Origin of the sequence: Pigmentiphaga litoralis (assembly GCF_014651835.1) — a bacterium.
In the GTDB taxonomy this organism is placed as follows: Bacteria; Pseudomonadota; Gammaproteobacteria; order Burkholderiales; family Burkholderiaceae_B; genus Pigmentiphaga; species Pigmentiphaga litoralis.
In genome coordinates, this window is record NZ_BMXQ01000002.1 from 1 (window position 1) to 57,671 (window position 57,671).

The window sequence follows — 57,671 nt, forward strand, 5'->3', positions numbered from 1 at the left end:
TATACCCAGAACCCCTCGTAGCGAACGCTGCGGGGGGTTTTGCTTTTGGGGTCGCGCTTTCTTCTCTGCGCTTTTCCCCGCCCTTACTCCCAATTACGCATTGCACGCGTTCGACACCCGCACGCGCTTCGCTCTGCGCTTACAGTCTTCCCTGAACATCATCCACTCACGCGCGAGTCCCCTGACGGGCTCTGCATGTCCTCGCGGGGCGTGCGTGCGCGTCGACGACATTACAGGGAGCCTCGATGCATCCACGATTTTCCTTCCGACATGCTGCGGCCGCCGGTGTCAGCATCCTCGCTTTGCTTGGTGCCCTGCAGGCCCATGCTCAGGCGGTTCGTCCGGGCAGCGATGTGCGTGCGGAACGCGCGTCCTTGCCCAACGGCATCAGCAAGACCACGTGGGCCGATGGACTCGAACATCCGTGGGGCCTGGCCTTGTTGCCATCCGGCGAAGCGTTGGTGACGGAGCGCGCGGGGCGCCTGCGAGTGATTGCCAAAGACGGATCGTTGTCGGCACCGGTGACCGGTACGCCGCAGGTGGACGCACGCGGCCAGGGCGGTCTGCTCGACGTCGTCCTGCATCCGGATTTTGCGCGCAATCAGTGGGTCTATCTGAGCTACTCGGAGCCGGGCCAGGCGTCGCGTACCAACAGCACCGCCGTGATGCGCGGCAAGCTGGTGCAGACGGGCGGCACGTGGGCACTGACGGACGCGTCGGTCATATTCCAGCAGTCCCCCAAGTATGCCAGCAGCCTGCACTTCGGGTCGCGTATGGTCTTCGATCGCGACGGGTCGCTGTTCGTCACCTTGGGCGAGCGGTCGTCGCGCAGTGTGGACGCGCAGGATCTTGGCACCCATCATGGCAAGGTCGTGCGGCTGACGGATGCGGGCAAGCCTGCGCCGGGTAACCCGTATCTGGATGCCGCAGCTCAACGCACCACGAAGGGTGCGCTCCCCGAAATCTATTCGCTAGGGCATCGCAACCCGCAAGGCGCCGCGCTGGATCCGGTCAACGGCGAGCTGTGGGTGGCCGAGCATGGGCCGCAGGGCGGTGACGAGATCAACATCGTGAAGCGCGGACAGAACTACGGGTGGCCCAAGTTCACGTATGGCGAGCAGTACGGGGGCGGCAAGATCGGTGAGGGAGCCTCGGCGCCGGGTTATATGCCGCCGCTCTACAGCTGGGTCCCATCGATCTCGCCGAGCGGCCTGGCGTTCTACACCAGCGACCGCATTCCGGAGTGGAAAGGCAGCGTGCTGCTGGGCGCCTTGAGCGGCCAGGCGCTGATCCGCTTGCAGCGGCAAGGCGATCGTATCGTCAAGGAAGACCGCTACCTGTCGGGCGAGGCGCGCGTACGCAACGTGACGGTCGGCCCGCAAGGAGAGGTCTATCTGCTGACGGATGCGCCGCGCGGTCAGGTGATCGTGCTCAAGCCGACGGGCAGCTGACGTAAAAACGCCCACAGCGACACGAGTCGGTGTGGGCGTCAAAGCGGTCCCGGTTGCCTGGCGGCGTGCGGGGGCTGCCTGGATTACTTCAAGTGCGCGTTCACGATCTTGGTCAGTTCGAACATGTCGACGGTGGGCTTGCCGAACAGTTCTTTCAGCTTGGCATCGCCGTTGATGTTGCGCTTGGCCTTTGGGTCCTGCAGGTCGTGCTTCTTGATGTATTCCCAGATCTTGCGCGTGACTTCGGTACGCGGCAGCGGTTCCGGGCCAATGACCGCGGCCAGTTCGGCGCTCGGGGTCAGGGGCTTGAGGAAAGCTGCGTTGACTTTACGCGGAGCCTTGGTGGCTGCTGCTTTCTTGGCGGCAGGAGCCGCTTTGGTGCCGGCCGGCGCTGCTTTTTTAGCGGCGGGGGTCTTAGCCGGGGCTGCTTTCTTGGCGGGCGCGGCGGTTTTCGCTGCTGCCTTCTTGGCTGTGGCCATGCTGTACTCCTACAAAGAAGAATCGTCCGATCGGTAGCAGGGCCACACCGCAGTGCGCGAGAGAGGCAAACTCCAGTACTGCGGAATAACCCCGCGAGCGCAGCATATCGTTTCGCCAGGGAAAGCTACAACAAAATTTCGTTTGAATTGGTGTTTCCCAGCAGAAATTGCCCGGTCCACAACGCTTGGACGTCACGCCGGGCCGGTAGAATGGCCCGACCGTCTTTCGAGAGCGCCGGTGCCGACTGTGAAATCCTTGTTTACCTTGCCCGTTCGTCTCGCCCGAAACGCCTGCTGCAGTGCGCTTTTCGGCCTGGTGGTAAGTGGTTGCGCAACGCAACCTGAATTGCCCAACTATGAAGATGAGCACGACCATGAGCAGGTCGTTACACCTGCGTCAGAAGTGGTTGTGGTTCCCCCTGAACAAGCGCTTGTCGTGTCGACATCGGCGTCGCCAATTGGCGAGGCGCCGGCGGGCTGGCAACCGCTCATCATTCGTCGCGACAAGACGCGCACCAGCTATAGCGTTGCGCACAAACACGTGGCCGCCAAGGCCACGCGCGTGCTGCATGCGGCGGCCGATTCATCGGCCAGCGGGCTGTGGGTGCCGATGCCGGTGGCGCCCGCCGCGACGTCGATTACGTGGTCCTGGCGCACCGATGCCATGATCCCCGGCGCGGACAGCACGCGGGCCGATGCCGAGGATTCGCCGACCCGTGTCGTGTTGGCCTTCGATGGCGACATGAGCCGCCTGCCCATGAAGGAACGCATGCTGGCCGAAACGGCGCGCATGCTGCTCGGCCGTGACATGCCCTATGCGACGCTGATCTATACATGGGACACAAAGCAACCGGTGGGCACCGTGATCGCGAATGCGCACACTGCCCGGGTCAAGAAGAAGGTGGTCGAGTCCGGGCCCGCGCGCGTTGGCCAGTGGCTGACCTACAAGCGTGACTATGTGAAGGACTACACCGAGATCTTTGGCGAGCCACCTGGCAAGCTGTTGGGCGTGGGCGTGCTGACCGATACCGACAACACGCGCCAGCGCGCCGAAGCCTGGTACGGCGATATTCATTTGCTCACGGAACGCACGACCGCCTTGGGGAACTCCCGGGGCCCGACGGCAATCGACTAGAAGCAGGCGCCGGCCGGGCCCGATCGGGCCGGGCGGTCACTGGACTTCGGAGAACAGGATGGATGTTGGGGTTGGCTTGCGATCGCCCCTGGAAGCGATCCGCAAATTTCATGACGAGCTGACGGCGCTGCGCCGCGACCTGCACGCGCATCCGGAGCTTGGATTTGAAGAAGTGCGCACCGCCGGCATCGTCGCCCGCAGTCTTGAACTGCTTGGCATCGAGGTGCATCGCGGCATTGGCAAGACGGGCCTGGTGGGCGTGATCCGGGGACGGCGCTGCGACAGCGGCCGCATGATCGCGCTGCGCGCCGACATGGATGCGCTGCCCATGACCGAGCAGAACACCTTCGGCCATCGGTCGACCAAGCCAGGCCTGATGCACGGCTGCGGCCATGACGGGCACACGGCCATCCTGATCGGTGTGGCCAAGTACCTGGCGCGCACCCGCAACTTCGATGGCACCGCCGTGCTGATCTTCCAGCCCGCGGAAGAAGGCCTGGGCGGCGCCAAGGCGATGATCGAAGACGGGCTGTTCGACATCTTTCCCTGCAATGCCATCTACGCGATGCACAACTGGCCTGGCCTGCCGCCGGGCAAGATCGGCATCAACCCAGGACCGATGATGGCGGCGGCCGACCGGTTCGAGATTGTCGTGCATGGCAAGGGCGGCCATGGCGCGCATCCCTATCAGACGATCGATCCGGTGGTGGTGGCGGCGCACATCATCACGGCGGCGCAAGCGATCGTGTCGCGCAACGTGAGTCCGCTCGATGCGGCGGTGGTGTCGATCTGTTCGGTACAGGCCGGCCATCCGGGCGCAATGAGCGTGATCCCGAGCGAGGCGCGGCTGGTGGGCACGGTACGGACCTTCCGCCGCAGCGTGCAAGAGATGGTCGAGACACGGCTGGGGCATATCGCGTCGTCGATCGCCGGGGCCTTCGGCGCGACGACCACCTTGAAGTACGAACGCATCTACCCGGCCACCATCAATACGCCGCATGAAGCCAACTTCGTGGCTGACGTGGCCACCGCAATGATAGGCAAGGAGAACGTGATCCGCGACCTGACGCCGTCCATGGGCGCGGAGGATTTCTCGTTCATGTTGCAGGGCCGCGCGGGCGCGTATTTCCGGGTCGGGCAGGGCGGGGCCGACAGCGGCTGCTTCCTGCACAACACGGGCTACGACTTCAACGACGCCATCATTCCCGTCGGCGCCGGTGTGATGGCGTCGATCGTGGAACGCAGCATGCCGGTGGTGGATTGATCCATGGGACCGAGGCGTGCAGCGCGGCGCCGTCCCAAGCGGGGCGAACGACAGCGGTTAACATTCGGGTAGGCAGTGACTGCCCGACGGACACACCGGCGGTGCGACGGCCTGGCAGAGCGGCCTACCGACACGTCCGGCCTGCACTGGCCCGTACCGGCCTGAACCCACCGCACCGGCGGGTTCTCCCTTCCGCCTTTTTCTTTTCCTGATGCCGCCCCGGCGGCCATGACGATGACGACTCCTACGCTTACGATCACCCGACCCGACGACTGGCACCTGCACCTGCGTGACGGCGAGGCGCTGGCCGCCGTGGTGGGCCACACTGCCGCCCAGTTTGCCCGCGCCATCGTCATGCCGAATTTGAAGCCGCCGGTCACCACGACCGAGCAGGCGGGCGCGTACCGTGACCGCATCCTGCAGGCGCTGTCGTCGCGTCCCGCCGATGCGCCTGCGTTCACGCCGCTGATGACGCTGTATCTGACTGACAATACGCCGGCCTCGGAAATCGAAAAGGCCAAGGCCTCGGGCTTTGTGCACGCGGTCAAGCTGTACCCGGCCGGCGCCACGACCAATTCCGATGCCGGGGTGACCGACCTGCTGGGGCGGTGCGCCCCGGCGCTGGAAGCCATGGAGAAGGTGGGGCTGCCGCTGCTGGTGCATGGCGAAGTGACCGATCCGGCCATCGACCTGTTCGACCGTGAAAAGGCCTTTATCGACACGGTCATGATCCCGCTGCGCAAGTCGTTTCCGGGACTCAAGGTGGTGTTCGAGCACATCACCACGGCCGACGCCGCCCAATACGTGCGGGACACCGACGGTCCGACCGCCGCGACCGTGACGGCGCATCACCTGCTGTACAACCGCAATGCCCTGTTCGTGGGCGGAGTGCGGCCGCACTGGTATTGCCTGCCGGTGCTCAAACGCGAGCGGCATCGCCAGGCCCTGGTTGAAGTGGCCACCAGCGGCAGCCCGAAGTTCTTCCTGGGCACCGACAGCGCGCCGCATGCACGCGGCCTGAAGGAGCACGCCTGCGGCTGTGCGGGCTGCTACACCGCGCTGCACGCGATGGAACTGTATGCGCAGGCCTTCGATCTGGCCGGCAAGATCGAGGCGCTGGAAGGCTTTGCCAGTTTCTTCGGCCCCGACTTCTACGGCCTGCCGCGCAACAGCGGCACGCTGACACTGGTGCGTGAATCCATGACGATTCCTGACGAACTCCCGTACGGCGCGCAGACGGTGGTGCCGCTTGCTGCCGGGGAGACGCTGCCATGGCGGGTCGCGAGCTGAGCGCCGGGCAGGACGGCGGGCAGGCCGGGCCAGAGCACGGGGCGACCGTGATCGACTGGGAACAGCCCTGGTTCACCGGCGTGGCGCCTGCCGGCGCCCTGCTGTCGCTGGAAGCCGCCGAGCCGCTGTGCGATCGCCTGAACCGCCTGCTGGTGACGTCGGCCGCGCGCGGCGTGCGGCCGCAGATGGATTCGGGGAGGCCCATCGTGTTTGCGCCGCAGGCGGACCTGCCGGATGGCATCCCCTACGAAAAGCACATCTACGACACGGGTCGCATCCCGACTCGCGACAACCTGCACGACCTGTTCAATGGGCTGGCCTGGCTCTCCTACCCGCATATCAAGTCGCGGTTGAACGCCACGCAGGCCCAGGCGCTGGCGCAGCCGCACATGCCGCCGCCGGGCGAAGGCGGCAAGAACGGGCGCGGCGCGCTGCGCGATGCGGTCACCCTGTTCGATGAAAACGGCCTGGTGCTGGCGTGCTCGAACGACGAACTGGCGACGGCGCTGCGGCGCTTCGACTGGCAGACCCTGTTCCAGGACCGCCGTACCGCCACGCTGGTACAGACCGAGCCGTGGGTGGTCGGCCATGCGCTGCTCGAAAAGCTGATGGACCCCTACAAGTCGATCACGGCGCACACGCTGATCGTGCCGGTGGACGACTCGTACTTTCGCGCCTCGTTTTCCGAACGGCGTTCCACCATCGACCGGCTGGTGAGCGACTGGCTGGCCAACTGGCCGTTCTTTACCCCGCGTGACCTGTCGCCGCTGCCCGTGCTGGGCCTGCCCGGGTGGTGGGCGGCCAACACGGCGCCCGGCTTTTACGACGATACGGACGTATTCCGGCCCGGGCGTTCGCGCCAGAGGTAAACTGTCTGCGCAGAGCAGATCAGGCAATCGCGGCGCGCAAGCGGCGAGGAAGGTCCGGACTCCATATAGCAGGATGGCGGCTAACGACCGTCCGGCGATCGCACCGTGCGCAAGCGTGGTGCGCGAAGCCGAGGAACAGGGCCACAGAGACGAGTCTGCGGCGAGGGCGGATTTCGATCCGCACCGGCACGGCATCTCCGTGCTGCGCGTCCGGGTCACCCCGGGCGCGGCGCAGCAGGGTGAAACGCGGCAACCTCCATCCGGAGCAACACCAAATAGGCATGCATGCGGCCCCTCGGGGCCGTGGAGGGCGGCTAGTTCGCGCATGCGGGTAGGTGGCTTGAGCTGGCCAGCAATGGTCCGCCTAGAGGAATGATTGCCCGCGGGGCGACCCGTGTACAGAATCCGGCCTATCGATCTGCTTTGCCTCCCCATTTCCGCATCGAAACCCTGCCCCGGCAGGCCGTTTCGTGCGTCCAGACCCTTCGCCAACAGGAGAGGATCCCTTTCCCGGCTGTCCAGGACGGCCCTGAGCAAGCCGTTTCACTGCCCGTTTCAGGCCGATGTCAGGCTTGGGCCATCCTTCGTGGTCAGGCAAGTTTGGACAGCAATACGGGGCGGCTCGGGAAAGCACTTGTATCTAGTTACCACACTCTTGAGAGGGGCGTTTTTCGCTCAATGCTCACGTCTCGCATTCACTTCTACACCCAAGGCACTGATTCGATTCGATATTTCATATCGTGAATCTTCGAGCAAGTTCGGCTAAGTCCTTGTTACTAATGGATAAATGGCCGTTACCGGCTTGACCCTGCAAGGGCGGTCCTTTAGAGTGGGAAATAGTAGAATTTTGTGCAAAAAAGTGGGGTGACAAAGTCGTGTTCCAGGGCAGCAGCGCATTAACGCTGGATGCGAAGGGGCGGGTATCGATCCCGACCCGGCATCGTGACGCGTTGATGGTTCAAGCTGAAGGGCGCCTGACACTCACCCGACATCCCGATGGTTGCCTTCTGGTCTATCCCCGTCCGATCTGGGAAACGAAACGCGAACAGATCGCGGCGTTCCCGATGCAGGCGCGCGGGCTTCAGCGATTGTTGCTCGGAAGCGCGCAAGACGTCGAACTCGACGGAACGGGACGGATCCTGATTGCCCCCGAGTTACGCTCGGCTGCCTCTCTGGAACGCGATGTGATGCTGCTTGGCATGGGCGCGCATTTCGAACTCTGGGACGCTGCCGCTTTGGCCCGAAAAGAGCAGGAACTGCTCGATCAGGCCTCGCCAGAAGTTCTCAATCAGTTTTCTTTCTAAATCGTGAATTCCCCCTTTCAACATCGGCCCGTGCTGCTGGCGCCGACGATAGACGCGTTGTCCAGACAGGACGACGGCGACGCCGTGGGCGGCGTTTGGGTGGACACGACGTTCGGCCGCGGCGGTCATTCGCGCGCGCTTCTGGCGCGCCTGGGACCCGACGCGCGGCTGATTGCTTTCGACAAGGACCCCCAGGCGGTGGCGGCGGCGCGTGATGTCGCGGCGGCCGATCCCCGCCTGACCATCGTGCATGCCGGCTTTGCCGACATCCGTGAAGAACTGGCCGAGCTGGGCATCACCCAGGTCGACGGCGTCATGATGGACCTGGGAATTTCTTCGCCGCAGATCGACGATCCGGAGCGTGGATTTTCGTTCATGCGGGACGGCCCGCTCGATATGCGGATGGACACGACGCGCGGCCTGACCGCCGCGCAATGGCTTGCCGAGGCAAGCATCGACGATATGCGGGAGGTCATAGCGCGCTATGGAGAAGAACGGTTTGCTTTCCAGATTGCAAAGGCGATTGCAGCTGGCCGCGAGGTGCGGGCTCTTACGACAACCGGTGAGCTTGCCCACCTCGTGGCTGGTACAGTCCGCACGCGGGAGAAGGGGCAGCATCCAGCGACACGCACCTTTCAAGCTATACGGATTTTCCTCAATCAGGAACTTGAAGAGCTCTCGCGTGCGCTCGCGTCCATTCTAGAGTTGCTGGCGCCTGGCGCGCGTCTCGCGGTGATCAGCTTTCACTCGCTTGAAGACCGCATCGTCAAGCAATTCATCGCGGCCGCCGCCAATCCGGGCGCCGAGACTGCGCGTCTGCCGATTCCCGAGCGCGACCGGCCGCAGCCGGTGCTGCTGTCGGTCGGCCGCATCCTGCCCACCGATGAAGAAGTCGCTGGCAATCCGCGCGCGCGTTCTGCCGTGCTCCGGGTGGCCGAACGCACGTCCGTGCCGCTGCCTCCCGAAGGCGGCGCGGCCTTCAGCCGGGCCGAATTGCCCGTGGGGGCGGCGCGCCGCCCCGCGTCGTCGCGTCCGCGGCAGGTGCGTGCGCAAGCACGCTCGTCGACCTAGGTCCCCGGCGCCATGGCCCGTCTTCTTTTCGTCCTGACCCTTGGCCTGATCGGCTGCGCGCTGTCGCTCGTCAGCAGCCAGTACGAGGCCCGCAGCCTGTTCATGGAACTGGAGCGCGCGCAGGTCGTGACGCGGGACCTGGATGTGGACTGGCGCCGTCTGCAACTGGAACAGACCGATCATTCCAAGCATGGTCTGATCGATAACGTGGCGCGCAATACGCTCAAGATGGAGCCGGTGACGCCGGCTCGCACCATTTATCTCGCGCAGCGCCGCGATCAAAGCGAAGCGCCTGTGGTCCTGCCGTTCGGGCCGCTGGGCGAACCGATGCCGGTGCCGGCCGGCCGCAATCCGTCGGGAGCCCGCCGATGAAGCGCAAGAGCACACAAAGCGTCCGCTTTTCGTCCAACCCCGTGCTGCACGCCAAGCTGCCGCCATGGCGGTCGCGCTTCGTGCTGTTCCTGCTGTTCGCCGGCTTTGCGACGCTGATGGTGCGCGCCCTGTATCTGCAGGGGCTGTCCAATGAATTCCTGCAGCGCCAGGGCGAATCGCGCTACGCGCGAACCCTGGTGCTGCCTGCCTCGCGCGGCAAGATCACCGATCGCAATGGCGTGGTGATCGCGTCGAGCGTCCCTGCGCGCGCCGTGTGGGCGATTCCGGAAGACGTGAAGGCGCCGCCCGACAAGCTGGCCGAACTGGCGAGCCTGCTGGGCATTCCGCTGCGCGATCTGCAGCGCAAGCTGTCGAACGAAGACAAGACCTTCGTCTACCTGAAGCGCCAATTGACGGTCGAGACGGCCGACAAAGTGGCCGCGCTGGGGCTGGAAGGCATCCACCAGCAACGCGAAACGATGCGCTACTACCCGGAAGGGGAAATGGTGGCGCACGTGCTCGGCTTTACGAATATCGAAGACAAGGGCCAAGAAGGCATCGAGCTGGCGTACAACTCGCAGCTGGCCGGCCGTGCCGGCAGCCGCCGGGTGATCAAGGATCGCCTGGGCCGCGTGGTGGAAGACGTGCAGGCCGTGCGCTCGCCCGCCAACGGCCATGACCTGACCCTGTCCATCGACACCCGTATCCAATACCTCCTGTTTTCGCAGTTGAAGGCGGCGGTTGAAAAGAGCAAGGCGCGCGGCGCCGCTGCAGTCGTGGTCGATACCCGCACCGGCGAGATCCTGGCGCTGGTGAACCTGCCGACCTACAACCCGAATGCCCGCGAGGGGCTCAATGGCGGACAGCTGCGTAATCGCGCGCTGACCGACACCTTCGAGCCCGGTTCGACCATCAAGCCGTTTTCGATCGCGCTGGCGATGGACCTGGGCCGCATCCGGCCCAACAGCACGTTCGACACCGGCAATGGCCGCATGACCTTCTTTGGCCGGTCGATTTCGGACACTCACGGCTATGGGGTGCTGACCACGGCGGGTGTGATCGAGAAGTCGAGCAACATCGGCACCTCGTTGATCGCGAACCTGATCGAAAACCGCGAGATGTGGAACAAGTACAGCGAGCTGGGCTTTGGCCAGGTGCCCAAGCTGGACTTTCCGGGTGCGGTGGCAGGACGCCTGCGTCCGTACGACCGGTGGCGTCCGATCGAAAAAGCCACGATGGCTTATGGCTACGGCCTGTCGGTGTCCCTGGTGCAGATGGCCCAGGCCTATACGGTGTTTGCCCGCAATGGCGACATGGTGCCGCTGTCGTTCCTGAAGACCGATCGCGAACCGACCCCCACGCAGGTCTACACGCCGGCCACGGCCAAGACCATGCGCAAGATGATGGAAGCCGTGACGGGCGCCGGCGGTACGGCCGTGCAGGCGCAGGTCATGGGCTATCGCATTGCCGGCAAGACCGGCACGGCGCGCAAGATCATCAACGGCGCCTACAGCACCAAGTATGTGGCGTCGTTCATCGGGCTGGCGCCCGCGTCCAACCCGCGCCTGGTTGTCGCGGTGATGATGGACGAGCCGACCACCGGCAGCGTGTACGGCGGCGCCGTCGCGGGTCCGGTGTTTTCGAATGTGGTCGGCGGCACCCTGCGGTTGATGGGTGTCGAGCCTGATGCGCCGTTCAAGTCGCTGGTCGTGCCCGATGTGCCGTTGATGGAAGAAGTGCTGTGAGCGCGGTGGACTTGCGCACGCAGGCGCGTGATCCGTCCGCCCTGGTGGCCTGGCTGCGCGCGAACGTGCCGGCATCGGCGCAGCTGACCCTGGATTCGCGCGCGGTGTCGGCGGGCGATGTGTTCCTGGCCTATCCGGGTGCGCGCAGCGACGGCCGCGATTATCTGCGCCAGGCGCTGGCACAAGGTGCGGCGGCCGTGGTGTTCGAAGCGGCCGAGGGGGCGCATGGCGCCGAGATCGATTCCCTGCTGGCCGAGCGCGGCGTGCCCGCTTGCGCCTATGTGGGACTGAAAGAAGCCCTGGGCGAGACGGCGTCGGCCTGGTATGGCGAGCCGTCGAAAGCCATGACCGTGATCGCGGTGACCGGCACCAATGGCAAGACCTCATGCACGCAGTGGCTGGCCGATGCCTTGACCGCTCACGGCCAGCCTTGCGGCGTGATCGGCACGCTGGGCATTCGTACGCCGACGGCCGATGGCGCGGGCGCGCATGTCGTGACCGGCTTGACGACGCCCGATGCCGTGGCCTTGCATCGGTCGCTGGCGCAGATGCGCGCAGCGGGCACGGTGGCCGTGGCGATCGAGGCATCGTCGATCGGCATTGCCGAAGGCCGCATGGATGGTCTGCACGTGGATGTGGCCGTGCTGACCAACCTGACGCGCGACCATCTGGACTACCACGGCGACATGGCCGAATACGAGCGGCAGAAGACGCGGCTGTTCACCTGGGAAGGCGTGCGCGCGGCCATCGTGAACCTGGATGACCCGGCCGGGCATCGGGTGCTGGATGCGATCGCGGCGAATGCAGCCAAGGCCATGGCGGTGTTGCCCGCCGACGGCGCGGTCGAACCCGTGGCCCTGAGCGGCTTCACGCTGGATGCCGCGTCGGCGGTCAAGCCCGACGGGGTGTCGGTGCTGTCGGCCAGCGACCTGCATGGCACCAGCCAGGGCATGGTCTTTACCTTGAATCTGGACGACCGCTCGGTGCAGATCGCCACGCATCTGCTGGGCGCGCACAACGTCGCCAACCTGCTGGCCGTGGGCGGCGTGCTGCGCGCGCTGGGCTGGTCGGTGCAGGACACGGCGGGCGCACTGGGTTCGGCGCAGGCCGCGCCGGGCCGCCTCGAAGCCGTGGCCGCGCCCGACAGCACGCCGGGTGATGGCACCCCCTTGGTGGTGGTCGATTACGCGCATTCGCCCGACGCGCTGGAACGTGCGATCGACGCATTGCTGACGGTGGCGGCCGCGCGCGGGGGCCGCTGCGTGTGCGTGTTTGGCTGCGGCGGTGATCGCGACGCGGGCAAGCGTCCGGAAATGGGCCGCATCGCGGCTGCGCGTGCCGACCGTGTGGTCGTCACCAGCGACAACCCGCGCAGCGAATCGCCGCGCGCCATCATCGAACAGATTCTTGCCGGCGTACCTGCCGATCTGCTGCAGCAGGCCGACCGCGTGACGTCCGACATCGATCGGGCACACGCCATTCGCGCCGCCATTCTCGGCGCGGACATTCACGACGTGATCCTGCTCGCGGGCAAGGGTCACGAGTCTTACCAGGAAATCGCCGGCGTGCGACAGCCCTTCTCGGATGTCGATGAAGCGCGCAAGGTCCTTGCCGGCTACCCGCGACAGGAAACACGTATTTTGGGATTCATGAGTCTGGCGGATGCGACGTCCGCCATGCAGGGCGTGCTGCACGGCGCATCGGGTGAATCGGCCGCTGCGCCGCGGATCGCGATCCACGGCGTCAGCACGGATTCGCGCAGCGTTGCCACGGGCGACCTGTTCGTTGCGCTGGTCGGCGAAAAGTTCGATGCGCACGATTACGTTGCGGCCGTGGCGCAAGCCGGCGCGGCGGCGGTCGTGGTGCAGCGCCCGATGGACGATGTGGGCGTGCCGCAGATCGTGGTGTCCGACACGCGTGTGGCGCTGGCCCGTCTGGCCGCAGCCTGGCGCGCGCGGTTTGCCATTCCGCTGATCGGCGTGACCGGCAGCAACGGCAAGACGACCACCAAGGAAATGATCGCCGCGATCCTGGCCGCGTGGCACGGCGAGCCGGCGCGCCTGGCGACCCGTGGCAACTTGAACAACGAGATCGGCGTGCCGCTGACCTTGCTGCGCCTGACGGCCTCGCATCAAAGCGCGGTGGTGGAGCTGGGCATGAACCACCCGGGCGAGATCGCCCAGCTGGCGCGCGTGGCGGCGCCGACGGTGGGCCTGGTGAACAACGCGCAGCGCGAGCACCAGGAATTCATGCACACGGTCGAAGCGGTCGCGCGTGAAAACGGCGCCGTGATCGAACACTTGCCGCCTGATGGCGTGGCCGTGTTCCCGAGCGACGATCCGCATACCCCGATCTGGATGGCGCTGGCCGGTGCACGCCCGTGCCTGCGCTTTGGCCTGGACGGCCATGCCGAGGTCACCCCCGAAGTGACCGCCACCGGCATCGACATGCAGGCCTTCGACACCCGCTTCACGCTGGTGACGCCCGCCGGGTCGGCGCCGGTGGTGCTGGCCGCCGCGGGCCAGCACAACGTGCGCAATGCGCTGGCGGCCGCCGCCTGCGCCCTGGCCATCGGCACGCCGCTGGCCAAGGTGGTGGATGGCCTGCAGGCGTTTGCGCCGGTCAAGGGCCGCATGCAGCGCCATGCGCTGCCGTCGGGCGGCCTGCTGATCGACGACACCTACAACGCAAATCCTGATTCGGCCCGCGCCGCGATCGACGTGCTGGCCAGCCTGCCGTCGCCACGTGTGCTGGTGCTGGGTGACATGGGCGAGGTCGGCAATGACGGCCCCGCCATGCATCGTGAAGTGGGCGAGTACGCACGCGCCTGCGGCATCGATGCGGTGTTCGCATTGGGTGATGCCACCCGCGACACGGTGGCCGCGTTCAACGCAGATGCCGACGGGAACGGCGTGCATGCGGACCGGGTGGAAGACCTGGCCCCGGCGATCCAGGCCGTGCAGCCGGCGTCGGTGCTGGTGAAGGGTTCACGCTTCATGCGTATGGAACGGGTGGTGGCAGCCTTGCTGGCCGGCAACGACCCGTCGACTGACTTTTTGAATGGTACGCGGAATGCTGCTTGAACTGGCCCAGTGGCTATCCGAAGACTTCCGGGGTTTCTCGGTTTTCAGCTATATCACGCTGCGCGCGGTGTTCGCGTGCGCGACGTCTCTGTTGATCGGGCTGGTGGCGGGCCCGTGGGTGATCCGCCGCCTGACCGCGCTCAAGATCGGCCAGGCCGTGCGCGCCTACGGTCCGGAGTCGCATCTGGTCAAGAACGGCACGCCCACCATGGGTGGCGCGCTGATCCTGATTTCGATCGGCGTATCGACCGTGTTGTGGGCCGACTGGAGCAACCGCTTCGTATGGGTCGTGCTGCTGGTCACGTTCGGCTTCGGCTGGATTGGCTGGGCCGATGATTACCGCAAGGTGGTGCGCCGGGATCCGGAAGGCATGCCGGCGCGGGAAAAGATCTTCTGGCAGGCCCTGATCGGTCTGGTGGCGTCGGTCTATCTGACCTTTGCGATCGCGGCGACCGACCTGGCCGGCACCTGGGTGCTGTTCCGCGACTGGATCCACGGCGGATTCACGATGGCGTTGCCGACAAGGGCCGACCTGATCGTGCCGTTCTTCAAGAGCATCAGCCTGCCGCTGGGCGCGCTGGGTTTCATGGTGCTGACGTGGATGGTGATCGTCGGCACGAGCAATGCGGTCAACCTGACCGACGGGCTGGATGGCCTGGCGATCATGCCGACCGTGCTGGTGGGCAGTGCATTGGGCGTGTTCGCGTATGTGGTGGGCCGCACGGACTATTCGCGCTACCTGCTGTTTCCGTACATTCCGGGCGCCTCGGAATTGATGGTGATCTGCGCGGCGCTGGCCGGGGCGGGCCTGGCCTTCCTGTGGTTCAACGCGTATCCGGCGCAGGTGTTCATGGGTGACGTCGGCGCACTGGCGCTGGGTGGTGCGCTGGGCACCATGGCCGTGATCGTGCGCCAGGAAATCGTGCTGTTCATCATGGGTGGCGTGTTTGTGGTCGAAACGCTGTCCGTGATCATGCAGGTCACGTGGTTCAAGTACACGAAGAAGCGGTATGGCCAGGGCCGCCGCATCTTCAAGATGGCGCCGCTGCACCATCATTTCGAGGTCAGCGGCTGGAAAGAAACGCAGGTCGTCGTGCGGTTCTGGATCATCACCATGATGTTGGTGCTGATCGGACTGTCGACCCTCAAGTTGCGGTGATGTGGAAGCCTTGATGGACACGCTGGAGTCTCCTGTCGCGATGCCGTTCACCCTGGTCCTTGGCCTGGGCGAGACCGGCTCGGCCGCGGTGCAGTGGTGCGTACGCACCGGCTGCGGCGTGCGCGTCGCCGACACGCGGACCGACACGAACGGCCTGGCCGCGCTGCGCGAGCAGGCGGGCGACGCCCGATTCGTGCTCGGCGCGGCGGCCCTGCAGGACATCGATGGCGAATCGCAATTCGACCTGGCGCTGCTTGAAGGCGTGGACCGGGTGGTGCTGAGCCCCGGCCTGTCGCCCCGTTTGGCCCCGGCCCGCGCGCTGGTGGACGCGGCCCGGTCACGCGGCATTCCGGTCATCGGCGAAATCGAACTGTTCGCGCAAGCGCTGAACACGCTCAAGATTGAGCAGGCCTATGCCCCAAAAGTATTGGCCATTACCGGCACCAACGGCAAGACCACGGTTACGTCATTGACGGGCCGGCTGGTAGCTGCCGCCGGCAAGTCGGTGGCGGTGGCGGGCAACATCAGCCCCGCCGCGCTGACGGCATTGATGGCCGCGCAGGACGCGAACGCGCTGCCCGACGTGTGGGTGTTGGAACTGTCCAGCTTCCAGCTGGAGACCACCCGCAGCCTGCATCCCGATGCGGCCGTGGTGCTGAACGTGACGCAGGATCACCTGGACTGGCATGGCGACATGGCGTCCTATGCCGCGGCCAAGGCCAGGCTGTTGACGGCGTCTGCCATTGCCATCGTGAACCGGGATGACCCGACCACGGTGGCCATGGTCGATCGGCTGGACGCCGACCGGGTGCGCAGCTTTGGCCGCGACCTGCCCGCGCTGGCCGGCGACATGGGCATGGACCACAGCCATGGCGTGGCCTGGCTGGCCGAGTCCGCCTTTGACGAGTTCGACGCCGAGCCCGTCAAGCGCAAAAAGAACGATCCCATTCTGCGGGCTGCCGGGCGCGTCGTGCGCCTGATGCCGGTCGACGCGCTGCTGGTGCGCGGTCAGCACAACGCCGCCAATGTGCTGGCAGCCCTGCAACTGGCCCGGTGCATCGGCTTGTCGTTGGTGCCCATGCTGCACTCGGTGCGCGATTACCGCGGCGAGCCGCATCGCGTCGAATTCCTGCGCACGATCGCCGGGGTCGATTTCATCGACGACAGCAAGGGCACGAACGTGGGCGCCACCGTGGCGGCCCTGGAAGGCCTGGGCCAGCGGTCGGTATTGATTGCAGGCGGCGTGGGCAAGGGGCAGGACTTTGCGCCGCTGGCGCGCGCCGTGGCGCTGCATGCCCGCGCCGTGGTCCTGATCGGGCGCGATGCGCCTGCAATGGCCGATGCCTTGGCGGGCACGAACGTTCCTTTGGTCACGAGCGAGTCGCTCGAAGCCGCCGTCCAGACCGCCATGACGCACGCCGAAGACGGCGACGCGGTGCTGCTGTCGCCCGCCTGCGCCAGCTTCGACATGTTCCGCGACTACAAGCACCGTGCCGATGTGTTCGACGCCGCGGTCACCGAACTCGCGCACGATCGCGGAGAGATCTGACATGAGCCTGTTCGCAGAACTGTCCAATGGTGTGAACGCCGTCCGGCCCAGCCGCACGCGCATGCTCAATTACGACGCCGCGCTGGTGGTGTCCGCCGCTGCCCTGCTGCTGATGGGCCTGGTCATGGTGTATTCGGCCTCGGTCACGCTGGCCGATTCGCCCAAGTACAAGAACTACGGCAACTACTTCTTTTTGATCCGCCACGTGGCCTACCTGATGGTGGGGCTGTTCGCGGCGGTGTTCACGTTCTCGATCCGCATGGACACCTGGCAGCGGTACGCCATGCTGCTGTTCTCGATCTCGCTGGTGCTGCTGGCCGTGGTGCTGGTGCCCGGCATCGGCCGCGAAGTGAACGGCGCGCATCGCTGGCTGCCACTGGGCATCGTCAACTTCCAGCCGTCCGAGCTGATGAAGCTGGCGGTGCTGATCTACGCCGCCGACTACACGGTGCGCAAGCAGGAACACATGCAGTTCTTCTGGCGCGGCTTCGTGCCGATGGCGGTTGCGATGGCGGCCACCGGCCTGCTGTTGCTGCTCGAGCCCGACCTGGGCGCCTTCGTGGTGGTCGTGGCCATTTCGATGGGCATCCTGTTCCTGGGCGGCATGAACGGCAAGCTGTTCGCGGGCCTGGCTGGCGTGCTGGTCGGCACCTTCATGCTGCTGATCTGGGCCGCGCCGTGGCGCCGGGAACGTCTGTTCGCCTACCTGGACCCGTGGAGCGAAGGCAACGCGCTGGGCAAGGCCTACCAGCTGTCGCACTCGCTGATCGCCTTCGGCCGCGGCGAATGGTTGGGCGTGGGCCTGGGCGGCAGTGTCGAAAAACTCCACTACCTGCCCGAAGCGCATACGGACTTTTTGCTGGCCGTGATCGGCGAAGAACTGGGCTTCGTTGGCGTCGCCGTCGTGATCCTGCTGTTCGCCACCATCGTGCGCCGGGGCTTCGAAATCGGCCGCCAGGCCATCGCCATGGACCGCACCTTCAGCGGCCTGGTCGCCAAGGGTGTCGTGCTGTGGTTCGGCGTGCAGACGCTGATCAACATGGGCGTGAACCTGGGCCTGTTGCCAACCAAGGGCCTGACCCTGCCGTTCATGAGCTTTGGCGGCACGGGCATCGTGTTCAACATGTGCGCGCTGGCCGTGCTGATGCGCGTGGACTACGAAAACCGCATTCTGATGCGTGGAGGGCGCCTGTGAGCTCACCCCTCGTCCCCACACGCACCCTGATGGTCATGGCCGGTGGCACGGGCGGGCATATCATGCCCGGCCTGGCCGTTGCGCAAGACCTGCGTGCGCGCGGATGGAACGTGGTCTGGATGGGCCACCCCGAAGGTATGGAATCGCGTTTGGTGCCGCCGCAAGGTATCCAGCTGGTGCCGCTGCGCTTTTCGGGCGTGCGCGGCAAGGGCGTCAAGACGCTGGTCAAGCTGCCGTTCACGCTGCTGCGCGCGCTGGGCCAGGCCTTCTCGGCCCTGGGCCGGCACAAGCCCGACGTGGTGCTGGGCATGGGCGGCTACGTGGCCCTGCCGGGCGGCCTGATGGCGGCGATGCGCGGCATTCCGCTGGTGCTGCATGAACAGAATTCCGTGGCCGGCATGACCAACAAGGTGCTCGCCCGTGTGGCGGACCAGGTGCTGACGGCCTTTCCGGGCGCGTTTCCAGGCAGGACCCGCGGCCACTCGGCCGTTGAGCAGGTCGGCAATCCGGTGCGCCCCGAAATGACCCGCGTGGCGGCGCCCGCTGATCGCCTGGCTGGCCGCACCGGCCCGCTGCGCCTGCTGGTGGTGGGCGGCAGCCTGGGCGCGCAGGCGCTGAACGACACCGTGCCGCAAGCCCTGGCCCGCCTGCCGGCCGCAGCGCGTCCAACCGTCGTGCACCAGGCTGGCGAAAAGCACCTGGCCGCCTTGCAGGCGTCGTATGCCACCGCTGGCGTGGCGGGCGACTGCCTTGCGTTCATTACCGATATGGCCGCGGCGTATGCCGATGCCGATCTGGTGATCTGCCGGTCGGGCGCCATGACCGTGGCCGAGATCTGCTCGGCAGGCGCTGCCGCGCTGTTCGTGCCGTTTCCGCACGCGGTCGACGACCACCAGACCACCAACGCCAGATACCTGAGCGATGCGCAGGCCGGCTGGCTCAAGCCCCAATCGGCGCTGACGCCCGAATGGCTGGCGGCCTGGCTGGCCGAGCGCACCCGCCCCGAATTGATCGAGACCGCGACGCGTGCGCGTGCGATGGCCCGGCCGCTGGCAACCGCCCGCATCGCCGACATCTGCGAAGCCGCGGCGCGCAAAGAGAAACCATGAGACACCGGATCAGACACATCCACTTCGTTGGCATCGGCGGCTCCGGCATGAGCGGTATCGCCGAAGTCCTGCTGAACCTCGGCTACCGCATCAGCGGGTCCGACCTGGCCGACAACGCGACCACGCAGCGCCTGGCCGCGCTGGGCGCGTGCATCGTGCAGGGCCACAAGGCCGAGAACATCGAAGGCGTCGATGCCATCGTCACGTCGACCGCCGTCGCGGGCAACAATCCTGAAGTGATTGCGGCCCGCAACAAACGTATTCCCGTCGTGCCGCGCGCACTGATGCTGGCCGAACTGATGCGCCTGAAGCGTGGCATTGCCGTGGCCGGCACGCATGGCAAGACCACCACCACCAGCCTGGTCGCCAGCATTCTGGCGGCGGGCGACCTGGATCCGACCTTCGTGATCGGCGGGCGGCTGAATTCGGCGGGCGCCAATGCCAAGCTGGGGCAGGGCGAGTTCATCGTGGTCGAGGCCGACGAGTCCGACGCGTCCTTCCTGAACCTGCTGCCTGTCATGGCGGTGATCACGAACATCGACGCCGATCACATGGACACCTATGGCCATGACTTCGCGCGGCTGAAAAGCGCGTTTGTCGAATTCACGCAGCGCATGCCGTTCTATGGCACCGCGGTGCTGTGTTCGGACGACGCCAGCGTGCGCGAGATCATGCCCTTCATTTCGCGCCCGATCACGACCTACGGCTTTAACGCCGACGCGCAGATCCGCGCGATCGACGTGCGCGCCGACGGCCCGCGCATGTGCTTTACCGTGCTGCGCCGCGACCGCGACGTGGAGTTGCCGCCCATCGACATCACGCTGAACCTGCCGGGCGAGCACAACGTGCGCAACGCCCTGGCCGCGATCGCGGTGGCGACTGAACTGGGCGTGTCCGACAGCGCCATCCGAGATGCCCTGGCCGCGTTCAACGGCGTGAACCGCCGCTTTACGCAGGCCGGCGTGTTCCCGGTGACCGACGCCAATGGCGGCGGCAGCTTCCGCGTGATCGACGACTACGGTCACCATCCGGTCGAAATGGCCGCGACGCTGGCTGCGGCCCGTGGCGCCTATCCCGAACACCGCATCGTGCTGGCCTTCCAGCCGCACCGCTACACCCGCACGCGTGACTGCTTCGAGGACTTCGTCAAAGTCCTGGGCACCGCAGACGCCGTGCTGCTGGCCGAGGTCTACCCGGCCGGCGAAACCCCGATCGTGGCCGCCGATGGCCGCTCGCTGACCCGCGCCGTGCGGGTGGTGGGCCGCGTCGAACCCGTGTTCGTCGAAGACATTGCCGACATGCCGCACACCATTGCCGACTTCGCGCGCGATGGCGACGTGGTCATCGTCATGGGCGCCGGTTCGATTGGCGCCGTCCCGGCCAAGGTGGGCGCGCTGTTCAACGCGCCGCAGCACGCCGCCGCACCGATTCTTCAAGGAAGTCCGTCATGAAGTCCCCGCAGTCCTTTGGCAAAGTCGGCGTGCTGTACGGCGGCAAGTCCGCCGAGCGCGACGTCTCCATCATGTCCGGCACGGGGGTGCACCAGGCCCTGCGCAATGCCGGCGTCGACGCGCACCTGTTCGACACGGGCGAACGCTCGCTGGCCGAGCTGGCTGCCGAAGGCTACGACCGCGTGTTCATCGCACTGCACGGCCGCTACGGCGAAGACGGTACCCTGCAGGGCGCGCTCGAACTGCTGGGCATTCCGTACACCGGCAGCGGCCCGCTGGCCTCGTCGCTGGCCATGGACAAGATCATGACCAAACGGGTGTGGCTGCACGAAGCGCTGCCCACGCCGCGTTATGCCGTGCTCGATGCCGACACCGATCTGGACGGCGTGATATCGACGCTGGGCCTGCCCGTGTTCGTCAAGCCGCCGCATGAAGGCTCGACCCTGGGCGTGACCAAGGTCACGCGCCGCGAAGACCTGGCCGCCGCCTACGCCAAGGCCTCGGAATTCGACGAAGACGTGCTGGCCGAAGCTTTCATCAGCGGCCGCGAACTGACCGTCGCCATCCTGGGCAAGGGCGCGAACGCCTATGCCCTGCCCGTGATCGAGATCGTGGCGCCCGATGGCAACTATGACTACGAGCACAAGTACTTCGGCGACGAAACCAAGTACTTCTGCCCGGCCAACCTGCCCGAAGACACCACCCGCCGCATCCAGCAAATTTGCGTGGCCGCCTATCGTGCGATCGGCTGCGAAGGCTGGGGCCGCGCCGACGTGATCCTGGCGGACAACGGCGAACCGTACCTGCTCGAGATCAACACGTCGCCGGGCATGACCAGCCATTCGCTGGTGCCCATGGCGGCGGCCGCGAACGGCATGAACTATGAAAGCCTGTGTGTCGAGCTCCTTGCGGATGCCCGATGCAAGGTCTCGGCCAGCCGGCCTCAAAGCGCTTAATCGGACGATCTGTGTGGAACGACTCCCGAACCCTCAACCTCCTGGCCAACACGCTGTATCTGTTGGCGGCGCTGGCATTGGGGTTGGCCGCCTTGCTGTGGATGGCGCAGCGGCCGGTGTTCGCGCTCAAGGGCATCGTGGTCGAAGCCGAGAACGGCGAGCTGCAGCATGTCACCACGGCCAGCGTGCGCGCGACCATCGAGGGACGGCTGAGCGGCAATTTCTTCACGGCCGACCTGGAGCAGGTACGGCAGGTGCTCGAGACCGTGCCCTGGGTGCGCCATGCCTCGATTCGTCGCCAGTGGCCCAATGCCCTGCGCGTGACGGTGGAAGAGCACCGGGTGCTGGGCTTGTGGAACGAAAACCGGCTGCTCAACACCTATGGGGAGTCGTTCACGGCGAACCTGGGCGAGGCCGAGGAAGATGGCGCGCTGCCCGTGTTCGGCGGCCCGCCCGGCTCGGAAAAACTGGTGGCGCAGCGCTACGCGGAACTGATCCGCTGGTTTGCGCCGATCAAGGTCGACCCGTCGCGCGTATTGCTGACACAGCGTTACGCATGGCAGGTCGAACTGTCGACCGGTCTGACGATCGATCTGGGTCGCGATCCGACCTCGGTCGGCGGGACCGACCCGGCGTCGCTCGAATCGCGTGTGCAGCGCTTCGTGCAGGCAGCCAAGGTCATCGATACCCGGATCGGCAAGACGATCCATGCCGACCTGCGTTACCCCAACGGTTTTGCCATTACCACGGCCAAGCCGGCGCCGGCGCCTAAAGCGGCGACCGGCACCAAGAAACCCGCATCAACCCCGAAAACTACGCAGAAAAAGCCATGACCCGTGAAACCAAGGACCTGATCGTTGCCCTCGACATTGGCACCAGCAAAGTGGTGGCAGTGGTGGCCGAGATGCAGCCGGAAGGGCGCTTCGAAGTCCTCGGCCTCGGGCAGCACGAGTCGCGCGGGATGCGCAAGGGCGTCGTCGTCAACATCGAGACGACCGTCAATTCGATCCAGCGCGCGCTCGAAGAAGCCGAGCTGATGGCCGACTGCAAGATCCGCGACGTCTTCACCGGCATTGCCGGCAGCCACATCCGCAGCTTCAACTCCAGCGGCATGGTCGCGATCAAGGACAAGGAAGTGACCGCGGCCGACGTCGCACGCGTGATCGAGACGGCCAAGGCCATCAACATCCCTACCGACCAGCAAGTCCTGCATGTGCTGACGCAGGAATTCATCGTCGACGGCCAGGAAGACATTCGCGAGCCGATCGGCATGAGCGGCATCCGCCTGGAAGTGCGGGTGCACATCGTGACCGGCGCCGTCAGCGCCGCGCAGAACATCGTCAAGTGCGTGCGCCGCTGCGGCCTGGAAGTGCAGGACCTGATCCTGCAACCACTGGCGTCCAGCCTGGCCTGCCTGACCACCGACGAGAAGGAACTGGGCGTGGTCCTGGTCGACATCGGCGGCGGCACGACCGACATCGCCATCTTTACCGGCGGCGCGATCCGCCACACGGCCGTGATCCCGATCGCCGGCGACCAGATCACCGGCGACATCGCGGCCGCGCTGCGCACGCCGACGCCCGACGCCGAAGAGATCAAGCTGCGTTACGGCGTGGCCAAGCAGGTGCTGGCCAGCCCGGATGAACGCATCGAAGTGCCGGGCCTGGGCGATCGTGGACCGCGTCAACTATCGCGTCAGGCGCTGGGCGCCGTGATCGAACCCCGTGTCGAAGAGCTGTTCACCTTCGTGCAGCAGGTGGTGCGCGAATCCGGCTACGACGAGCTGCTGTCGTCCGGCATCGTGCTGACCGGCGGGACCTCGCAGATGCCTGGCGTGGTCGAACTGGCCGAAGACATTTTCCTGAAACCCGTTCGCCTTGGCGTGCCGGAATACACCGGCAGCCTGGCGGACGTGGTTCGCAGTCCGCGCTTTTCCACCGTGATGGGCCTGTTGGCCGAGGCGCGCCTCCAGCGTGTCCGCGGCCGCCGCGTTGCACAGCAGACCGGCAACGTCACGCAGATTTTCGCGCGCATGAAAGAGTGGTTTCTGGGGAATTTCTGAGTGCGAGCCCAGTCGCAAAAAGATTTTGTGCAAGTCCTGCAGTCGCGGTCGTAGTTGCAGTACCCGGCCGGCGCAAGCCACCGGTAGTTTCTTGTTCATCCAACCTATGGAGTCGCGTGTGCCGGGAATATGAAATATGAAGCGTGATCCTTGGCGGGGTCACGGCCGGGTTGTTTTCGCCGCAAGGCTGCTTGTCCGGATCGCTTTTCATTTTTCGTATTCCCGATCACCCACTCCCAAACTGCCAGAACCTCTTCGGAGAACCTTATGAAATTCGAAATGCTAGACACCGATACCCGTGGCACGGTCATCAAGGTCGTGGGTGTGGGCGGAGCCGGTGGCAACGCCGTCGCCCACATGATTCGCCGTGGCGTCCAGGGCGTGGACTTCATCTGCGCCAACACCGACGCGCAAGCGCTGGCCCACACCAATGCCCCGATCCAGATCCGTCTGGGCCGCAGCGGCCTGGGCGCGGGCGCCAAGCCTGAGCAAGGCCGTGCCGCCGCCGATACGGCGCGCGAAGAAATCCGTGACGCGCTGCAAGGCGCGAACATGGTGTTCATTACCGCCGGCATGGGCGGCGGCACGGGCACGGGCGCCGGTCCGGTCGTGGCGGAAGTCGCGAAGGAACTGGGCATCCTGACGGTGGCCGTGGTCACCAAGCCGTTCGCGTTCGAAGGCGGCAAGCGCATGCGCATGGCCGAAGAGGGCATCGATGCGCTGTCGGAACACGTGCACTCGCTGATCGTCGTGCTGAACGAAAAGCTGTATGACCTGATGGGCGAAGACGCCACCCAGGAAGACTGCTTCAAGAACGCCGATGATGTGCTGCACAACGCCTGCGCCGGCATCGCCGAAATCATCAACGTCGACGGCAACGTCAACGTCGACTTCGAAGACGTCAAGACCATCATGAGCGAGCAGGGCAAGGCCATGATGGGCACGGCGATCGCCAGCGGCGTGGACCGCGCGCGCGTGGCCGCCGAGCATGCGATTGCATGCCCGCTGCTCGAAGGCATCGATCTGAACGGCGCGCGCGGCGTGCTGGTCAACATCACTGCCAGCCGTTCGCTGAAGATGCGCGAAACGCGCGAAATCATGGACACCATCCGCAGCTATGCCGCGGAAGAAGCGACCGTGATCTTCGGCGTGGCCTACGACGACGCGATCGGTGAAGACCTGCGCGTGACCGTGGTCGCCACCGGCCTGGGCCGCGCGAAGGCCAAGCCGCAACTGGTGCAGAACGCCATGCCCCAGCTGCGCACCGGCACCAGCGATGCGCACGTCTACCAGCAAGCCGGCGGCAACACCGGCAATGCAGGCGGCAACAGCAACCACAACGGTTCGACCAACTACCACGACTACGACACGCCAACCGTGTTCCGCAATCCGCGCGATGCGTCGATGCGCGTCCAGGCCCTGGAAAGCTCGGGCATGGAACATCTGGACATCCCGGCGTTTCTGCGCAAGCAAGCCGACTGAGATCGTTCGATCTTTCAGGAAAACCGCCGCGTGGAGCGATCCACGCGGCGGTTTTTTTTGCGCTTCAGTTCCGCCGCCATGCGTCTCTCAACGCGAGCTTGCTGTTCACGGAACACGCCTTGCGCACGCAGGACGCGGAATTCCTTGAGGTATCGAACAACGGATGGGGAAGGACACCTGGCAGATGCGCCAACTCTCCACGCTCAGTTGTTGCGCAGGAATTCGCGGATGAAATCGTCCTGGTTCGGCGCGTTTTCTTCCGTGGTGAAGACGACCTTGCGATCAACCACCCGTGCCCGCAATTCCGGACCGAACTGGCAGGTGATCTGGCTGAGGGCGCCCGCCTTCTGTTTGAAGTTGGCTGAGGCGTCGCTGCACATCCGGTCCAGCCCGGCGGCCACGGCGCCGCAATACCCTTGCACGCTGACCTTCTTCAGGCGGTCGTCATGGATCGCCGCCCAGTCCACCGTCGTCTTGACCGGCACACCGCACGACGCGCTGGCGGCGGCATCGGTCGCGGCCAGGGTGGCCTGGCCCTGGGTCACATGTTTTTCGCGGTCGAAGCGCGCCAGCTTCTGCTGCACGCCCTGCTGGGTCTGCGACTCATAGCTGGCGAGCAAGGTCGCCGGCTTCATCGCCTTGGTCTTCTTTTCGTTGAACGACAGGGCGTATTCCTGCTTGCGCCCGGGCAGGTAGGCCACGTAGCGGTCACCGCCGCCATACACACTGCCCTTTTTCTGCACCATGCCGGAATCACGTCCATCGAAGGTCGTGACATACGCATCGGTGCTGCCGCCCCAACGCTCCACGCGCGTCAGGAACACCACCTTATCGACGGGGTGGTTGACGCCGCTGATGCGCATCAGCGCCTGCTTGCCATCGGCAGTCGGGGCGATCACGACTTCGACCCCTTCGTCGGCCGTGAACACTTTCGGATAGCTCGCCAATTCGAGCGCCGAAACATTGGCCGAGGCAATGGCGCACACGATGGCGGCGAGGGGCAGGGCGATGGGGCGCATGGATGTCCTGATGAGCGGAGGGGTGCACCGATCTTAGCTGCGCAAGATTTTAATAAGGGTACGAAGTTGCAATCGATAGTTGCCTATACTGTCCGGCTGTATTTCCCCTCTTATTGGAGTTGAGCATGACCATCAAAGTTGGCGATCGCGTTCCCGACGGCACCCTGACCGAGTTCATCGCGGTGGAAACCGAGGGCTGCGCCCTGGGCCCCAATGCGTTCCCGGTGGCAGACCTGGTCAAGGGCAAGAAGATCGCGGTCTTCGCGGTTCCTGGCGCCTTCACCCCGACCTGCTCGGCCAAGCATGTTCCCAGCTACCTGGAAAACTTCGACGCCATCAAGGCCAAGGGCGTGGACGAGATCTGGTGCGTGGCGACCAATGACGCATTCGTCATGGGCGCCTGGGCCAAGGACCAGAAGGCCGATGGCAAGATCCGCTTCATGGCCGACGGTTCGGTCAAGTGGACCAAGGCGCTGGGCCTGGAACTGGACTTGAGCGAGCGCGGCATGGGCGTGCGGTCGCAGCGCTACTCGATGTTGCTCGACGACGGCGTCGTCAAGCAACTGAACGTCGAAGCCGGCGGCAAGTACGAAGTCAGCGACGGCGCGACGATGCTCGGCCAGCTGTAACTCGTGATGCAGGGACCGGGCAGTTGCCGGGTCCCTGCCGACGTCTGCTGCAAGAACGTGCTGTCCCCTTCGCTGCCATCGGCGCGAACTTTCCCCGGCTCATCCTCTCTATGGATGAGCCACCTGTATCGCTTTCTCCATGCTGCGTTGCAACCGGTTTCAGCCTGTCTGTGGCCGCCGCGACGATGCCATCTGGCTCCCCTAGCATAGAAACGTTACAATCCGCCTCTGCCTTCCTTCTTCTGGCCCATTGCCATGCTTCGTCAGCGCACCATCCAAAGCGTTACCCGCACGACCGGCGTCGGCCTGCACTCAGGTCGTCGGGTCGAGCTGACGCTTCGGCCCGCGGCGCCTGATACCGGCATCGTGTTCCACCGTATCGACCTGCCCGAACCTGTCGACCTGCCCGCGTCCGCGCTGGAAGTGGGCGACACGCGCATGGCGTCGGTGCTGCAGAAAGGCAATGTGCGGGTGTCGACCGTCGAACACCTGATGTCGGCCTGCGCCGGCCTGGGCATCGACAACCTGCATGTCGACCTGACCGCCGAAGAAGTGCCGATCATGGACGGCAGCGCGGGTACCTTCGTGTTCCTGTTGCAGTCGGCCGGCCTGGAAGAGCAGAACACCGCCAAGAAATTCATTCGTGTACTCGAACCTGTCGAAGTGCGCGAAGGCGAAGGCCCCGGCGCCAAATGGGCGCGCCTGGAACCGTTCGACGGCTACGCGCTGGCGTTTTCCATCGACTTCCATCATCCGGCCATCGATTCGACCGCGAATTTTGCCGAGATCGATTTCTCCAAGCAGTCGTACGTGCGCGAAATCGCCCGCGCCCGCACCTTCGGCTTCATGCAGGACGTCGAAAACCTGCGTGCCGCGGGCCTGGCGCGCGGCGGCAGTCTCGACAACGCCATCGTGATGGACGAATACCGCGTGCTCAATGCCGACGGTCTGCGCTACGACGATGAATTCGTCAAACACAAGATCCTCGACGCCATCGGTGACCTGTACCTGATCGGCAAGCCGCTGATCGCCCGCTACGTGGCGCACAAGTCCGGCCACGGCATGAACAACCAGCTGGTGCGCGCACTGCTTGCCAGACAGGATGCCTGGGAAATGGTGTCCTTCGAATCCACCGCCGCCGCGCCGCGCGCGTTCCGGCAGGAGTGGGCGCTGGCCTGAGCGCCCGCGCTCGCTGCCGCCCGTCCCTTACTCGACCGGCCCCTTGGTTCTCGTCCGCCTTCTTGTCGTTCTGCTGGCTGTTGCTGTCGGTCTGCTGATCGTTGCCGGCTTCGTCACGGGCAATCGCAAGCATTACCAGCGCGCATGGAAGCTCGGCCGGATCGGCATCGCCGTCGCGCTGGTGTTCTTCGGGGTGCTGTTCGTCAGCCGGTTGATGGACTGATCGTCGCGCGACACGGCGGGCCGGCAGGCGTGTGATGGCGTTTCGGGGCGCGGCAGAAGGTACGTCAGTCCGTCTTGCGGCGTGCCAGCAGGCGCGCCACGGCGTCCGCCAGCGGGCCTTCCCGCAGCTGCCCCCGCAGTTCCTCGAACGCCGCAATGCCCTGGTCTCCCAGCGGTTGAGCAGGCTGGCGCGGTAGGGCATGTTCGGCCATCAGGGCTTCAACGGGGCGGGTCAGGGATGCTTGAACGCGCACCGCGATTCCGTTAACCTGCCACCCTTGCTTCTCAAGCCCGGCCACGATGCGAGGCGCCAATTGGCGCAGCTTTGCGGAGTGCGATGCGGCCGGCACGCCCAAAGTCAGGTTATTGTCCTGTAAGCGCAGTACGCGGCAGGCACCGCGCAAGGCCTCGGGCAATACGGCGTCGACCTGACGCTGCAAGGCCATCAACTGGGTGGCCGTGCTCATCAGGCTGGCGCCGCGGCTGTCCTGGCTCAGCCAGTTGAGCGTGGCCGTCTGCGAAGCCGGATCGGTCAGTTTTTTCTTGCGTCGTAGCACTGCGAGAAAGTCTCGAAAATGAAAAGTCCGGCCCCGAACGATACGTCGAAGGGGAGGGCGGAAGGCTCGGTCTGAAGGGATCGAGAACAGGGCCGATCCCGCAAGATCGGTCCGACAGCGTCCGGCCCGCAGGGTCGGGCAGGTCAAACCAGGTCCCGGCGCCGATCTTCGGCCTCTCGGGACACCACGTACCAGAAGGGTGCAGCGCGCCGAGCAAGGCGCATCAGTCCAGGAGGCACGCAAGTGCAGATCATCATAGTGCATCCGCGCTTGCGCCAGGCACGCACGCTTACCATCACGCCGCGCCTTGCGGCGGGCGCGGTGGCGGCCCTGCTGGCCACCGTGGCGCTTGGCGCATTGCTGCTGCACGCGGTCACTGCCAGCACCGACAGCGTGCTGCCGTGGCAGGAATCCGCCGCACGTGTCGAGTCCGACGAAGCCCGTCAGGAAGCGGCCATGCGCGAAAACATCAACCAGCTGGCCCGCCGTGTTGGCGAAATGCAGGCCAAGCTGGTCCAGCTCGACGCCTTGGGCGAACGGGTCGCCGGGCTGGCAGGCGTGACCCCCACCTTCACCATGAAACGCAACCCCGGACGGGGCGGCCTGCTGGTCGATCCGCACGACGTGTCGCGCAAGGATGTCAGCAGCGAACTGGACCGGCTCGAAGCTCAACTGGCCGAGCGGTCCGATTACCTGAGCGTGCTCGACGCACAGCTGACCACGCTGTCGGTGCGCAAATCCATGACGCCTACCGTGATGCCCGTGTCCGAGGGGTATCACGCGTCCAGTTTCGGCTGGCGGCTGGACCCGTTCACCGGGTCGCGTGCGCTGCATGAAGGCATTGATTTCACCGCGCCCAGCGGCACGCCGATCGTGGCGGCCGCGGGCGGGGTGGTCCAGGCTGCCGAACACCACGCGGGGTATGGCTACATGATCGATCTGGATCATGGCAACGACCTGGTCACCCGGTATGCCCACACGTCGCGCCTGCTGGTCAAGACGGGCGACCTGGTCAAGCGTGGCCAGAAGATCGCGCTGGTGGGAAGCACGGGGCGGTCTACCGGGCCGCATCTGCACTTCGAAGTGCGGATCTCGGGCGTCGCGGTCGATCCCAACATGTTCCTCATCCATGGCCCGGGCAAGCGGCCGGTGCCGAATGCGCCGGTGATCGCGACGCTGCCCGCGCAGCCGCTGGACTGATTCGTCCGGCTTTCGCCCCAACGGCCGCGCCGCTTGGCGGCCAGCATGGACACTGACGGCGCCCCTTTGGCGGCCTGCATGGACACTGACGGCCGCCCTCGGGCGGCCGTTTGGCCACTACGGTGCTAAACTCATCGGCTTCCCTCTATCTATAGGCTGGGTCGTTGCGCCAGTGGTTCGGCGCCCCGGTTCCTTGCAGACATCGCGCAATGGTTTCCTCTCTGCTCAAGAAATTATTCGGCAGCCGTAATGAGCGGCTCCTGAAGCAGTACGGCAAGTTGGTTGAGCGCATCAATGCGCTGGAATCCCAGACCGCTGCCCTTACCGACGAGCAACTCGCCGCCCGCACGCAGGAATTCAAGCAGCGCTACCAGAATGGCGAGACGCTGGACGACCTGCTGCCCGAAGCCTTTGCGGTGGTCCGCGAAGGGGGCAAGCGTGCCCTGGGCATGCGCCACTTCGACGTGCAGTTGCTGGGCGGCATCGTGCTGCATTCCGGCCGCATCGCCGAAATGCGCACGGGTGAAGGCAAGACGCTGGTTGCGACGCTGCCCACCTACCTGAACGCGCTCGCCGGCAAAGGCGTGCACGTGGTCACGGTCAACGATTACCTGGCAACGCGTGACGCGGCCTGGATGGGGCGGCTGTACCGCTTCCTGGGGCTGTCGATCGGTGTCGTGGTGTCGCAGCAGGACAATGACGAGAAGAAGGCCGCCTACCAGGCCGACATCACGTACGGCACGAACAACGAGTTCGGCTTCGACTACCTGCGCGACAACATGGAATACCAGGTCCAGGACCGCCGCCAGCGCGACCTGTTCTTTGCCGTGGTTGACGAGGTGGACTCGATCTTGATCGACGAGGCGCGCACGCCGCTGATCATCTCGGGTCAGGCCGAAGACCACACCGAGATGTACATCCGCATGAACGCGGTGCCGCCGCTGCTCACGCGCATGGCGTCCGAGCCCAAGACGAACGAGCCCGAACCCGAAGGCCACTTCTGGGTGGATGAAAAGGGCAACCAGCTCTTCCTGTCCGAAGCCGGTCACGAAAAGGCCGAAGAGATCCTGGAACGCCAGGGCCTGCTGCCGCCGGGCGAGTCGCTGTACGAGCCGCGACACATTTCGCTGATGCATCACCTGATGGCGGCGCTGCGCGCGCACAACCTGTTCCACCGTGACCAGCACTACGTGGTGCAGGACGGCGAAGTCGTCATCGTCGACGAATTCACGGGCCGCCTGATGGTGGGCCGCCGCTGGTCCGATGGCCTGCACCAGGCCGTTGAGGCCAAGGAAGGCGTCAAGATCCAGAACGAGAACCAGACGCTGGCGTCGATCACGTTCCAGAACTACTTCCGCATGTACAACAAGCTGTCCGGCATGACCGGTACGGCCGACACCGAAGCCTTCGAATTCCAGGAAATCTATCGCCTGGAAACGATCATCATGCCGACCAACCGTCCCATGGTCCGCAAGGACCAGAACGACCAGGTCTTCAAGACGGTGCAGGAAAAGTACAACGCGATCCTGGAAGACATCCGGGATTGCCAGCAGCGCAATCAGCCGGTGCTCGTCGGTACGACCAGCATCGAGAACTCCGAACTGCTGTCCGACATGCTGACCAAGGCGAAGCTGACGCACGAGGTGCTGAACGCCAAGCAGCATGCCCGCGAAGCCGAAATCGTGGCCGAAGCCGGCAAGCCTGGCCGCATCACGATCGCGACCAACATGGCGGGCCGCGGTACCGACATCGTGCTGGGCGGCAGCGTCGAAAAGCAGATCGACCTGATCCGCGCGAACGACTCGCTGACCGAAGAAGCCAAGGAAGCGCAGATCGCCACGGTCCGCGCCGAATGGAAGCCGCTGAACGAAGTGGTGAAGCAGGCCGGTGGCCTGCGCATCATCGGCACCGAACGTCACGAATCGCGCCGTATCGACAACCAGTTGCGTGGCCGTGCCGGCCGCCAGGGCGACCCGGGCTCGTCGCGCTTCTACCTGTCGCTCGAAGACCCGCTGATGCGCATCTTTGCCGGCGATCGTGTGCGCGGCATCATGGAACGCCTGAAGCTGCCGGAAGGCGAGCCGATCGAAGCGGGCATGGTGTCCCGGTCGATCGAAACCGCGCAGCGCAAGGTCGAAGGCCGCAATTTCGACATCCGCAAGCAACTGCTTGAATACGACGACGTGTCGAACGAGCAGCGCAAGGTGATCTACGCACAGCGCAATGAAGTGCTCGAAGCCGCGTCGATTTCCGACATGGTGTCGAACCTGCGCGTGGCCGCCTTTACCGACGTCTTCCGCAGCTACGTGCCGGAAAATTCGGTAGAAGAGCAGTGGGACATTCCTGGTCTGGAAAAGGTGCTGGAACTGGAATGGCAGACACCGATGCCGCTGACCAGCATTGTCGACGCCGAACCCAACCTGACCGACGAAGACCTGCTGGAGCGTGTGGTCCAGACGGCCAACGACAGCTACCGCAGCAAGGTCGCGATGGTGGGCGACGAAATGTGGGCGCAGTTCGAACGTTCGATCATGCTGCAATCGATCGACACGCACTGGCGTGAACATCTGTCGTCGCTCGATCACCTGCGCCAGGGCATCCATCTGCGCGGCTATGCGCAGAAGAACCCGAAGCAGGAATACAAGCGCGAAGCCTACGAACTGTTCTCGGGCATGCTGGACCGCATCCGCAACGAAGTGGTCAAGGTGCTGATGACCGTGCGCGTGCAATCGCCGGAACAGGTCGAGCAGGCCGAAGACATGGCCCAACCGCAGGTGCAGAACGTCCAGTATCACCACTCGGACTACGACGAAGCCATGGCGGCGGCCGAAGCGGCCACGGATCGCAGCGATGAAGACACGGTGCGCAATCTGGTGCCGAAGGTCGGACGCAATGATCCGTGCCCGTGCGGCAGCGGCAAGAAGTACAAGCAGTGTCACGGCCGGCTGGATTGACCCCCCCTGGGCGCTGCGCGCCTCCCCCCAGGGGGCGACGCGAGCGGACTGGCAAAGCCAGATCCGCCGCGTCCTCGATCTGGGGAGCGTAGGTGCTGGGGGTGGTTTGTTTGGCTTGAATGAGAAATGCCCGCGATGGTTCGCGGGCATTTTTGTTTTTGGGAGTTGGGCGGGGGGCGGCGCTTTGCGGCTGCGGCGTCGCGGGGCTCGGTAGCTGGGCTTACCAGCTTAGCCAGTCTCTTAGCACCTGGCTGGTCTCTTCGGGCTGTTCCAGGGCGGGCAGGTGGCCGCATTCTTTGAAGGTGTGCAGGTGCGAGCCGGGGATGGCTTGGTGCAGGGCTTGGGCGTCGCTGGGGGGTGTCAGGACGTCGTGGTCGCCGACGGCGATCAGGGTGGGTACCTTGATTGTCGGCAGCAGGGGGCGGGAGTCGGGGCGGCCCAGGATGGCGAGTTGCTGGCGCATGAAGGCGGGACCGCCCACGCGCAGGGCCATGGCTTTGACCTCCATGCCGACGGGACCCGCGACGTGCGAGGCGTGGACCAGTCGGGGCAACAGCCGGGTGGTGACGCCGCGAAACTGGCCGATTTCTAGTGACGCGATGCCGGCCCGGCGCTCAGTGATCTTGTCGGGATGGTCGGGCGTGGCGCGGGTGTCGAACAGGGCAAGGCGAGTGACGCGTTCGGGTGCCTGGCGCAGGATCTCGAAGGCTACGTAGCCGCCCATGGACAGGGCTGCCAGCGCAAAGCGTTCCGGGGCGGCGTCCAGCGCGCGGCGGGCCATGGCGGTGATCGTGTCGTCCAAAGTCAGGTCGGCGATCTGCGGATCGGCAATGTCTGCCAGGTCGGCCGCCTGCGCGCGCCACAGGGCGTCGTCGCAGAGCAAGCCAGGCAGGAAGACGAGGGGCGTACGGGTCATGGGGTCAGCGCAAACATAAGGGCAGCTTCGGCACAGGGGCGAGACGACTTGATTTGCAGGTCGCGGCAAGCATGGCTGCCGCGCTGCCTACAGCAAGAACAACGTCGCCAGCCCCAAAAAGATAAAGAACCCCATGGTGTCGGTCGCGAACGTCAGCAGCACCGACGAGCCAATGGCCGGGTCCTTGCCAAAGCGTGTCCGGGTCAGGGGCACGAGCATCCCGATGCTGGCGCCGACGAGCAGGTTCAGCACCATGGCCGACATCATCACCAGGCCCAGCGAATAGCGGCCCGAAATGGCCCATGCAAACAGCGCCGCGACCAGGCCGCCGCCAATGCCGACCACCAGGGCGATCTGCAATTCACGGCGCACGAGCTTGGATACGTTGGCGCTGTTGATCCGGCCGACCGCCAATGCCCGGATGATCAGGGTCATGGTCTGGTTGCCCGAGTTGCCGCCGATGCCCGCCACGATCGACATCAGGAAGGCCAGGATCACGATGTGGCCCACGGTGTCTTCGAAGCGCGAGGCCACGAATGACGCGATGGCGGCCGTGCACAGGTTGACCAGCAGCCAAGGCGCGCGGTTGCGGATGGCCTGCGACACCGGTGCAAAAATGTCTTCTTCACCCAGACCGGCCTTGGACAGGGCCTGTTCGTCGGACGCTTCGCGGATCACGTCCACGACGTCGTTCACGGTCACGCGGCCGATCAGCCGGCCCACCGCATCGACCACGGGTGCCGATACCAGGTCATACCGCTCGAACGCCGCGGCGGCTTCGTCGGCCTCGTCGAGCGGGGCCAGGGTCAGGATTTCGGTGTCCATGACATCGGTCACCTGCCGTTCCGGATCGGTCACCAGCAGGCGGTTGATCGGCAGTCCGCCAATCAGCTTTTCCTGGCGGTCGACGATAAAGATCTGGTCGGTGTGGTCGGGCAGTTCCTGCAGCCGGCGCAGGTAGCGCAGCACCACTTCCAGCGTCACGTCGTTGCGCACCCGGACCATCTCGAAGTCCATGATCGCGCCCACCGAATCCTCGGGGTAGCTCATGACGGCGGTCAGGCGGGCCCGTTCTTCGTCGGTCAGGCCCTTCTGGACCTCGGCCACCACTTCGGGCGGCAGGTCGGGGGCCAGATCGGCCAGCTCGTCGGCTTCCAGGTTCTCGGTCGCAGCGACCAGCTCTTGCTGGTCCATGGTCGAGATCAGCGACTCGCGGACCCAGTCGGCCACCTCGAGCAGGATCTCGCCGTCGCGGTCGGCGCGCACCAGCTGCCAGATGCTCTGGCGATCGTCTTTGGGCAGCGATTCGAGAATGAAGGCGACATCGGCCGAATGCAGGTCGTCGAGCAGCGCGCCCAGTTCGGCATCGTGCTGGCGATGCACCAGCGCTTCGACGAGCGGGCCGCGGCTATCGCCCACTTCCTGGCGATGGACCAGATCCGCCACCAGATGCTGGCGGCGCAAGAGTTCCTGGACGTGCTCCAGGGCTTCCTGGGCGTCTTCGGGTTCGAGCCGGTTACGCTCGAGCGACTTCTGGGTATGAACGGATTCGACCATCGCGCGGGGAAAGGCAAAACGGGTCCGCACGGGCCGGGCGCCTGACCTTTCCGCGCGACGGCGACGGGGTCAGAGCGGGCGGGTGCGAGATCCGGAATTCAGGAGACCGGCACTGCGGGCTGGGATGCTTGGGGGTGGCGGTGAGGCCATTCCGGTGAGCGGCGAGAAGGCGCCGCGGAGTCAACGAAGCGAGGATTGTACGCGGCAGGTAGCTCTTCCGTCATTGCAGCAAGAAGGCAGTCCCGGTTTGTTGCAATTGCGTCAGGGGATGGGCGTGCCGGCCATGCGGCGGACCAGCGTGTCGGTGCGCGACGCCAGGTAGGCGGACCCCCGGTGCTGGTCATAGAAGCGCGGCCGCGGCAGCATGGACGCCAGCCGCGCCGACTGGTAGGCAGTCAGGTTGCTGGCCGACGTGCGGAAGTAGTGGCGGGCGGCGGCTTCGGCGCCGAACACGCCTTCGCCCCATTCGGCAATGTTCAGATAGAGCTCCAGGATCCGCTCTTTGCTCATGACCGTCTCGATCATGTAGGTGATGACCACTTCCTGCGCCTTGCGCACGTAATTGCGCGAGTTGGACAGGAACAGGTTCTTGGCGACCTGCTGCGTGATGGTCGATCCGCCGCGCACGGGCTTGGACGGCGGCTTGCGGCCCCGGGCCAGGGCGCGCTCGGTGGCTTCGGCCAGTTGACGATTGTGCTCGTAGGCCCGCTCGATCGCGTCCCAGTCGATGCCGCCATGCTCGATGAAGTTGGCGTCTTCAGCCGCAATCGCCGCACGTTTGAGGTTGTTGCTGATGCCGCCGTAATCGACCCACTGATACTGCAGGCGGCGGTTGGGATCGGCGGCCTGCAGGCGCGACAGTTCATTGCGCATGACCGACGTGGAAGACGGCGCCTGGTAGGCATACCAGACCACCCAGCCGAACAGCCAGGCCTGGTACAACACCACCAGCAGCACAAAGACGCCAAGTGCCTTGAACACGGTGCCAACGACTCCGCGCTTGCGGGTCTTCGTTGCCTTGCCTGCCGTTGCCGCCTTCCGTGCCGCCATCGTTCAGGCGCCCGTCTGCAACATGGCGCGCAGCGACGACAGCACCGGCGCCGTCTGCGGACGCAGCCCGCGCCACAGGAAGAAACTTTCGGCCGCCTGCTCGACCAGCATGCCCAGGCCATCGGCCGTGCGCGCCGCGCCATCGGCCTTGGCCTGACGCATGAACGCCGTCGGCTGCGACGCATACATCATGTCGTAGGCCAGCGAGTCGGGCGCATAGAGTCCTGGGGGCAGGTCGGGCGCCGTATCCCCCAGGCTGCTCGCCGTGGCATTGATCACCACGTCCCAATGGCTGTGCAGCACCATGCCGCGGGTCGTGCCGCCGGCGCTCAGGCGCGCCGCGGCAGGGTGCTCGGCAAACGCCTGCACCAGTTCATGGGCGCGATCTTCGGTGCGATTGACCACGTGCAGGCGCTGCGCGCCCGCCGACAGCAAAGGCAGCACGACCCCGCGCGCCGCGCCACCTGCGCCCACCAGCAGCACACGGGCACGGTCCAGCGCGACACCCAGGCGACCCAGATCGCGCAGCAGGCCGACGCCATCGGTATTGCAGCCGTGGAATTCGCCGTGCTTGACCCACAGGGTGTTGACCGCCCCCGCCGCCATCGCCCGCGGCGTCTGGCGGCCGCGTGTCAGTTCGAAGGCTTCCATCTTGAAGGGCACCGTCACGTTCAGGCCGGCCCCACCCGTCGAAAAGAACTCGTCGACCGCATGCGGAAAGGCGTCGACCGGGGCGGCGAGCCGTTCATAGATCATGTTCTGATCCGTCTGGCCTGCAAAGGCCGCATGGATCTGGGGGGACTTGCTGTGCGTGACCGGGTTGCCGATCACGGCGTAGCGCGAGGGGAGGTCAGTGGGGGCCATTAACCGGGGGTCGCTATCAAGGAGTCTTTCGTGAAATGCCAGGTGCGCGTGATGGCGAGGATGTCCGTGTCTTTCGCGATCTGGGGCGGGAAGGGCGGGAACGGTGCGGCAAGCGCCACGATGCGGCGGGCCGCGTCGTTCAGGACTTTATGTTCCGACGGGCGATCGATGTCGAACGACTCGATGCTGCCATCGGCCCGTATCAACACGGTCATCCGCAACGATCCATACAGCCGGCCGCGCGCTTCCGGCGGATAGTTGCGGTTCCCCACCGCTTCGATCCGGGTGCGCCACTGGTCCACGTAGGTCGCAAAACGGTATTCGGACGTCGACGGCGCAAAGAAATGCTTGCGCGGACGCTTGTTGTAATCCTCGATGCGATTCGCAATCTCGGCAAATTGCCGCGTCAGCTGGTTGGCGCGCGTTTTCGCATCCACCGGCTGCTGGGTCGGCACCCCATTGGCCCCCTCGGGCGCGGGCGGCGGCGCCACGTGCTGCTTCTGCGCCTCGACCTCGGCCGCCAGCAAGCGCTGCTGCGCTTCCAGCTGCGCCTGTTGCTGCTGCACGCTGGCGAGCATCTCGCCATCGCTGGTGGCAGCCGACCGCGGCACCGGCGCCGCGGCACGGCCGCGCTCGCTGTTGCCGCCGCCGTCGCTGTTGACCTGGGCCAGCACCTCGGCCTTGGCCGGCGCGGACTTGGTGCCCGCGTTGACCAGGATCACTTCCATCCCGATTTCCTGCGCCGTCGGCTTGGGCGGCTCGGGTGACGTGAAATGCACCGTCATCGCCAGGCCATGCGTGAGCAGCGAAATCACCAAAGCCGTGCGCATCAGCCGATATTTGCGATCGTGGAGCAGGGACGCAATCGGGCCCGCCCGGCGGTCTGGACGCCGGGGAGGCGGTGACGATCGCGGCGCGGTCCGCGCGGCGCGAGGCGCGTCGGATGAGCGAGAAGACAAGGTAACTGGCACGCCGCAATTGTAGGGGCAAGTTACGGCATCAGTGAGATCCAAACTGTCGCGCTGCGGCGTAAACAACGGCGGGGCGACCTGGATGGCTCAACTGTAGTGGTGCGCGGCCCAGCGCTAGTGAGCAGTTGCTCTGCGCTAGGGCACAGCAACCGGCTACGCAATGATGCGGTGGGCCGGCACCCGGCCTGCCACGATATCGTCGATCGCCTGCACCACCACGTCGCGCTGCGCCAGTACCGACGCAGGCGACCGGCCGGACATATGCGGCGTGACCAGTACGTTGGGGTACGACGTCAACTCCGCCAGCAATCCTGGCGGCGGCGACGGCTCTTCTTCCAGCACATCCAGCCCCGCGCCCGCAATCGCGCCACTGCGCAACGCGTCAAGCAGATCCGCGGTCTTGAGCACCGACCCCCGCGCCACATTGATCACGAAGCCCTGGGGCCCCAGGGCATCGAACGCAGGCCTGGACAGCAGATGCCGCGTGGCCGGGCCGCCCGGACAGCAGGCGAACAGAAAATCGCTGGCCGCCGCCAGACTCGTGACGTCAGGGTGGTAAGCCGCCTGGAACGCCGTTTCCAGGTCAGGCTTGCGCCGGGGCGAATGGTAGGCAATCGATGCCCCGAACGCTTTCGCCCGCTCCGCCACCAGCTGGCCGATCTGCCCCATGCCCAGAATGCCGACGCGTGACCCGCTGAACGCCGGCCGCGACGCCCGCAGATCGCTCCACGGCGTCCCGGCGCGCAAGGCGTGGTGCAGCGGCGCATACCCCCGCGCCAGGCTGAGCGCGAATCCCACGGCATGTTCCGCCACCGACACCGAATTGGTGCCCGGCCCATGCGTGACGGTAATGCCCCGCTGCGCCGCCGCCGCGACATCGATGTTCTCGTACCCCGCGCCAATTGCAAGAATCAGCTTGAGCCGGGGCATCCGGTCCATGAGCGCCGGCGCATAGCCCACCGTGCCGTTGGTCAGCACGGCCACGGTGTCCGACAGGCCGGGCTCGGCCCAGTCCAGCGTGTCCGGCCCGTGTTCATGCAGATGCAGCCGGAAGCGGGACTGCAGCGCCGTGCGCATCGGGTCGGTCAGGCCGATGAGAGCCAGGACGTTGTGGGGCATGGGGGACCTATGGGACGAATCAGGGAAGAGGGGACGGAGCGAAGGAGGTGTCGACGGGAGCGACCTCCTTGACGGCGCCTTTCCAGCCACTTTCCGTGATGTCGAACACCGTACCGTCGGGCATGCGGTATTTGACCTCATAAAACACGTTCGGATCGGTTTCTTTGCGGCCGGTCAGGTAGGTTCCCCCGGCATCCATCACGCGCTGCTCGGCCTCTTCAAGGTTGTCGACCCACATGCCGAAGTGGATCACCCCGCGCACGTCCTTCAATCCGGCAAACCCCGGCACCGTTTCGTTCGTGAAGTCGAGCAGCGCCACGTTCATGACCCCGTCGGTCATGTAGATGCCACGCATTGCCGGGCCCGCGCGCGTCATGCCGAACGCCTTTTCGAAGAACTGCGCCGCCGCTTCCGGATCGCTGACTGACAGCGCGATATGCCTAAGTTTGTCCATGAGATCTCCTCGACAGCCAGCGCACCAGCTGAGAAATGGAAAAAGCTGTTGTAAAAGTATTCCTGAATATATTATTGGTATACCCAAAGAAGAACAAGCGAACAGGAACATCAGTTTTGCGCACCAGATTGAATTCTGGAATGCAAATTGCATTGCTTTGATCGTAAGGCGCCAGTGCCCCAATCGGGTGCGGTGTCCGTCTTCCATTCCCTAGGGGTATCGCCATGACACGCAGGTCCTGCTTCATTGCCTCACACTTGCTCGCCGTCGTATCCGCGCTTGCGACGCACACCAGCGCAGCCGATACATCCGCTTCGGGATGGCCGACGCGGCCCGTCACGATCGTGGTGCCATTTGCCCCAGGGGGGAACACGGATCTGATGGCGCGCCTGATCGGCGAGCGCCTGACCAAGACATTGGGCGGGCCGTTCATCGTGGATAACAAGGGCGGCGCGGGCGGGACCATTGCTGCCGAATTCGTCGCCCGCGCGCCTGCCGATGGCTACACGCTGTTCATGGCAACGCTGACGCAGATATCTACGGCGCCCTTCACCAACAAGATCCGGTACGACCCCATCAAGGACTTCGTGCCGATCGCCAACGTGGGCGGCAATCCTTTCGTGATCACCGTCAGCTCCCAGAAGCCCTACAAGACGATGGCCGAGATGATCGACTACGGGAAACGCAATCCGGGCAAATTGAATATGGGCAATGCAGGTGTCGGCGGCCTGACCCATTTATCAGGGTTGCTGTTCGCCAGACGGGCCGGCATCGAAGTGACCGAAGTGCCTTACAAGGGCGCGGCCTTGGCGCTGGCCGACGTGCTGAGCGGCCAGACGGATCTGTATTCCGGCAACCTGTCCGAAGTGCTTCCCTACGCCAACAATGCCAAGGTCCGGCTGATGGCCGTATCGAGCAAGTCGCGCATCCGGCAGTTGCCTGACGTGCCGACGGTCTCGGAGTTGTTTCCCGACGCACAACCGGTCGAAACGTGGAACGGACTGGTCGGACCTGCTGCGATGCCAAGCGCCATCGTCGACAAAATCGCCGATGCCGTCATGGCGGCGCACGCCTCGCCAGAATTCCAGAAACGCCTGGAAGATGCCGGGATCACCCCGTTGCCGGAAGCCAAGGCGGTTTTTGCGCGGCGTATCCAGAATGACATCGCGACGTGGAAGCCGATCGTCGAACAGGCAGGCATCACGCCGGAATGACGGTGCAGCACGCGGGGGCTCGATCGAACGCTCTCGCCGTCTGGCCTTTCCCCCTGAGCCAATGACAGCCGTAAGGAGATGAGCAGCATGAAGCATGGACAACAACAGCGTGTCCTGATTGTCGGCGCCGGCCCGGTCGGCATGGTGTGCGCGCTGGCCTTGCATCGGCAAGGCATCCCGGTGACGGTGTTCGAGCAGGAAAATGGCCCGGTCCACGACCAACGGGCCGCGTCGTTGCACCCGACCACCCTCGACATGCTGGACGAGCTGGGCGTGACCCAGACGATCGTGCCACGGGGTCTGGTGTCCGAGACCTATCAATATCGAGATCGTGTGAGCGGCGAGTTGATTGCCGAGTTCGACCTGTCGACGATGGCAGACGTCTTCCGATTTCCATATGTGCTGCAGTATGAGCAATACAAGTTGACCCACGACATTGCGCAGACGTATGCCGATCAATCGGACTTCGATGTGCGCTACGGACATCGCCTGCGAACGGTGATCCAGCATGACGGCAGCATTGACATCGAGGTCGACGGGCCCGATGGCGCCGAGCGTCACTCGGGTGCCTACCTGATCGGTGCCGACGGAGGACGCAGCACGGTACGCAAGGCCGCCGGCATTGCCTTCGAAGGGTTCACGTATCAGGAACGTTTCATCAAGATCGCCACCGACTTCGACTTTCAGTCCGGCCATCCGGACTACGCATACCGTAATTATTTTTCCGACCCCGACGAATGGTGCAACCTGTTCAAGGTGCGGGGCGAGGACGGCGCCGGACTGTGGCGGGCCATCTTCCCGACCCGGGCGGACGAGACAGAGATTGAGGCACTGAGTCCCGAGGGCATCGAAGCCCGGCTGCAGAAATTCTTTCCAAAGGCGGGGCGCTACGACGTTGCCTACGTCAACGTCTACAACGTCAGCCAGCGGGTTGCCGAAACCTTCCATCGCGGCCGTATCCTGCTGGTCGGCGACGCCGCGCATGTCAACAATCCGATCGGCGGCATGGGGATGAATGGCGGCATCCACGACGCGATCAATCTTGCGGGCAAGCTGGCCGATGTGCTGCTGCGCGACGTGGACGCCGCACGCCTGGATCAGTACAGCCGCCAGCGCCGCCACGCCGCGGTCTCGTTCGTGCAGGCCCAGACGATCGCCAACAAGAAGCTGCTTGAAGAGAAGGATCCGGCCAGTCGGCAAGTCAAGTTTGACGAACTGCGTCGCACGGCTTCCAATCCGGAGTCCGCCCGGCGCTACATGCGCCGCGCCTCTCTTCTCGAAAGCCTGGAAACCGCCAATGCCATCGACTGATGCTTCGCGCGCAGTGAATCCGCTCGAACCCTTCGGCAGCCTGCCGCCCGACCAGGCGGCCTTGCTCGAATCGATCGGTCCGATCTGGGGCACCGACATCAACGGATTTCGCGACGTGGTCTTCAATGCGTATACGCCCTTGGTGTCGGCCGCGCCGAAGGACGGCATGACGATGCACAGGGACTTGCCTTATGGCCCGAGCGCCAGGCAGGTGCTTGACGTGTTCCAGCCTGAGGGGGCCCACGGCACGGATGTGGTCGTCTTCGTGCATGGCGGCGCCTTCATTCGCGGGGCCAAGAGTTCCAATGGACACATCTACGACAACGTGTGCTGGTGGTTCGCGCGTCAGGGATGCGTGGCTGTGAACATCGAATACCGGCTTGCGGCCGAAGCGCCCTTTCCGGGCGGGACCGAAGACGTTGCGGCGGCGGTTGACTGGGTCGTGGGCAACATTGCCTCGTTCGGGGGGAACCCGCGCCGGGTGTTCCTGATCGGCCATTCCGCGGGCGGCACGCACGTTGCCAGTTACTGCTTCGACCCCAATCATCCGCGCCGCGCGGCGGCAGAAGTCTGCGGGGCGGTCCTGATCAGCGGCCGGCTGCAGGCGGACGCGCTGGCTGGCAATCCCAATGCCAAGGCCGTTCAGGCCTATTTTGGCGAGGACACGTCGACCTATGCGCTGCGTTCGCCCGCCACGCATGCCGCCCATTGGGACCTGCCCGTGATGGTCGTGATCGCGCAATACGAAAATCCCTATCTGGATCTGTACGGTGTCGCCTTCGTGCAGAGCCTGTGCGAGGCGCGTGGCAAGGTGCCTCGATTCCTGCAGATGCGCAAACACAATCACACATCGATCGTGGCGCATTTCGACAGTGGCGAAGAGCTGCTGGGACGCGAGATCCTGGATTTCATGCGCACTGCGTGATCGTGTATCTTTCAGGGTCCACGCTGGCGCCCGGACCTTGGCGCGCGGGCGGTCAGGCTCAATCCAGGTAGTCATGTCCACCATCTCGTCCAAACTTTCCAAACTTCTTGCTGCACAGATCGTCGATGGCACCTACCCTCCGGGCGCGAAACTCGAAGAGCGGGTATTGGCTGAAAAATTTGACGTGTCGCGAACGCCGATCCGCGAAGCGCTGCGAGAGCTGGGAAGCAAGGGGCTGGTGGAAGTGGTGCCGCGTCGCGGCGTGGTGGTCGCCCGCATCGGAGTAGGCGAACTGGCCAAACTGCTGGAAGCGGACTGTGAACTCGAAGCACTGTGTGCGCGCCGCGCAGCCGAGTGCATGACGGCCATGGAGAAAAAAGAGCTCGAATTCATTTTCGAGCAAAGCGCGATCCTGAGCCGGGACGGCGACACCGAGGCGTATCTGGCCAACAACCGGCAGTTCCACAATCTGATTCTTGTCGGCGCGCACAACGATGTGCTGACCGGGATGGTTGCCGACCTGCGTGAGCGGCTTGCCCCGTTTCGCCAGGCGCAGTCGCAAGTGGATGACCGCCTCCAGATCTCGCACGATGACCATGCGGCCATTGTCCAGGCCATTCTTGCCGGAGATTGCGAAGGTGCGTACAACGCGACGCGCAGCCACCATGCACGACTGGGCAACAGCGTGCTGCGGTTGATTCGCAGCCGGCAGGATGTGGCGGCCTGACGGCGAGGCTTGGCGGGGCTTGGCGCCGCGCTGCGTAAGTGGTTGCCAAGAAAAAGGGTGCCTTCGGCACCCTTTTTCATTTCAGCGGCAATGGCATTTGCCACGTGCGCCTGACGCGTTCACCCGTCAGGCGTTTTGACGCAGTCATGCGGCGGGTGGCGACGCCTGCACGCTATCGTCATCCTTCGTCATCTCGCCGTCGGTTGCAGCGTCCCCATCCGCACCGGTCTCCAGCGGCAGATCGTTGGCATCCGGGCCATCGGCCGCTTCGACCTCGGCCGTCTCGGCCACGGCGTCGGGGCTGACGTCGCCGGTGGCCAGTTCGACGTCGGTATCGACGGGCAAGGGCTCTTCTTCGGGTGTTTCGAGCGCCTCAGTCTGGACGACGTCAACGAAGCGGCAGTCGAGTTCCAGGTCGAGTTCGTCGCTGCCCATGATGTCGAGCAGCACGGTCTGGCCGCGTTGCAGGGCAGGCAGGCCGCCGACGCGTGTGAAGAGCGGCACGTCCTTGAGGCGGACGGCGTCTTCGCGCAGCACGACGGCTTCGGCCCGGGTGACGCCTTCCTGCTTGAGCCAGCGCAGGCACCAGAAGCGTTCCATCTGCTGCTGGAAGTCGGAATACGCCGAGTACTTGCCGTCGAAGTTGCTGATGATGGCGAAGAGGTCGGCTTCGCGCGGCTTGAAGGGCGCGACCAGCCGGGCCGACACACCATGCTCGACGGCGGCCAGCAATTGCCCCTGGTTGACCAGGTCGACATAACGGCGCAGTGGCGACGTGCACCACGCATATTGCGGCACACCGATGGAGTCGTGCGGCGCCGCCACGGTGCTCATGCGCACGCGGCCCATCTGCTGCGAGCGGTAGATGCCGGGCACGCCGCAACTTGCGAGCAATCCGCCCCACAAGTTGTTGGCCAGGATCATGTACTCGGCCACCATGCGGTCCAGCGGCGCATTGCGCTTGCGCTGGACGATGCGCACCGTGGCCTGATCGGGCAGGTCGGCGTCGCCGTCCACATAGAAGCTGAAGTCGACGCGATTGTTCAGCTCTGGCCGGCCCCGTACGGCATCGCGCTTGGCCGACAGCTTTTGCGCCAGGTTCCAGAGCGGGCGGAACAGGTCGGCGTAGGGCAGGTCGGATGCGGGGTCGTCCAGCGCGGCTTCGCTCACGGATTCGTCGAGCAGGTTGTGCCGCAGGTTTTCCTTCACGACCACGCGTTCGATGCGCGTTTCGCTGGAAATGACGTCACCCGTGGCGGGGTCAGCCGTCACGTACAAGGACAGCGCCGGCACCGGCTTGCCTGCGTCGAGCGAGAAGGCCGCGATGACTTCGTCCGGCTGCATCGGAATTTTTTCGCCCGGCATGTACACGGTCGACATGCGGCCGCGCGCCAGCAGATCGAGCGGGCTGTCGCGGGTCACGCTCAGGGCCGGCGCGGCAATGTGGATGCCCACGCGCACGTTGCCGTCCGCCAGCGTTTCGACCGACAGCGCATCATCGATCTCGGTCGTGGTGACGTCGTCGATCGAATAGGCTTCGACCGTGGCCAGCGGCAGTTCGGTGGGCACGGGCGGCACGGTGACGGGCGCGAACGCCGTGCCTTTCGGGAAGTGTTCGCCATGGAAGCGGCGCTTGTGGATGGCCAGCGCGCTGGGGAAGGCCCCCAGGTTCAGCAGCAGGCGGTCCGGACGGATCTGGATCTGCGTGCAGGCCATGTCGAAGGCCTTCCACTCTTGCGTGTTCTTGTCGGGCTTGAACAGCAGGATTTCGGCCATGCGCGCCATGGCCTCGGGCAGGGTGCCCGCCTTCATTTCTTCGGCCCAGGCCTGTTGCTGTTCGGCCTGGCGTTTCTTCTTTTCGACAGCGGCCAGCGCGGCGGCCAGAATGTCGGGCGGCGCCGGACGGAACTTGCCTTTGCCGCGGCGGTGAAAGTACACCGGCGCGCTGTGCAGGCGGAACAGCAGCGCGGCCTGCTCGACCGGGCCGGGCTTGTGGCCGAAATACTCTTCGGCCAGGGCCGGGACGTCGAAGTCTTCCTTGGGCGCGCATTCCCACAGGAATTCCAGGTCGAGGTCGCCCGAGGCTGCCTCGGCTTCCTTCACCAGCGCGTCAGGCGACGGCTTCTCGAACCGCAGGATGACTGCGGCCTTCTTGATCTTGCTGCGTTTGCCGGAGGTGGCTTCGACCTGCAGGCTGGCGTCGGTCTCGCTCAGCAGGGTGGCTGCCTTGAAACCGCCGTCATCCTCGTATAAGACATGCATTGCTAACAATCCTGCTGCGCCAACGGCGCGTTATTCGTAAGAGGGGCGTGCGGCGGGCGCATCGACACGGTCCCGGTCGGGGGCCGTTGTCGGCGCTGCGTCGGCATGCGGATGCGGAGCATCGGCGAAGGCCAGCACTTCGGGCAGCCAGGTCGCGAAATCGGCGATGCCATGGTCGCTGCCTTCAATGATGCGCTGGCGCGCGCCAGCGTAAAAATCGCGCATCTCGGTCCAGTCGAGCACTTCGTCGCCCGTCGCAGCCAACAGAAAGTACCGGTCGGGGTCGGTGATGCGCGGAACTTCCATCGCCTTCAGTTCGTCGACGTGAGCCGGCGTGAACACGAAGGGCTGGTTGTCATGGTACGAGGTGTGTTCGCCCACTTGCGTGGCCAGGTCCCGGGCCGCATGGACCGCCGGATTGAGCAGCACGGCGCGGCAACCCAGGCGTTCGGCCAGCCAGGTCGCATAGTAGCCGCCCAATGACGAGCCGATGATCGTCAGGCCGTGCCGCGCACGGTCGGGCGACTGCCGCACGCCGGCGCGCCGCTGCAGGTCGGCAGCCAGCGATTCCGCCAGCTCGACGGCCAGGCGGGGGCTGGCGGGCAGGGCGGGGCAGGCCCATTCGTCGCTGCGGCACTGCGCCGCCATGACCTGGGCCAGCAGCCGCGCCTTGAAGGATTCGGGCGATGAACGGAACCCGTGCAGATACAGGATCATGACCGCGCGCCTCGGGTGGAAGACGCCGCCGCGCTGCCGGACTCGGCCACGCCGGTAGCGCCTTGTACAGACCTGTCATCGAACCGCGCCGACAGCGCCGTCAGCAGCTTGTCATGCACGCCGCCAAAACCGCCGTTGCTCATGACCAGCACATGATCCCCCGGCGCGGCGTTGGCGGTGACCGCGTCAACCAGCGCCTGCAGGTCGCTGAAGACCTGCGCCTTCTTGCCGAGCGGCGCCAGGGCGTCGGCGGCCGACCAGCCGAGGGCCTGCTTGCCGTCCGTTGCCCCATAGCAGAAGACCTGGTCGGCCTGATGCAGCGATGCCGGCAACTGCGCCTTCATGGCGCCCAGCTTCATGGTGTTGGAACGCGGTTCCAGCACGGCAAGAATGCGCCCCGCCGGCATCCGGCGCCGCAATCCCGCCACGGTGGTCTCGATGGCGGTCGGGTGATGCGCAAAGTCGTCGTACACACGAATGTCGGCGACTGTCCCGCGCAATTCCATGCGCCGTTTGACGCCCGCAAAGCGACTGAGGGCCGCGGTCGCCTCGGCGGGCGGCACCCCGACATGGTCGGCAGCGGCAATGGCGGCCAGCGCATTCATCCGGTTGTGTGCGCCGCTCAACGCCCAGTGCACGGTGCCGACCGACGATCCGCGCAACGCCACTTCGAACGCGCCGTCATCGTGCTCCGCGCCTGCCTGCCAGTTGCCCTCGGCGCCGAAGGTGACCCTGTCGGACCAGCAACCGCGGGCCAGCACCCGATCAATGGCGGGCGTTTGGGTGGGCGCGATGATCCGGCCCGAGGCGGGCACGGTGCGGACCAGATGATGGAATTGGGTCTCGATCGCCGCCAGATCCGGGAAGATATCGGCGTGGTCGTATTCCAGGTTGTTCAGCACGACGGTGCGCGCACGGTAATGCACGAACTTTGACCGCTTGTCGAAAAAGGCGGTGTCGTATTCATCGGCTTCGATCGCAAAGACATTGCGGCCGGCAGCACCGGGCGCGGGCGTCGTGCCCAGCCGCGCCGACATGCCGAAATCCTGCGGCACGCCGCCCACGAGGAACGACGGCGCCAGCCCGGCCTGGTCAAGGATCCACGCCAGCATGGCGGTCGTGGTCGTCTTGCCATGCGTGCCTGCAACGGCCAGCACATGGCGGCCGGCCAGCACATGGTCGCCCAGCCATTGCGGGCCGGACGTATAGGGCAGGCCTGCGTCAAGAATGGCTTCCATCAGCGGATTGCCGCGGGTGACCACGTTGCCGACCACGAACAGGTCAGGCCGCAGCGCGATCTGATCGGCGCCGAAGCCTTCGATCAGGTCGATGCCTTGCTCGGTGAGCTGGGTGCTCATGGGCGGGTAGACGCCTGCATCGCAACCGGTCACCCGGTGGCCGGCTGCCCGGGCGATCAGCGCCAGGCCGCCCATGAAGGTGCCGCAGATGCCAAGGATGTGTAGGTGCATGTCCGGAAGTTTGCGCGGATCGGCGCGGATCAGGTTAGGGAGGGGGATTGTAGAGCGTCTTGCGCCGCGAGCCCGCATCCGGGCAGGGCAAAACTGTCCATGCACGGCCGTTGCAGGGCGGCAGCCCAGGGGATCGGCAGGAGGGTAACAAGGCGCAAGACGTTCCGGCGGCGGCATGTTGGCGTGTCGCTCAGGAAGTATCATGAGAAGTCGCATTCTTGGAGCAGTCATGACGCTACCCTTTTTGCGCCAGGAAATTGCCGCGGCGGCGGCCCGGATGATCGCCGAAGACGGGCTGGATTACAGCACCGCCAAACGCAAGGCGATCAAGCAGCTGGTGGGCGCGGGCACCCTTCCGCGCCGTGACCTCCTGCCCGACAACGACGAGATCGAAACCGAGGTCCGCGAGTATCAGGCCCTGTACATGGGCGATACGCAGCCGATGCGGCTGGCGCGCCTGCGTCAGGTGGCGCTGTCGGTCATGGAACGGCTTGCTGTCTTTCGTCCTTATCTGGTGGGCCCGGTGTGGACCGGCACGGCGGGCGAGCATTCCGATATCTATCTGCAGTGTTTCGTCGACTCTTCCAAAGAAGTCGAGATCTACCTGATCAATCACGGCATCCAGTACGAAGTGGGCGAGCGTCCCGACTTTCGGGGAGGCCGCAAGATGGTCGAAGCGCTGTATTTCATGTGGCAGAACGAAGGCGTTGTGCTCAGCATCTACGACAGCCACGCGCTGCGCGGGGCCTTGCGCACCGGCGCCGATGGTCGTCCTGAACGGGCCAATGCCAAGGCGCTGGAGCGGCTCCTCAATGAGACCGCCACGCCTTCTGGAGACGAAGAATGAATCGCCGACGTGCGTTGACCTATGCCGGTGTCGGCGCCATCGCTGCCGTTGCAGGGGGCGCGCTGGCCTGGCAACGTTTTGCGCCGGGCGTCGCAAGCGACAGGGCCGTCAATATCCTTTTCGCCCAGCGGCTTGCCGCGCTGGACGGGACCGAGCAGGCGCTGTCCCAATGGCAGGGCCGCCCGTTGGTCGTCAATTTCTGGGCAACGTGGTGCGCGCCGTGCGTCGACGAGATGCCGGAGCTGGACGCGCTGCAAGCCGAATTGAAGGACACCGCGCAATTCATCGGTATCGGCATCGATTCGGCTGTGAACATGAAGCGATTCGTTGAAAAGGTCGCTGTCCGGTATCCCTTGCTGGTCGCCGGCAATGTCGGCACCGAATTGGCCCGGGAGCTCGGCAATACGAGCGGGGGACTGCCTTTTACCGTCGTGATCGACGAAAAAGGAGCGCTTATCCACCAATACGCCGGCCGCATCCATATGGATACGCTGCGCGCGGTGGTACGCGGTGCATGACGCGGGGCCGCACGACGTTTCTGACCGCCGTGAACAAGATAAATCCGCGTTTTGGTTACACTTGATGGACAATGTAGGGTGATTCGCGTAAAAATCGCGCCCTTCTGACTTGCTTACAGGCACCATGGCCACACGCATCCTCGTCTTGCACGGCCCGAACCTGAATCTGCTCGGTACCCGTGAACCCGGTATTTACGGATCGACGACGATGGCCGATATCGATGCCCGGCTGGCTGCGCTTGCGCAGGCCGGCGGCGCCGTGACCGCCTCTTATCAGAGCAATCATGAAGGCGCGCTGATCGATCGCATACAGGCCGCTCGGGATGACGGGACGGATTTCATCGTCATCAACCCTGCGGCGTTTACGCATACCAGTGTCGGTATCCGGGATGCCTTGGCAGCCGTGGGCCTCCCGTTCATCGAGGTCCACCTGTCGAACGTCCACAAGCGGGAAGCGTTCAGGCACCACTCCTATTTTTCCGATCTGGCCGTGGGTGTGATTGCCGGGCTGGGTGCAGATGGCTACGAAGCGGCAGTGCGCTACGCGCTGACGCACTAAAAAGAATTTTGTTAGGGAACCATCCATGGATCTCCGAAAGCTGAAAACCTTGATCGACCTCGTTGCCGAGTCCGGTATTGCCGAACTGGAAATCACCGAGGGCGAGGGCAAGGTCCGTATCGTCAAGTTTGCGCAGGGTGGGCAGGTTGGCGTGATGTCCGGCGTGCAGCCTTACCCCGTCGCGCCGCAGGCCGCTCCCCCGGCCGCCGCACCGGCTGCCGAAGCGGCGCCCGTGCCCCCGCCGGTGCCGCAAGGCCACGCCGTGAAGTCCCCCATGGTGGGCACGTTCTACCGCGCGCCCAACCCGGGTTCGCCGGTGTTCGTCGAAGTCGGCCAGACCGTCAAGGAAGGCGACCCGCTGTGCATCATCGAGGCGATGAAGCTTTTGAACGAGATCGAAGCCGACAAGTCCGGCGTGATCAAGGAAATCCTGGTTGAAAACGGCCAGCCGGTCGAATACGGCCAACCCCTGTTCATCATCGGCTGATTCCGGTCAGCCTCCCGCGCCGCATGACGCCTGGGGCGATGCGGCGCCGCAATTACGTATTTGTCGGGGCGCACGCGCCCGCGTGGCGCTGGTCGCCAGGACGCGGCCAGGCCGGCGCCCCGACGTTTTCAGGACATCCGTTCATCATGTTTGAGAAGATCCTGATCGCCAATCGCGGGGAAATCGCCCTGCGTATCCAGCGCGCGTGCCGCGAGCTGGGCATCAAGACGGTGGTCGTCCATTCCGAGGCTGATCGCGAGGCCAAGTACGTGAAGCTGGCCGACGAGTCGGTCTGCATCGGCCCCGCGCCGTCGCGGGAAAGCTATCTGAACATGCCCGCGATCATTTCCGCGGCCGAAGTCACCGACGCGGAAGCGATCCACCCGGGTTACGGGTTCCTTTCCGAAAACGCCGACTTCGCGGAACGCGTCGAGAAAAGCGGCTTCGTGTTCATTGGTCCGAAGCCCGAAACGATCCGCCTGATGGGCGACAAGGTCAGCGCCAAGCAGGCCATGATTGCCGCCGGCGTGCCCGTGGTGCCCGGATCCGAAGGCGCATTGCCCGAAGACCCCAAGGAAATCATCCAGATCGCCCGCAAGGTCGGCTATCCCGTCATCATCAAGGCGGCGGGTGGCGGTGGCGGACGCGGGATGCGCGTGGTGCACACCGAGGCGGCCTTGTTGAACGCCGTGACGATGACCCGCTCGGAAGCGGGCGCCGCGTTCAACAACCCCGAGGTCTACATGGAGAAGTTCCTCGAGAACCCCCGCCATGTGGAAATCCAGGTGTTGTCCGACGGTCAGCGGGGCGCCGTGTGGTTGGGCGAGCGCGACTGCTCGATGCAGCGCCGTCACCAGAAGATCATTGAAGAAGCGCCGGCGCCGCACATTCCGCGCCGCCTGATCGACCGTATCGGCGATCGCTGCGCCGACGCCTGCCGCAAGATGGGGTACCGCGGCGCGGGCACGTTCGAATTCCTGTACGAAAACAACGAGTTCTATTTCATTGAAATGAACACGCGGATCCAGGTGGAGCATCCGGTCACGGAAGCCATTACCGGGGTCGACCTCGTCCAGCAACAGATCTTCATCGCCAGCGGCGAAAAGCTGCGCCTGCGTCAGCGCGACATCGTCTTCCGTGGCCATGCCATCGAATGCCGGATCAACGCCGAAGATGCGTTCCGTTTCACGCCCAGCCCAGGTCGCATCCTGAACTGGCACGTGCCGGGCGGCCCGGGCATCCGTGTCGACTCGCATGTGTATGCGGGCTACTTCGTGCCGCCGAACTACGATTCGATGATTGCCAAGGTCATTGCCTATGGCGACACGCGCGAGCAGGCACTTGCTCGCATGCGCATCGCGCTGTCCGAAATGGCGGTCGAAGGCATTTCCACCAACATCGCGCTGCACCGCGAACTGCTCCAGGATGCCCGCTTCATCGAAGGCGGCACCAACATCCATTACCTGGAACACCGTCTGTCGCAGCGTCCGGAATAAGATCGCCTCATGCGTGAACTCGTCTTCGATTGTCCCGAGCAGCTGGCGGAAGCCCTGTCCGACGCGCTGCTCGACGCGGGCATCCTGTCGGTGTCCGTCGAAGACGCCGACTTCGGCACCGAGGCCGAGCAGCCTTTGTTCGGCGAGCCTGGCCTCGAACCCACGACCCAGGCATGGAGCCGCAACCGTGTCGTCGCGCTGTTGCCCGACGGCGAGGACCCGGCGCTGATGCTGGCGTCGGCCTGCGCCGCCACGGGCATTGCCGACGTGCCCGAGTGGTCGCTGCGTGACGTGCCCGACGCCGATTGGGTGCGCCTGACGCAGTCGCAGTTCGACCCCATTTCGGTCGATGACAAGATCTGGATCGTGCCTTCGTGGCACGAGGTGCCGGAGCTGGGCGACGCGATCTCGATTCGGCTGGACCCGGGCCTGGCCTTTGGCACTGGCAGCCATCCCACGACACATCTGTGCCTGTCGTGGCTGGCGCGTCATCTGCAGGCCGGCCAGCGTGTGCTCGATTACGGCTGCGGTTCCGGGATCCTGGCGATTGCCGCCCGCAAGCTGGGCGCGGGCGACACGGTAGGCATCGACATCGACCCGCAAGCGGTGCAATCCGCGCAAGACAATGCGTCGGCCAACGACGTCGTGATCGAAGCCGGTCTGCCCGACATGTTGCCGGGTTGGCATGCCGATGTCGTTGTCGCGAACATCCTGTCCAACCCGCTGAAAGTGCTGGCGCCGATGCTTTGCGAACGCGTTGTCGACGGGGGCCATCTTGTCCTGTCGGGCGTGCTGGAACGCCAGGCCGATGAAGTCGCGGCGTTCTATGCACCTTGGATCCAGCTCAGCGTCTGGCGTTCGCTCGATGGCTGGGTCTGCCTGCACGGGCAGCGCACCCGCGCGGCCGGCTGAGCCCGACCATGGCGCTGGCAACCCGCTGTCCCAAGTGCGGCACCGCCTTCCGGGTGGTCCGCGACCAGATCAAGCTGCGTGAAGGCTGGGTGCGCTGCGGCGTGTGTTCCACGCCCTTCGACAGCCATGCGTCGCTGATCGAGATCGACATGCCGGCAGCGGCTGCGCCCGCAGAGCCGCCCGTCGCGGCGCAGGCGCCTGTTGCCGAACCGCACTCGGCCCAGCCAGCGCCGCCCGCACCGGACCCGATCGAAGACCATCCGGCCGTGCTGCGCACGCGGGTGCCTCGCCCGGCGGGTCCTGCCGACGGGAACGCGCCTGCGCCGCCCGCGCCGCCCGCGCCGGGATTTCCTGGCGCCGGTATCGAGTTGCCGCGCGATGACGAGGCCCGCTTCGGTCCGGTGCCCGACCTGTATCCCGCCCTGGATGCGGCGCGGCGGGCCGGGCTGGGGGTGCAACCGCGGTCTGCCGCGCCCGCGTTCGTGCCGGCTTCGCCGGTGTCTGTGCCGGGTCCGGCAGCGCCTCTTGCACGATCGGCACCCCCTGCGCCGGTTTCATCACCGGCACCGGTTGCACCCGTTCCACCAGCACCGCCTGCCGCACCGGTTCCACCACGCGCACCTGCTGCACCCGTTTCACCTCCACCCCCCGCAGCGCCATCCCCCGCTGCGCCGGCCCCGTTCGTTCCGACCCCGACCTTCCGCGCCGATACCGAAGCGGCATCCGCCGCGCATTTGCGTGCCGCGCTCGGACAGGGCGGCGCCGCGGCGTCGGGCCGTACCGAACCGTCGGTCTGGGCGGGCGAGTCGGGTGCAAGTGCACACACCGGGTTGCGGGGAAGCGAACCCTCGCTGCGCGCCAACGAGCCGACCTTCGATCCGCAGATCGCATCGCTTCGGGCCAATGAGCCCTTGTTCGAGCCTCGTACGACGTCGCCGCGCGCGGGCGATCCGGTCTCCCGTCAGGTGGAACCCACGTTCGGCCCCATCGTGTCCCCAACGGCCGATGCTGCGGCCTCATCGTCGCCGGCCATGCCGGTCGAGCCACGACTGCGCGCGACCGAGCCGACGTTCAGCATGCCACCGTTGCCCCGTGACGATCGGGAACCGCATTTCGTCGTCAACGACACCGCCGATGACACCGCCGATGACGACGCGGACGACACGACCCCGGCCCTTGCCCCCGAAGCAGCCAGCCCGTCGTCGCCCGGCTTCATGGCGACGGCTGACGACGACGAACCGTCACGCTGGCGGTGGGTCTGGCTCGTTCTGGCGGTGCTGGCGGTCGTGGCGCTGCTTGGTCAATCGATCTGGATCTATCGCACGGAACTGGCCACCTGGTTCCCGTCGATGCGGCCTGCGCTGGAAAAGGCCTGCGTGCAGCTTGACTGCACGGTCGGCTATCCGCGGGATCCCCGGCAACTGACGATCGAGTCGTCGGCACTGGAAACCTGGGCGCCCGAAGCGGCAAATGCCGGAGCCGCCGCAGGCACGTCCGACACCAGTACGATCGGTCCTTCCGCCACATCGTCGGCCACACCTGGCGTGCGTCACCTTGCACTGCGTGTCACGCTGCGCAATCGCGCCAAGCATCCGCAGGCCTGGCCCGCACTTGAACTGTCGTTGACCGATTTTTCGGACACGGTCGTGGCACGGCGCGTGTTGCTGCCGTCCACCTATCTGCCGCCGCAGCAATTGGCCGACCCGATTCCCGCGGGGCAAGAGCGTTCGCTGCGCATCCCGATCGACACCACGGAAGCCCGGGCCAGCGGCTATCGTGTTGCCGCCTTCTTTCCTTGAATTCCCCCAGGTCCTTATCCTCCATGCACAGCCTCCAGACACCCCCGGTCATCATTTGCGGCTCGGTGGCTTTCGACACCATCATGGTTTTCGAAGGCAAGTTCCAGGACCACATCCTGCCTGACCAGGTGCATGCGCTGAGCGTGTCCTTCCTGGTGCCATCGATGCGCAAGGAATACGGTGGTTGCGCCGGCAACATTGCCTACAACATGCGCCTTCTCGGTGGCCAGCCGGTGCCGGTGGCCACGGTGGGCCAGGACGCGGGCGACTACCTGGCGCGCATGCAGGAACAAGGTACGGACACCTCGTTCGTGAAGGTGATCCCCGATACCTTCACCGCCCAGTGTTTCATCACGACCGACCTGTCCGACAACCAGATCACGGCCTTCCATCCGGGCGCGATGGGCGATTCAGCCAGCAACGATCTGTCGGCGGCGCAGGGCGTGTGGGGCATCGTGGCGCCCGACGCCAAAGACGGCATGTTCGCGCATGCGCGCCGTCTGCACGCGCGCGGCATTCCCTTCATTTTCGACCTGGGTCAGGCGATGCCGCTGTTCAGCGGCGCCGACATCGAAGACATGTTGACGATGGCGCAGGTGATTACCTTGAATGACTACGAAGCCACGGTGGTCGAGCAGCGCACCGGCCGTTCCATGGCCGATATCGCGAAGACCTTGCAGGCCGCGATCATCACGCGGGGTGAGAAGGGCTCGACCCTGCTGGCCGATGGCGTCGAAACGCATATTCCGGCTGTGAAGGCAACGGCAGTGGTGGACCCGACCGGTTGCGGCGACGCCTACCGCGCCGGCCTGCTGTATGGCCTGACGCTGGGGTGGGGCTGGGCCGATTGCTGCCGGATCGCCAGCCTGATGGGATCGCTCAAGATTGCTGAACGCGGCGCGCAAAACCACACCGCCACGCGCGAGCAGATTTCGTCCCTGCTGCAGCAGCACTATGGGCTTACGCTGCCCTGAGTTGTTATCGTTTGACACACCTTTCGGGTGGCGGCTGGCTGGACGGTGGCAGTTTGGCCGAACCTTGCAGGTATAACTACGTCAAACAGTCATGATTCGGACTTTGCCGGCGGCTCGATCGCCGGTCACCTGCAGGGAAAAACGACTATGCAAGCCCAACCTGGTTCCCCTATCCATAAAGCGCCCCGCGCCCGCCTGACGGTGATGGCAGCTGCGCTGACCCTCGTCGCCTCGCTGGCAGGATGCGCAGCGGGCGGTGGGACGAGTGCCAGCAATTCCGGTGCGGTGTATGACCGCAACTCCACCCAGCGCGAGCAGGTCGTCCGTTACGGCACGATTGAAGGCGTGCGGCCGGTCACGATCGACCGTGGCCAGAGCGGCGTGGGTACCGCGGGCGGCGCCATTGTCGGTGGCGTTGCCGGCAGTTCCATCGGCGGCGGTCGTGGCTCGATCATCACCAGCGTGCTCGGCGCAATCGCCGGCGGCCTGGCAGGTCAGGCCATTGAAGGCGGCGTGCAGAAGAAGCAAGGTCTTGAACTGACCGTGCGCTTTGAAAACGGCGAGATCCGTTCGATCGTGCAGGAAGCCGACGAACAGTTCTACGTGGGTGACCGCGTGCGCGTGCTGAGCGGCAGCGGCGCATCGCGTGTGACGCACCGCTGATCGACGCACGGGCAACTGGTCCGATGTTGATCGGCATGCATTGATCGACATGCTCTGATCACCGCGCAGCCGCCTTGAGCGCAACGCGACAATAAAAAAGGGAGACCCTGCGGTCTCCCTTTTTTGCGTCGACCGCGGGCGTCTGGCATGCCCACGGGCGTCTTACATGCCTACAAATGGCAAGCCGATCCGCGCGATCACCATCAGTGCGACCTGCGTCAGGATGAACAGCACGATGGGCGCAAGGTCCAGCCCACCCAGCGATGGCATGATGCGGCGGATGGGAGCCAGCAGCGGATCCGTCAGTGCGACCAGCACCGGCATGGCAGGCGCGCTTGGGTTCACCCACGACATGATCACCATCAACAGCGTGATCCACATCACCAGGTTGACGGCCCACTTCAAGACCATCACGACTGCGATCCACAAGGCCTCGGGGAAGAAGTCCAGCGGACTGATGCCCGAGACGGCCACGGTGGCGAACAGGAAGACGACCGCGCACAACCAGGCGGCAAACACGCAAGCCCAGTCGATACCGCCGCGGCTGCCCAGCACACGGCGCAGCGGGATCACCAGCCAATCAGTGACCTTGAATACGGTTTGCGACACGGTATTGAACGGCGGCATGCGCACCAGCTGCAACCAGACACGAAGCAGCAGCACGGCGCCGAACAGCGTAAAGAGGATATTCAGGATAAAGCGGGCAATATCGCCCATGACAGTGGCTCCGGTAAACCCGCCGGAAATGGCGGACCATCAACAGAGCGTCGATTGTCGCACGGAGTCGCAGCGCTTCGCATGGGACTGGTCAGCAAAATGTCAGGTTCGCGCTTGCAGAAAACGGCCGCGCAAATCGGTCACGCTTCCGATACGCCGTCGATACACCGCCGCCCTGATGCCCACGCCGCCACAGGCAATAAAAAACCCCACCCGGCGGACTGCCCGGGTGGGGCTCGCATCGACGCGCCATGGGCGCGCCGATCATTCGTTCACGGACGGCTGCCCGTTGGGAATGGCCAAGCGGCGGCTGCCGGATTGGCTGCGGTCTTTGCTGCGGGCGCGTCGGCTGCGGGC

Annotated in this window: 52 protein-coding genes and 1 other RNA gene (1 of these 53 running past the window's edge); 38 read left to right on the forward strand and 15 right to left on the reverse strand. The window is 65.2% G+C overall.

Annotated features, from left to right (window positions below):
* Positions 1-245 precede the first annotated feature (245 nt).
* Positions 246-1,451 (forward strand): PQQ-dependent sugar dehydrogenase, encoded by a 1,206-nt coding sequence (locus IE116_RS18525; RefSeq protein ID WP_189614768.1) that lies wholly within the window; start codon positions 246-248, stop codon positions 1,449-1,451.
* Positions 1,452-1,534: 83 nt separating this feature from the next.
* Here IE116_RS18525 and IE116_RS18530 read toward each other — a convergent pair whose 3' ends face one another.
* The gene (locus IE116_RS18530) at positions 1,535-1,930 is read right to left on the reverse strand and encodes an SWIB/MDM2 domain-containing protein (RefSeq protein ID WP_189614769.1); all 396 of its coding nucleotides are present in this window, start codon (positions 1,928-1,930) and stop codon (positions 1,535-1,537) included.
* Between the two features lie 409 nt (positions 1,931-2,339).
* Between IE116_RS18530 and IE116_RS18535 the strand changes: the two genes are divergently transcribed.
* The 19 genes from IE116_RS18535 (at position 2,340) to ftsZ (ending at position 25,026) form a co-directional block, all read left to right on the forward strand.
* On the forward strand, positions 2,340-3,065 hold the full coding sequence (locus IE116_RS18535; protein ID WP_189614770.1) for a DUF3047 domain-containing protein: 726 nt from the start codon (positions 2,340-2,342) through the stop codon (positions 3,063-3,065).
* Between the two features lie 58 nt (positions 3,066-3,123).
* Positions 3,124-4,329, forward strand: coding sequence for a M20 aminoacylase family protein (locus IE116_RS18540; RefSeq protein ID WP_189614771.1), 1,206 nt, complete (start codon positions 3,124-3,126; stop codon positions 4,327-4,329).
* 234 nt (positions 4,330-4,563) lie between these two features.
* The gene (gene pyrC / locus IE116_RS18545; protein WP_189614772.1) at positions 4,564-5,619 is read left to right on the forward strand and encodes a dihydroorotase; all 1,056 of its coding nucleotides are present in this window, start codon (positions 4,564-4,566) and stop codon (positions 5,617-5,619) included.
* Positions 5,601-6,488 (forward strand): DUF3025 domain-containing protein, encoded by an 888-nt coding sequence (locus IE116_RS18550; protein WP_189614773.1) that lies wholly within the window; start codon positions 5,601-5,603, stop codon positions 6,486-6,488. Before pyrC ends, IE116_RS18550 begins: the two co-directional genes overlap by 19 nt.
* Before the next feature lie 11 nt (positions 6,489-6,499).
* An RNA gene (rnpB, locus tag IE116_RS18555) (RNase P RNA component class A) lies at positions 6,500-6,917 on the forward strand.
* A 446-nt stretch (positions 6,918-7,363) separates the two neighbouring features.
* Positions 7,364-7,792: a division/cell wall cluster transcriptional repressor MraZ gene (gene mraZ / locus IE116_RS18560; RefSeq protein WP_179588826.1), complete on the forward strand. Its 429-nt coding sequence runs from the start codon at positions 7,364-7,366 to the stop codon at positions 7,790-7,792.
* Complete coding sequence (gene rsmH / locus IE116_RS18565; RefSeq protein ID WP_189615753.1) at positions 7,793-8,863, forward strand: 16S rRNA (cytosine(1402)-N(4))-methyltransferase RsmH; 1,071 nt, start codon at positions 7,793-7,795, stop codon at positions 8,861-8,863.
* 12 nt (positions 8,864-8,875) lie between these two features.
* Entirely contained in the window at positions 8,876-9,235 is a 360-nt protein-coding gene (gene ftsL / locus IE116_RS18570; protein ID WP_189614774.1) for a cell division protein FtsL, read from the forward strand.
* Positions 9,232-10,980, forward strand: coding sequence for a peptidoglycan D,D-transpeptidase FtsI family protein (locus IE116_RS18575; RefSeq protein WP_189614775.1), 1,749 nt, complete (start codon positions 9,232-9,234; stop codon positions 10,978-10,980). Before ftsL ends, IE116_RS18575 begins: the two co-directional genes overlap by 4 nt.
* Complete coding sequence (murF, locus tag IE116_RS18580) at positions 10,977-14,063, forward strand: bifunctional UDP-N-acetylmuramoyl-L-alanyl-D-glutamate--2,6-diaminopimelate ligase MurE/UDP-N-acetylmuramoyl-tripeptide--D-alanyl-D-alanine ligase MurF (protein ID WP_229828542.1); 3,087 nt, start codon at positions 10,977-10,979, stop codon at positions 14,061-14,063. Before IE116_RS18575 ends, murF begins: the two co-directional genes overlap by 4 nt.
* Complete coding sequence (mraY, locus tag IE116_RS18585) at positions 14,053-15,222, forward strand: phospho-N-acetylmuramoyl-pentapeptide-transferase (protein WP_189614776.1); 1,170 nt, start codon at positions 14,053-14,055, stop codon at positions 15,220-15,222. Before murF ends, mraY begins: the two co-directional genes overlap by 11 nt.
* A gap of 13 nt (positions 15,223-15,235) precedes the next feature.
* Complete coding sequence (gene murD / locus IE116_RS18590; protein ID WP_189614777.1) at positions 15,236-16,771, forward strand: UDP-N-acetylmuramoyl-L-alanine--D-glutamate ligase; 1,536 nt, start codon at positions 15,236-15,238, stop codon at positions 16,769-16,771.
* A 1-nt stretch (position 16,772) separates the two neighbouring features.
* The gene (ftsW, locus tag IE116_RS18595) at positions 16,773-17,966 is read left to right on the forward strand and encodes a putative lipid II flippase FtsW (protein ID WP_189614778.1); all 1,194 of its coding nucleotides are present in this window, start codon (positions 16,773-16,775) and stop codon (positions 17,964-17,966) included.
* 29 nt (positions 17,967-17,995) lie between these two features.
* On the forward strand, positions 17,996-19,075 hold the full coding sequence (murG, locus tag IE116_RS18600) for an undecaprenyldiphospho-muramoylpentapeptide beta-N-acetylglucosaminyltransferase (protein WP_189615757.1): 1,080 nt from the start codon (positions 17,996-17,998) through the stop codon (positions 19,073-19,075).
* A complete protein-coding gene (gene murC / locus IE116_RS18605; protein WP_189614779.1) occupies positions 19,072-20,526 on the forward strand; it encodes a UDP-N-acetylmuramate--L-alanine ligase in 1,455 nt (484 codons plus the stop codon). Before murG ends, murC begins: the two co-directional genes overlap by 4 nt.
* The gene (locus IE116_RS18610; RefSeq protein ID WP_189614780.1) at positions 20,523-21,482 is read left to right on the forward strand and encodes a D-alanine--D-alanine ligase; all 960 of its coding nucleotides are present in this window, start codon (positions 20,523-20,525) and stop codon (positions 21,480-21,482) included. The genes murC and IE116_RS18610 overlap by 4 nt, the downstream gene beginning before the upstream one ends.
* Before the next feature lie 11 nt (positions 21,483-21,493).
* Positions 21,494-22,315, forward strand: coding sequence for a cell division protein FtsQ/DivIB (locus tag IE116_RS18615; protein ID WP_189614781.1), 822 nt, complete (start codon positions 21,494-21,496; stop codon positions 22,313-22,315).
* Complete coding sequence (ftsA, locus tag IE116_RS18620) at positions 22,312-23,544, forward strand: cell division protein FtsA (RefSeq protein WP_179588834.1); 1,233 nt, start codon at positions 22,312-22,314, stop codon at positions 23,542-23,544. The genes IE116_RS18615 and ftsA overlap by 4 nt, the downstream gene beginning before the upstream one ends.
* A gap of 267 nt (positions 23,545-23,811) precedes the next feature.
* Positions 23,812-25,026, forward strand: a complete 1,215-nt coding sequence (ftsZ, locus tag IE116_RS18625; protein WP_189614782.1) for a cell division protein FtsZ — start codon at positions 23,812-23,814, stop codon at positions 25,024-25,026.
* Between the two features lie 203 nt (positions 25,027-25,229).
* On the opposite strand, the gene IE116_RS18630 is transcribed toward ftsZ, so the two are convergent.
* Positions 25,230-26,045 (reverse strand): hypothetical protein, encoded by an 816-nt coding sequence (locus IE116_RS18630; RefSeq protein ID WP_189614783.1) that lies wholly within the window; start codon positions 26,043-26,045, stop codon positions 25,230-25,232.
* Between the two features lie 125 nt (positions 26,046-26,170).
* On the opposite strand from IE116_RS18630, the gene IE116_RS18635 reads away from it, so the two are divergent.
* The 3 genes from IE116_RS18635 to IE116_RS18645 all read left to right on the forward strand — a co-directional run bounded on the left by IE116_RS18635 (position 26,171) and on the right by IE116_RS18645 (position 28,076).
* Positions 26,171-26,674 (forward strand): peroxiredoxin, encoded by a 504-nt coding sequence (locus IE116_RS18635; protein ID WP_189614784.1) that lies wholly within the window; start codon positions 26,171-26,173, stop codon positions 26,672-26,674.
* A 255-nt stretch (positions 26,675-26,929) separates the two neighbouring features.
* Positions 26,930-27,853, forward strand: a complete 924-nt coding sequence (gene lpxC, locus IE116_RS18640) for a UDP-3-O-acyl-N-acetylglucosamine deacetylase (protein ID WP_189614785.1) — start codon at positions 26,930-26,932, stop codon at positions 27,851-27,853.
* A 43-nt stretch (positions 27,854-27,896) separates the two neighbouring features.
* Positions 27,897-28,076: a hypothetical protein gene (locus tag IE116_RS18645; protein WP_189614786.1), complete on the forward strand. Its 180-nt coding sequence runs from the start codon at positions 27,897-27,899 to the stop codon at positions 28,074-28,076.
* 64 nt (positions 28,077-28,140) lie between these two features.
* On the opposite strand, the gene IE116_RS26195 is transcribed toward IE116_RS18645, so the two are convergent.
* The gene (locus IE116_RS26195; RefSeq protein WP_373303056.1) at positions 28,141-28,779 is read right to left on the reverse strand and encodes a DciA family protein; all 639 of its coding nucleotides are present in this window, start codon (positions 28,777-28,779) and stop codon (positions 28,141-28,143) included.
* 96 nt (positions 28,780-28,875) lie between these two features.
* Here IE116_RS26195 and IE116_RS18655 point away from each other — a divergent pair, with 96 nt between their 5' ends.
* Together IE116_RS18655 and secA are read left to right on the forward strand one after the other, a co-directional pair.
* On the forward strand, positions 28,876-29,832 hold the full coding sequence (locus tag IE116_RS18655; RefSeq protein ID WP_189614787.1) for a M23 family metallopeptidase: 957 nt from the start codon (positions 28,876-28,878) through the stop codon (positions 29,830-29,832).
* A gap of 209 nt (positions 29,833-30,041) precedes the next feature.
* Entirely contained in the window at positions 30,042-32,786 is a 2,745-nt protein-coding gene (gene secA / locus IE116_RS18660) for a preprotein translocase subunit SecA (protein ID WP_189614788.1), read from the forward strand.
* A gap of 220 nt (positions 32,787-33,006) precedes the next feature.
* Here secA and IE116_RS18665 read toward each other — a convergent pair whose 3' ends face one another.
* From IE116_RS18665 to IE116_RS18695, 7 genes are all read right to left on the reverse strand, one after another.
* Positions 33,007-33,702 carry an alpha/beta fold hydrolase gene (locus IE116_RS18665; protein WP_189614789.1) on the reverse strand — a complete coding sequence of 232 codons (696 nt, stop codon included), beginning with the start codon at positions 33,700-33,702 and terminating at the stop codon, positions 33,007-33,009.
* An 87-nt stretch (positions 33,703-33,789) separates the two neighbouring features.
* A complete protein-coding gene (gene mgtE, locus IE116_RS18670) occupies positions 33,790-35,259 on the reverse strand; it encodes a magnesium transporter (protein ID WP_189615761.1) in 1,470 nt (489 codons plus the stop codon).
* 261 nt (positions 35,260-35,520) lie between these two features.
* Positions 35,521-36,309: a monofunctional biosynthetic peptidoglycan transglycosylase gene (gene mtgA, locus IE116_RS18675; RefSeq protein WP_189614790.1), complete on the reverse strand. Its 789-nt coding sequence runs from the start codon at positions 36,307-36,309 to the stop codon at positions 35,521-35,523.
* 3 nt (positions 36,310-36,312) lie between these two features.
* A complete protein-coding gene (gene aroE / locus IE116_RS18680) occupies positions 36,313-37,173 on the reverse strand; it encodes a shikimate dehydrogenase (RefSeq protein ID WP_189614791.1) in 861 nt (286 codons plus the stop codon).
* Entirely contained in the window at positions 37,173-38,003 is an 831-nt protein-coding gene (locus IE116_RS18685) for an energy transducer TonB (protein ID WP_189614792.1), read from the reverse strand. Before IE116_RS18685 ends, aroE begins: the two co-directional genes overlap by 1 nt.
* A 294-nt stretch (positions 38,004-38,297) precedes the next feature.
* Positions 38,298-39,263, reverse strand: coding sequence for an NAD(P)-dependent oxidoreductase (locus tag IE116_RS18690; protein ID WP_189614793.1), 966 nt, complete (start codon positions 39,261-39,263; stop codon positions 38,298-38,300).
* Positions 39,264-39,282: 19 nt separating this feature from the next.
* Positions 39,283-39,717, reverse strand: a complete 435-nt coding sequence (locus tag IE116_RS18695) for a VOC family protein (RefSeq protein ID WP_189614794.1) — start codon at positions 39,715-39,717, stop codon at positions 39,283-39,285.
* A 224-nt stretch (positions 39,718-39,941) separates the two neighbouring features.
* Here IE116_RS18695 and IE116_RS18700 point away from each other — a divergent pair, with 224 nt between their 5' ends.
* From IE116_RS18700 to IE116_RS18715, 4 genes are all read left to right on the forward strand, one after another.
* Positions 39,942-40,931, forward strand: a complete 990-nt coding sequence (locus IE116_RS18700) for a Bug family tripartite tricarboxylate transporter substrate binding protein (RefSeq protein ID WP_189614795.1) — start codon at positions 39,942-39,944, stop codon at positions 40,929-40,931.
* Between the two features lie 87 nt (positions 40,932-41,018).
* Entirely contained in the window at positions 41,019-42,242 is a 1,224-nt protein-coding gene (locus IE116_RS18705; RefSeq protein WP_189614796.1) for an FAD-dependent oxidoreductase, read from the forward strand.
* Positions 42,229-43,167, forward strand: a complete 939-nt coding sequence (locus IE116_RS18710) for an alpha/beta hydrolase (RefSeq protein WP_189614797.1) — start codon at positions 42,229-42,231, stop codon at positions 43,165-43,167. The genes IE116_RS18705 and IE116_RS18710 overlap by 14 nt, the downstream gene beginning before the upstream one ends.
* A gap of 73 nt (positions 43,168-43,240) precedes the next feature.
* On the forward strand, positions 43,241-43,894 hold the full coding sequence (locus IE116_RS18715) for a GntR family transcriptional regulator (RefSeq protein ID WP_189614798.1): 654 nt from the start codon (positions 43,241-43,243) through the stop codon (positions 43,892-43,894).
* 144 nt (positions 43,895-44,038) lie between these two features.
* Here IE116_RS18715 and IE116_RS18720 read toward each other — a convergent pair whose 3' ends face one another.
* Genes IE116_RS18720 through mpl form a run of 3 tightly spaced genes read right to left on the reverse strand, consistent with a single transcriptional unit; the run spans position 44,039 to position 48,420 of the window.
* Positions 44,039-46,156: a ribonuclease catalytic domain-containing protein gene (locus IE116_RS18720; protein WP_189614799.1), complete on the reverse strand. Its 2,118-nt coding sequence runs from the start codon at positions 46,154-46,156 to the stop codon at positions 44,039-44,041.
* Between the two features lie 30 nt (positions 46,157-46,186).
* Positions 46,187-46,873, reverse strand: a complete 687-nt coding sequence (locus tag IE116_RS18725) for a YqiA/YcfP family alpha/beta fold hydrolase (protein ID WP_189614800.1) — start codon at positions 46,871-46,873, stop codon at positions 46,187-46,189.
* Positions 46,870-48,420, reverse strand: a complete 1,551-nt coding sequence (gene mpl, locus IE116_RS18730; protein ID WP_373303087.1) for a UDP-N-acetylmuramate:L-alanyl-gamma-D-glutamyl-meso-diaminopimelate ligase — start codon at positions 48,418-48,420, stop codon at positions 46,870-46,872. Before mpl ends, IE116_RS18725 begins: the two co-directional genes overlap by 4 nt.
* 151 nt (positions 48,421-48,571) lie before the next feature.
* On the opposite strand from mpl, the gene IE116_RS18735 reads away from it, so the two are divergent.
* The 9 genes from IE116_RS18735 (at position 48,572) to IE116_RS18775 (ending at position 56,597) form a co-directional block, all read left to right on the forward strand.
* Positions 48,572-49,189, forward strand: a complete 618-nt coding sequence (locus IE116_RS18735; protein ID WP_189614802.1) for a hypothetical protein — start codon at positions 48,572-48,574, stop codon at positions 49,187-49,189.
* Positions 49,186-49,707, forward strand: a complete 522-nt coding sequence (locus tag IE116_RS18740; protein WP_189614803.1) for a TlpA family protein disulfide reductase — start codon at positions 49,186-49,188, stop codon at positions 49,705-49,707. The genes IE116_RS18735 and IE116_RS18740 overlap by 4 nt, the downstream gene beginning before the upstream one ends.
* Before the next feature lie 124 nt (positions 49,708-49,831).
* A complete protein-coding gene (gene aroQ, locus IE116_RS18745) occupies positions 49,832-50,266 on the forward strand; it encodes a type II 3-dehydroquinate dehydratase (protein WP_189614804.1) in 435 nt (144 codons plus the stop codon).
* 25 nt (positions 50,267-50,291) lie between these two features.
* Positions 50,292-50,753, forward strand: coding sequence for an acetyl-CoA carboxylase biotin carboxyl carrier protein (accB, locus tag IE116_RS18750; RefSeq protein WP_189614805.1), 462 nt, complete (start codon positions 50,292-50,294; stop codon positions 50,751-50,753).
* A 146-nt stretch (positions 50,754-50,899) separates the two neighbouring features.
* Positions 50,900-52,249: an acetyl-CoA carboxylase biotin carboxylase subunit gene (gene accC / locus IE116_RS18755; RefSeq protein WP_189614806.1), complete on the forward strand. Its 1,350-nt coding sequence runs from the start codon at positions 50,900-50,902 to the stop codon at positions 52,247-52,249.
* Between the two features lie 9 nt (positions 52,250-52,258).
* The gene (prmA, locus tag IE116_RS18760; RefSeq protein WP_189614807.1) at positions 52,259-53,161 is read left to right on the forward strand and encodes a 50S ribosomal protein L11 methyltransferase; all 903 of its coding nucleotides are present in this window, start codon (positions 52,259-52,261) and stop codon (positions 53,159-53,161) included.
* A gap of 8 nt (positions 53,162-53,169) precedes the next feature.
* Positions 53,170-54,960 carry a zinc-ribbon and DUF3426 domain-containing protein gene (locus IE116_RS26085; protein ID WP_189614808.1) on the forward strand — a complete coding sequence of 597 codons (1,791 nt, stop codon included), beginning with the start codon at positions 53,170-53,172 and terminating at the stop codon, positions 54,958-54,960.
* Positions 54,961-54,983: 23 nt separating this feature from the next.
* Positions 54,984-55,934, forward strand: a complete 951-nt coding sequence (locus IE116_RS18770; protein WP_189614809.1) for a carbohydrate kinase family protein — start codon at positions 54,984-54,986, stop codon at positions 55,932-55,934.
* 147 nt (positions 55,935-56,081) lie between these two features.
* Positions 56,082-56,597, forward strand: coding sequence for an outer membrane lipoprotein (locus IE116_RS18775; protein WP_189614810.1), 516 nt, complete (start codon positions 56,082-56,084; stop codon positions 56,595-56,597).
* A gap of 162 nt (positions 56,598-56,759) precedes the next feature.
* On the opposite strand, the gene IE116_RS18780 is transcribed toward IE116_RS18775, so the two are convergent.
* Positions 56,760-57,314 carry a YggT family protein gene (locus IE116_RS18780; RefSeq protein ID WP_189614811.1) on the reverse strand — a complete coding sequence of 185 codons (555 nt, stop codon included), beginning with the start codon at positions 57,312-57,314 and terminating at the stop codon, positions 56,760-56,762.
* 272 nt (positions 57,315-57,586) lie between these two features.
* On the reverse strand, positions 57,587-57,671 hold the end of the coding sequence (locus tag IE116_RS18785) for a histone H1-like DNA-binding protein (RefSeq protein WP_189614812.1). It continues 560 nt past the right edge of the window; only the last 85 of its 645 coding nucleotides appear in the window; its start codon lies beyond the right edge, outside the window; the stop codon is at positions 57,587-57,589.

Bases quoted from the DNA above. Each gene is read 5' to 3' on its own strand.
- accB (WP_189614805.1), top strand. From the start codon at position 50,292: ATGGATCTCCGAAAGCTGAAAACCTTGATCGACCTCGTTGCCGAGTCC.
- pyrC (WP_189614772.1), top strand. From the start codon at position 4,564: ATGACGACTCCTACGCTTACGATCACCCGACCCGACGACTGGCACCTG.
- murD (WP_189614777.1), top strand. From the start codon at position 15,236: ATGGACACGCTGGAGTCTCCTGTCGCGATGCCGTTCACCCTGGTCCTT.
- mpl (WP_373303087.1), bottom strand. From the start codon at position 48,420: ATGCGGGCTCGCGGCGCAAGACGCTCTACAATCCCCCTCCCTAACCTG.
- accC (WP_189614806.1), top strand. From the start codon at position 50,900: ATGTTTGAGAAGATCCTGATCGCCAATCGCGGGGAAATCGCCCTGCGT.
- IE116_RS18740 (WP_189614803.1), top strand. From the start codon at position 49,186: ATGAATCGCCGACGTGCGTTGACCTATGCCGGTGTCGGCGCCATCGCT.
- IE116_RS18735 (WP_189614802.1), top strand. From the start codon at position 48,572: ATGACGCTACCCTTTTTGCGCCAGGAAATTGCCGCGGCGGCGGCCCGG.
- IE116_RS18710 (WP_189614797.1), top strand. From the start codon at position 42,229: ATGCCATCGACTGATGCTTCGCGCGCAGTGAATCCGCTCGAACCCTTC.
- IE116_RS18540 (WP_189614771.1), top strand. From the start codon at position 3,124: ATGGATGTTGGGGTTGGCTTGCGATCGCCCCTGGAAGCGATCCGCAAA.
- IE116_RS18530 (WP_189614769.1), bottom strand. From the start codon at position 1,930: ATGGCCACAGCCAAGAAGGCAGCAGCGAAAACCGCCGCGCCCGCCAAG.
- ftsW (WP_189614778.1), top strand. From the start codon at position 16,773: ATGAGCCTGTTCGCAGAACTGTCCAATGGTGTGAACGCCGTCCGGCCC.
- IE116_RS18685 (WP_189614792.1), bottom strand. From the start codon at position 38,003: ATGCGCACGGCTTTGGTGATTTCGCTGCTCACGCATGGCCTGGCGATG.
- IE116_RS18715 (WP_189614798.1), top strand. From the start codon at position 43,241: ATGTCCACCATCTCGTCCAAACTTTCCAAACTTCTTGCTGCACAGATC.
- IE116_RS18770 (WP_189614809.1), top strand. From the start codon at position 54,984: ATGCACAGCCTCCAGACACCCCCGGTCATCATTTGCGGCTCGGTGGCT.
- aroQ (WP_189614804.1), top strand. From the start codon at position 49,832: ATGGCCACACGCATCCTCGTCTTGCACGGCCCGAACCTGAATCTGCTC.
- IE116_RS18690 (WP_189614793.1), bottom strand. From the start codon at position 39,263: ATGCCCCACAACGTCCTGGCTCTCATCGGCCTGACCGACCCGATGCGC.
- IE116_RS18780 (WP_189614811.1), bottom strand. From the start codon at position 57,314: ATGGGCGATATTGCCCGCTTTATCCTGAATATCCTCTTTACGCTGTTC.
- IE116_RS18550 (WP_189614773.1), top strand. From the start codon at position 5,601: ATGGCGGGTCGCGAGCTGAGCGCCGGGCAGGACGGCGGGCAGGCCGGG.
- prmA (WP_189614807.1), top strand. From the start codon at position 52,259: ATGCGTGAACTCGTCTTCGATTGTCCCGAGCAGCTGGCGGAAGCCCTG.
- IE116_RS18665 (WP_189614789.1), bottom strand. From the start codon at position 33,702: ATGACCCGTACGCCCCTCGTCTTCCTGCCTGGCTTGCTCTGCGACGAC.
- IE116_RS18705 (WP_189614796.1), top strand. From the start codon at position 41,019: ATGAAGCATGGACAACAACAGCGTGTCCTGATTGTCGGCGCCGGCCCG.
- IE116_RS18630 (WP_189614783.1), bottom strand. From the start codon at position 26,045: ATGCGCCCCATCGCCCTGCCCCTCGCCGCCATCGTGTGCGCCATTGCC.
- IE116_RS18700 (WP_189614795.1), top strand. From the start codon at position 39,942: ATGACACGCAGGTCCTGCTTCATTGCCTCACACTTGCTCGCCGTCGTA.
- aroE (WP_189614791.1), bottom strand. From the start codon at position 37,173: ATGGCCCCCACTGACCTCCCCTCGCGCTACGCCGTGATCGGCAACCCG.
- ftsA (WP_179588834.1), top strand. From the start codon at position 22,312: ATGACCCGTGAAACCAAGGACCTGATCGTTGCCCTCGACATTGGCACC.
- IE116_RS18720 (WP_189614799.1), bottom strand. From the start codon at position 46,156: ATGCATGTCTTATACGAGGATGACGGCGGTTTCAAGGCAGCCACCCTG.
- mgtE (WP_189615761.1), bottom strand. From the start codon at position 35,259: ATGGTCGAATCCGTTCATACCCAGAAGTCGCTCGAGCGTAACCGGCTC.
- mtgA (WP_189614790.1), bottom strand. From the start codon at position 36,309: ATGGCGGCACGGAAGGCGGCAACGGCAGGCAAGGCAACGAAGACCCGC.
- IE116_RS26085 (WP_189614808.1), top strand. From the start codon at position 53,170: ATGGCGCTGGCAACCCGCTGTCCCAAGTGCGGCACCGCCTTCCGGGTG.
- ftsZ (WP_189614782.1), top strand. From the start codon at position 23,812: ATGAAATTCGAAATGCTAGACACCGATACCCGTGGCACGGTCATCAAG.
- IE116_RS18775 (WP_189614810.1), top strand. From the start codon at position 56,082: ATGCAAGCCCAACCTGGTTCCCCTATCCATAAAGCGCCCCGCGCCCGC.
- IE116_RS18525 (WP_189614768.1), top strand. From the start codon at position 246: ATGCATCCACGATTTTCCTTCCGACATGCTGCGGCCGCCGGTGTCAGC.
- ftsL (WP_189614774.1), top strand. From the start codon at position 8,876: ATGGCCCGTCTTCTTTTCGTCCTGACCCTTGGCCTGATCGGCTGCGCG.
- IE116_RS18725 (WP_189614800.1), bottom strand. From the start codon at position 46,873: ATGATCCTGTATCTGCACGGGTTCCGTTCATCGCCCGAATCCTTCAAG.
- IE116_RS18635 (WP_189614784.1), top strand. From the start codon at position 26,171: ATGACCATCAAAGTTGGCGATCGCGTTCCCGACGGCACCCTGACCGAG.
- murG (WP_189615757.1), top strand. From the start codon at position 17,996: ATGGTCATGGCCGGTGGCACGGGCGGGCATATCATGCCCGGCCTGGCC.
- murC (WP_189614779.1), top strand. From the start codon at position 19,072: ATGAGACACCGGATCAGACACATCCACTTCGTTGGCATCGGCGGCTCC.
- IE116_RS18610 (WP_189614780.1), top strand. From the start codon at position 20,523: ATGAAGTCCCCGCAGTCCTTTGGCAAAGTCGGCGTGCTGTACGGCGGC.
- IE116_RS18575 (WP_189614775.1), top strand. From the start codon at position 9,232: ATGAAGCGCAAGAGCACACAAAGCGTCCGCTTTTCGTCCAACCCCGTG.
- secA (WP_189614788.1), top strand. From the start codon at position 30,042: ATGGTTTCCTCTCTGCTCAAGAAATTATTCGGCAGCCGTAATGAGCGG.
- lpxC (WP_189614785.1), top strand. From the start codon at position 26,930: ATGCTTCGTCAGCGCACCATCCAAAGCGTTACCCGCACGACCGGCGTC.
- mraY (WP_189614776.1), top strand. From the start codon at position 14,053: ATGCTGCTTGAACTGGCCCAGTGGCTATCCGAAGACTTCCGGGGTTTC.
- IE116_RS18695 (WP_189614794.1), bottom strand. From the start codon at position 39,717: ATGGACAAACTTAGGCATATCGCGCTGTCAGTCAGCGATCCGGAAGCG.